This is a genomic window from Methanolobus vulcani (assembly GCF_006546655.1).
GTDB lineage: Archaea > Halobacteriota > Methanosarcinia > Methanosarcinales > Methanosarcinaceae > Methanolobus > Methanolobus vulcani_A.
This window is the reverse complement of sequence record NZ_VIAQ01000017.1, coordinates 57,672-115,342: the sequence shown is the minus strand read 5'-3', so window position 1 is coordinate 115,342 and position 57,671 is coordinate 57,672. Positions and strand designations below refer to the sequence as shown.

The window sequence follows — 57,671 nt, the reverse complement described above, 5'->3', positions numbered from 1 at the left end:
CATATTATAATTATACTATTCTGGTAATTAAATGTATTGTAAGAATGTGAATTTACGACCTTACAATATGCATGGTCTCTATGAATTCTTTGTATATGTTGTGCATTAGTTGCAGGAATTTGCAAATTTTAGCATTCCATTCTATGTTGTTTCATAGATGTTTATCTAGGTAGTTACATATACATTAGTATATATCAAATGTTCATATAATTATCTATAAAAATACATTTATATTCATTATCTTGACATGCATGTCCAAAAGTATCAGATTATATGATTTCTGATGTACATGCAGTAGGTTCCATATTTGGATTTAAAAATGATATATTAGTGCTTATGAAGATACTCTGGAGAGAACTGGTATTTGGTGGCCATCTCTTCGCTATAGGATCAGTTTCTGTCGTAATGGCTTGCTCCATTGTGTTTATGATCCCGGTAAGCTGGGATATTCTCTTTGTGACATATCTTCTGTTCTACGCAATCTATCTTTATGACTACTTGCAGGGTGCATCCTCTGATGAAGCTACAAACAGCAGCCGTGCAAAGTATCTATTATGTAAGAACAAAAGCAAGTGTACAGTCATTATCACATCTCTGGTTCTTTTCACCATAATGATGATCTTCACATCACTTACTATAACTGCTATAGGAATGTCGATCCTGATTCTTGGTCTTCTCTATGGGAGTCACTTTAAGAAATTAACTAAAAAGATTCCGGCATTCAAGAATGTCTTTGTTTCTGTCGTCTGGGCATTTATGGCAATCTTTGCATTCATCTATTATTCAGTGCCAATTACATATGGTGCAATTATGCTTGCACTCTTTGTCTTTATCCGCATGATGAATATTCAGATCCTTTTCGATGTAAGAGATATGGAAGGCGACCGTAAAGATGGTCTTCTGACAGTCCCGGTAATTCTTGGTGATAAAAAATACCCATTTATTCTCAGACTTATCAACATCGTATCAATCATTTTCATGCTGGCATGCGTTGTAAAGGGTCTATTGCCAGCTTTCACACTTGCAATCACTCCAATGTTCTATTATGCTGTAAGCTACATTAACAGGGTTATAAAATCAAGAAACGAATACACATCCTACATCTTTGCAGCATTTGAACCAATTATGTGGTCAGTATTCATATTCGCAGGAAAGTACGTTACAATGCTTAGTGTTTTCTGAGCATTAAATTCAATATTTAATCGTCTCCGTGAATTTCTGTTCAATTTCGGATTATATGAGTGACACAAACTTTGCTCATTTTCGTTTCCACAAAAATAACCTTTGATCTAAAAACAAAATGACCATCCGCCGAAGGTAGCTCATTCCAATGCTACTGCACAGAAGAATATTCCTAAGATTATTGCATTTTTGTTGAGAATTCAGTACAGAAATTCTGCAAAGAAAATATTTCAGAGTATTGTGCAGATTATTTCGTTTAGACTTATGGGAAAACGCCGGCTTTGCCGGGTCCTTCGGGTTTGCTTAAGTGATTCATGACTTACGATAAATCAGTTTACAAACTCACAATGTTTGAGGCACAGGGTTCTAATTCCTCTACAAAAAACGAATCAGAACTCCAAAAACTAACTGCACGTATTCCCGAAAACCACATTTAAACACAAATATTAAATGTAAAGGTGGCTATGTTCTGCTATATTTAGCTTAAAATAAAACCAGGGAAGGAACTGAGGAAAACCCTATGCCTATTATAACCTTACCATATGACGACCTTGAAAAATTAACCGGAACAGACAAGGATACTATTATTAAACGCGTGCCAATGATAGGTGCAGATATCGAGCGTATAGAAGATGAGTCAATAGATATCGAATTCTTCCCTGACCGCCCGGACCTTTACAGTGTTGAGGGTGTTGCACGTGCACTGCGTGGTTTTCTGGATATTGAAACCGGTTTTCGTGAATATGAGGTCAAACCTTACACTGTAGAAATAACAAAGGACGAGAATATAGATTCAGTTCGTCCGATTTTTGGCTGTGCAATCGTCCGTGGTGTTAAGTTCAATTCAAGCGCTATCAAAACCCTGATGGACCTTCAGGAATCACTTCACTGGGGACTTGGACGTGACCGTAAGAAAGTATCAATAGGTGTGCACGATCTCTCAAAGGTACAGCCTCCTTTCAGATACATTGCAGCAGACCCGGATTATAGTTTCGTTCCTCTTGATTTCACAGAACCAATGACCATGAAGGAAATACTTGAGAAGCATCCGAAAGGAACACGCTTCGCACACATCCTTGATGGTTTTGATATGTATCCACTTATTCTCGATGCAAACGACAATGTGCTCTCATTCCCCCCAATTATTAACGGTACACTCACGATGGTCACCGAGGAAACAACTGATCTTCTGGTGGATGTTACGGGACTCAGCAACGAAGTGTACACTGCACTCAACATAGTTACAACAGCTCTTGCAGAACGTGGTGGAGAAATAGAGTATGTTAAGGTTGTCAATGCAGATGGAACCGAAGATATTCCTCTTGATCTTAGCCCAAGGGTAAAGGTGCTTGAAAGAGCAGAGATCGACGGTCTTATTGGTATGGAACTTCCGGCAGATGAGATAGTTAACCAGCTTTCAAGAATGGGATTCGGTGCAAAAGAACTTGAGGATGGACGTATTGAAGTTCAGATCCCACGTTACCGTGCAGATATTCTTGACAACTCAGACATCATTGAAGACATTGCAGTAGGATACGGCTTTGACAAGATCCCTGCTGTTTTCCCGATGAATGCAACAGTAGGCAAGTCTCACATGCTTTCAGACATAAGTTCTGACATGCGTGAGATAATGACCGGACTTGGCTATCTTCAGGTCATGCCTTTCACACTTACAAGCGACAGGGTTCACTTTGACTGGATGTGCAGGGAAAAGACCGATGATGTCACCTATGTAATGCATCCGATAAGCGAGGACCAGACAATGGTCAGGACAACTATCCTGCCGAACCTCATTGAGATCCTTTCCATGAACCAGCACAGGGAACTTCCACAGAGAATATTTGAGGCTGGTGACGTTGTTATCAACGGTAAGAACGGACTTCACCTTGCAGCAGTTTCCATAAGCCCGCAGGCAAATTTCACAGAAGTAAGGGAACTTGTTGATGCTCTTATGCGTGAAAGAGTTGTGGAGTACGAGGTTGTAGAATCAGAAGACCCTGCTTTCATGGAAGGCAGAAGGGCTGACATTATCGTAAATGGAAAAAAAATAGGTGTCATGGGAGAACTGTTCCCACAGGTTATAGTTAACTTTGGCCTTGGTCAGCCGGTTGTCGGATTTGAGATCGATCTTCTGGATTGATCTTCAAACCATATTTCAATTTTAATTCTTTTTTTGTTTCCGATTTTGAATCCCAGTTAAAAGCGGAAAGTGTCAGCACTTTCCACTTCCACATGGAACACAGACTTTTCTGTTAATGTCAGTTATATCTCTTACAGTGACATCTATGCCATATACCGATGACATTATCTGGCTATTCACAACCGATGGAACCGGTCCGCAGGCAAGCAGCTTTCCACCTGTAAGAGCAACAGCATTACTGCCTACAAGGAAAGCATGGTCAGGCATATGAGTGTTCATAACAATCGACATTCCTGATGCTGAAAGTTTCTGTACGGTTTCAAGGACCAACACCTGGTTTCCAAAATCAAGATGTGCAGTAGGCTCGTCCAGTAAAAGAAGGGCTGGTTCCTGTGCAAGAGCACGGGCTATCAGCACCATCTGTCGCTGTCCTCCGCTGAGACTGTTAAGTGTCCTGTCTGAAAGATGTTCAACACCAACCGTTTCAAGAGATTTTCTTGCAATTTCTATATCTTCTTCTTCGGGTGAACCAAAAAGTGAAAGATGGGGTGTTCGTCCCATGACCACAAAATCAATTACGTCGAATGGGAAAACAGTCTCGTTCTGTTGTGGTACATAGCCAACTTTCTTTGCAATAGACCCTGAAGTCATTGTTTGAGTATCTTCGCCCTGTATACGGACAGAACCTGCAGCAGGTTTGAAAATACCTGCAATGCATTTAATCAGTGTGGATTTACCCACTCCGTTAGGACCAAGTACACACATTACTTCTCCGCTCTTCATCGAAAATGATACATCCTCAAAGACGGGTCCTTTACCATATGAATATGCCAGTGAATCTACTTCTAATATTAATTCCATCCCATACGCCCCCTTTTCAGAAGATATGCGAATAACGGTGCACCAAGCAGGGAGGTGATTATACCCAGCGGTATTTCAGTTGCAGTTACAGTTCTTGCAAGATCATCTACCAGAAGCATGAAGGATGCACCGATCATCATGCTCATCGGTAAAAGTCTGTTGTAATTCGGACCTACTATCATCCTTGCAATATGTGGCACGACCAGTCCCACCCATCCGATAACACCGCTGATACTAACGGCAGCCGATGTAACAAGAGTGGCACAGACAATAATTATCAGGCGTATCTGGTCAACATTCACACCAAGAGAGCGTGCTTCCTCATCGCCCAGTGAAAGAATATTGATACGCCATCTCAGGAGGAAAAGTACCAATGTTCCTAAGAGCATCGGTACTATAATCCAGAGCAGGTCATTATATCTTATCGAAGACAGGCTTCCCATGAGCCAGAATACGATCTCAGGCAGGTCATCATACGGATCAGCCACGTATTTTGCAAGTGAGATAAGGGCTGTGAATATCGAACCCACGATTATTCCCGAAAGAACGAATACAAGAGTCCCCGTACCTTTGCTGACCTTGCCCATACTGATAGCGCCAAACATTGCTATCAGTCCGCAGGCAAACGACAGCAATTGGATTGCAAGCTGGCTGTCCCATAGCAAAATTCCGACACATGCACCAAAACCTGCACCAGCACCCACGCCAAGAATATAAGGAGATACCAGAGGGTTTCGGAAAACACCCTGGAATGATACTCCTGCAACAGAAAGTGATGAGCCAACAAGTAAGGCTGCAAGTATTCTTGGTAATCTCACGCTGAAAAGCACAGTATGCTGTGTGGACATCGGGCTTGCAGTTCCAATTATAAAGGAAATTATTGTATTCACGATGTCAGCAATTACGAGTGATGCTGGCATCTGATATCTGCCAACAAAGAGTGAAGCAACTAACAGCAATATTGGGAGCAAATAAATAGTGATGGTGGCACATCGCCTGTAATCAGGCATGAGTGCACCCCGTAACCTCTCTGGGCCAGATTCCTGAGGATGGCCTGTGGAAAGACCTGTTAGGCTTCGCTTCACTGTAATATATGCCGTAGAAACGCTTGTAGAATGTATTTACTTCCTGCTCAATATCGATTCCAAGTTTTCCCGGATGCAGTTTATCTGCGATATAAAGGAGTCCGAGTATCCAGCGGGGACTGCCAAAATCCCATGAAGGGTGAATTGCATAGATTCTCTGCTGCTTTACTGCATCCGCTTTAATTCCATAATACTTGCAAAGACCATAGAACTCATAAAGTGGACGGGAAAGAAAACCGGAGATGAATATCGTTTTGGGGTTATTATCGTTGATAAATCCCGGATCGATGTTGAAACCAGGCTTACCTTCTTTCTGAAGCAATTTGTTGATACTCTGTCCTCCGGCAAAATTAACAAGATTGTTTTCCATTCTTCCGGGATTCAGTGCAAAGAGCGGTGATCCCATGCAATAGTATGCACTTCCGCCATCGTTTTCCGCGGCGACCTTTTTAATCAGTTCCATGCGCTTGCTGATAAATGAAATAAGGTCTTCTCCTTTTTCCTGCACACCTGCCTTGTCAGCGATCAATCTGATATATTCCAGATATGAAGTTGGATTCTGTATCATGTGATGAATATCCATGAGTGCTTCTGAGCTGTAAATTTCCTTCCAGACCTCAAGCATCCTTTCTTCTTCGGGGATTCCGAGGCATGTAAGGACAGCATGAACCATTCCAAAAGCACGGCTTATCCTGTATCCACCCATAAATCCGGATTCGCTGAAACTTTCAATGGCTCCAGTGCCTGTAACTGGGATATCATGGCCACATTCGCATGTATAATTGCTCCATGGTTTCAGGAGTCTGGAACCCATGGGTCCGTAGAACTCTCTTTGTGTAATTATTTCTCCACATTCTGGACAGAATGTATCCATAAGTCCTGTGCCGGGTGAGTTGAAGAGGTATACATGTTCCAGGTGGTCATGAAGGCTGTTGCACAGTCTTTCGGATGCACCTATGGAAGGCTCATGTGTAATTGGTGCATCGCCGAATGGAAGGAATCTCATGAGTTGCAAAGGAATGGAAGTCGATATGTTTGCAAGGGTTCTGGCAACCTGGATAACCTCTTCTTCCTTTCCTTTTATGTGGACTACTGAAACCTCAACGTGAACTCCCATCCTATATAGTTTCTCTATATTTCGAAATACAGGTTTAGAGGACAGGACACCACAATTCCTGTATGTGTCGTCAGAATATCCCTTAACTCCTACATTCATAAAATTGACAAATTGGGCAAGTTCTTCAATAGTTTCTTCCGTAAAGTAGCAGTTAGAAGAACATCCAACAAGGAGACCGTTTTCCTTAGCTTTAAGTGCCAGTTCACGGAACATAAAAAAGTTTGCTGCCGGGTCGTTAAGTGTGGAAACTATTCCAATGCATCCAAGTTTTACTGCGGTTTCAATAACCTGATCAGGACTTAGTGTAGGCCATCCAAGTGACCTTCTTGTAGCCAGAAGTCTTGCAATACATCCCGGACACTTGAAGTTACAACCTGTGCTGAATACCTGAAGGAATTTTCCTGCAGGATAGTAGTGGAGCATAGGAATTGTCTCAATTGAAACAGGAAACGCTCCCAGATATCCAAGATCAGGGTCCTGGATTATTTTGTCACCGTCAAGCTGGTAGGTTTTGCATCTGCCGGTACTATGCTCGTTTATATCACAAGCCATTTCACATATCTTGCACTTCATTTTTTTGCCTCCGTTTCATTTTACTTGTTCATAACCACCCAGAAACCAGCGTCATCATCCACAACTCTGAATTGCAGTCCTGTACTGGCACAGGCATTTTTCATTGCCTGCTTGTTCTCAGGGCTGAGCCTTTCTTTAGAACCTTCCTGCCACCCAGGATCACGTTCTTCCATCGTCTTTGCTATCTGCTGGCGAAGCTCAGCGGTACCAAAACCACCACCAATCCATGCCTCGCCTCCCGGAGCAAGTACTCTGGCAATTTCTCCAAAGGCAACAGGCAGATCATCCCAGAAGAATACGGAGCCACGGCTTACAACAAGGTTTGCAAAGTTATCATCAAATGGAAGCTTATGTACATCCGCAAGCACAGGTTCCAGCCTGTCAGAAACGCCGTGTCTGGCTGCTTTTTCAATTGACAGCACATACATTTTCTCGGATATGTCTACAGCATAGACCTTAAGTTCCGTCTGTTCTGCAAAAGCAATGCCAAGGGATGCGATTCCGCATCCAAGATCAAGGCATATACCTTCCTTTATACCACTTGAATCTGCAATATCAGAAGCTATAATGGGATATATGGGGGCAAATACATTCTCTGCGATATCCTGAAAGTTTCCGGATTTATCATCCATACTCATGCTGATGCCTCCGTTTCAGGATGCAGTAAATTGTCCAGTTCTTCATCACTGAGGTCATAATGGAAGAATTCTGAATAGAATTCGGTTGTTAATTCTTCAAGTTCAGTGTCTGAAAACAGATCAGGATAGAGTACATTGGCAGTCCATGCAGCTCCTATCACACGGTGTACACCGTATGGCCTGTCTATCCAGCAGAATGGGTTACGTGGTGCAAGATACACACGTTTGTTCTGCACAGCATCAATATTTGTCCATAATGGATCGGAATAAACAGAATTATAGAACTCGGAATCTGTTGTCAGTATGACCTCAGGATTCCACTCTGCAACCTGTTCGATGGAAACTGGTGTCATTCCCATTCCGGGTGTGAGCTGGCAGTCTGCAACATTAATAGCGCCACATATAGTGATTACTTCAGAATGCAATGAACCGGAAGGATCGGTTTTAAGACCGGTAGAACCCTCTGCATAATATACACGGACCTTTTCATCATCCGGTATATTGCCGACTTTGTTTTCTATGTCATTGAGAACAGATGACCTGAAATCGATGAACGCAGCAGCCTTTTCTTCACAATCAAGCAGTTGACCCAGATATTCGATAGTATCGTCTCCATCGCCTATGGCAATTATAGAACCATTGATGGCAACCACAGGAATACTCCCGAATTTCTCCTGTCTTTCGGTAACCTGTTCGCTGATCTGTCCTTTCTTGTTTACAGTGTACCCTTCCATAACAATTTCTGGATTTAGACCGATGATAGTTTCATAGTTTGCTGTCTGGGCAGCACCCCATGAACCAACTACGGGAAGGGATGTATACTTCTCGTCCATAAGCATGTGGTCTACAGGAGTAAATGTGTTCCAGCCTGCAAGTTTTTCAGGTGCAAGCATGTAAACAAGTATGGAATAGGGGCCTGTTGAGGTCACAAGATTATCTATTTCAGAAGGTACTGTCAGGTTCCTGCCCAGCATGTCGGTTATTTCTACTGTTTCCACAGTTTCTTCTTGCTGGACTAAGGATTGTTGTGTCTGGTCAGTACATCCACTGATTGCAGTTGCTAAAATTAGAATCAGAATTAGTAATAAGGAAATACCTGGATAGAGTTTCTTATCCATTTTTTCACCACCATTTGTTTTGTATTTTAAGAAAGCACAGGTAGGAAGGTTCGTGCGAATACCTGTGCTTATCATCGTTTTCAGAATCCAGTTAAGGATTCAGTAGTGATTCTAACTCCTCGTCTGTGAGATCGTAATGGAAGAATTGTGAATAGAAATCACTTGTAGTCTGTTCCATATCCATGTCATCAAAAAGATCAGGGTACAATACTGTAGCTGTCCATGCAGTTCCGATGATGAGATGTGGTCCCTGTGGTCTGTCTATCCAGCAATATGGGTTCAGTGGTGACAGGTAAACACGTTCGTTCTGTACCGCATCGATGTTTTCCCAGAGTGGATCTGAGTAAACTGTATTGTAGAACTTGGCATTTGATGTGAGAATTACCTCCGGGTTCCATTCCATTACCTGTTCTATAGAGACAGGTGTCATACCATTTCCGGGGGTAAGGGAACAGTTTGCAACATTTATTCCTCCACAGATGTCGATCACCTGTGAATGCTGTGAGCCGGATGGATCGGTTTTAAGGCCAGTCGGTCCTTCTGCATAGTAGACTGTTACCTTTTCATCTTCAGGAATATCGGAAACCTTGCTGTCTATTTCATCAAGGATATTGGTTCTGAATTCAATGAGGTCAGCGGCCTGTTCCTCGCAATCAAGGAGTTCTCCCACATACTCAATTGTTGGGTCAGATTTTTCTACAAAAATAATTGAGTTATCAACAGCTACAACCGGAATATTTCCAAAAGATTCCTGCCTGCGTACAATAGCTTCATCTATCTGGCCATCTGTTGTGAATCCTTCGATAACGATGTCAGGATGAATATTGATAATTGTCTCGTAATTTCCTGTTTGTGTGCCGAACCACCCTCCAAGAACCGGTAAATTGAGGTATTCATCGTTCATTAGTGTGTGATTAAAAGTGTTTACAAAATTCCAGCCTGCGACTTTTTCAGGTGCAAGCATGTAAACAAGAATCGTAGAAGGAGGAGATGTAGCGTAAACCGACGTAATCTCTTCGGGCACTGTCAGGTTCCTTCCAAGCATATCCGTGATTTCCACCGTGTTATTTGTAGTATCCTGTACCTGTTCTGCAGTTGTCTGTTCCATACATCCACATGTAGTAACAGCCAGCAGAACCATAAAAATAAGAAGTAATGTACCATTTTTTACGTTCATGACAACACCTGTAAAACATTAAATGTTTTTATCGTTATGTTCTGACGAACATAATGATATAAAAAGATATACGCTGAACTCGTTATGGACTTGATATTATATTTTTTATGTATCAGTTAGTATTTATGTTAAAAAGGCACAGGTTGCTTTTTCCACATTTGAATTTATGCTGTTAAGAGATTGTTAAAACTCAGATTCAACATCAAATAAACAAAGAATTTGAAAAATAATAAGCAAAAGAACGGGCCCGCCGCGATTCGAACACGAGTCGATGGGTATCTTCGTACCATATGGTTACATCGAAGCCCATCAGGATATCCTGGCTACCCTACAGGCCCGCAAAGCAACTACTGATTGCTACGGGCGGTATTAAATGTTTCTATTAAAATAGCAATCATAAGTATATTGTTTAATTTTTGTCATTTGATAAGTTCTCCCATTTAACTTCTAACTCCTCATAAAAATAACTCGTAATATTATAATAAAACAAGTGCAGCATCCTGAAATAGAAATATTAATAAATGTTGGATTTATTTATGTCTCTAATCTTAAAAACAAATAATTATTGTGAAATAAATTATAGGTATATTGAACTAATTGTGATGTAATTATTATTGGATTATACTCGTTAGTGGTTGTGACATGTACTCTATTTTACAGTGTGGTATAATGGGCAATGCATATGCAGCCGTATTGGTATGCTGATAGGCATCTCATCTTCGGGCAAAAGACTGGATTAAAGATATAGCGGACTATTATTAGAGGGCCATTATTATGGTTACCAGGGATTTAAATAAAATTAATAATGAAGTGAGATTGAAAATCTTAGAAGTTCTTTCCACTAAAGACATGCATTTAGCAGAAATATCTAAAGAGCTGAACATTTCAAATGCATGCGTTTCTAAAAATGTACGTATACTGGAAGATGCAAACCTTGTTAAAAGGACTGTTTTTGGAAGAAGTCATATCATTTCTTTAACAAACAAAACAGATAAAGATATAAATGCTGAAAAAGAGTTGACGGATCTGGAATTATATATTATTGAGGGTCGTTTTATTAGCTAAACCCAACAATCTCTCCATCATAAAAAGTCAGTCAGCATTCTGATTGCCATTAACCAGAGCACAACTCCAAACATCTTTTGTAGTGTTTCGGCATTGATCTTGCTATGCATCAGGTATGAACCCAACTGTGCACCAAGGAATGATGCAACAGATATGGCAATGATAAGGTAGATATCCGGGTTCCATGAAGCAGCATGCGCCGAAAAAGCTGAAAGTGATGTGAAAAGGACAATAAAACCGGAACTTGCCACCGCTCTTTTAATTCCGAATCCGAATATCAATAGCAAAGGAACTATGAATGTACCTCCGCCTATTCCCAGCATTCCGGAAATAGCTCCTACAAGAAATCCGAACATAGTGATAAAAATGTATTTTTCCTGTCCTTTGATCTCTTTCTCCTGATACATGAATCGTATCCTGGAAAAGATCATCTCTTCACCTACAATGAACATAAGCATTGTAAGCATTCCAAGCAGTAATTCCACAGGTGCTATATGTGTGAAATAGGCTCCGATTTGTGCTCCTGTCATTGATGCAATAATGAAAGGGATGGCTATTTTGAAATCCACCATCTTCTTTCGGATATAGGTAATTGCTGCTGATCCTGAAGTTATTATATTCAGAAGCAGTGCAATAGTAATGGAAAAAATGAAGTCTCCGGTCACCCAGTAAAAGAAAGGAACATAAAATATTGCACCTCCAAGCCCTATCATTGAGAACAGGGTGGATGCAAAGAAGACGATCACGGCAAAGGCTATAGTTTCCATTTACAAACCATCCCTTATAGAGATTACAATTTCATTTTACATACTTTTCCTTGAAACGGGATATCTCTTCTTTTCCGCCTACAACTGCAATGATATCTCCTTTCAGTATCTTTGTGGATGGAAGTATGTCCGTGATGATCTTTCCGTCTCTTTCAATTCCTAAAATAGTACAGCCAACTTTATGTCTGAGACTAATATCTGCGACAGTCTTGTTTGCAAGGTCATCATAATGTCTGATTGTATGTTTTTCAATATCCACGCCTTCATAGAGCATGATATCCTCGTCCATCTTCTTGCATGAGATATCAATGCATCTTGAGGTCATTTTCGCAAGCATCTGTCCGGCAACGATTGGCAGGGCTGCAACGTAATTTGCACCTGCCTTGTATATCTTGTCAATGGACTTGTATGAATTTGCCCTTGCAATTATCGTTGAATCGGGATTAAGTCCCCTTGATATGAGTGTTGCAAACATTACATGAGTATCATCGTTAAGTGTAACTATAATCGTTGATGCCTGAGGAACTCCTGCTTGAATCAGTACTTCTTCTTCTGTTGCATTTCCAACAACATAATCGTAATCAGCATTTTCAAAACTAACTATTTGTGAATCAACAACAACAAATTTGATATTAGCATAAGTTAGCGTTTCCACAACCCTTCTACCAACGTCTCCACATCCGAGAACAACAATATGATCTTTGTATTCTAAGTCGTCCATACATTTACTCCGCGGATTGAGTCAATTTAGTAAGTTTCGATAACTGTTCATTGGAACCTATTGCAAGGAGCACTGAATTATCTTTGATGATGTCATCGGGTCTGATAACAAATGTCAGGCTTCCACCCTTCCACATACCAACAACGTTTGCACCGGTCTTTTCCCTTATGGCCGCATTTTTCATGGTTTTACCCATTAACGGACTTTTTGGGTATATTGGTAATTCCACAATACTGACCCCTTCAAAGAATTCCGTTGCACCGGTGAGCCTGTTCACAAACGGATCAGCGGCCTTTCTTCCGATGAACCTTCCAAAGAGTTCCTTTGGTGAAACAACACTTGTTGCTCCTGCATATTTCAGGTATTTCTTGTTGGCTCTGTCCTCAACGATTGCAATGATGTTCACTTCACTGATATTACGTGCTGTAAGCACGATATTCGCATTCATCTCATCGCTTCTGTTTGCTATCAGGAAGCGGGCTTCTTTTATGTTTGCATTTCGAAGTGTTTCTTCCTCACTTGCCAGGCCATAAATTGCATTAATATTTCTTTTAAGCAGTTCCATCACAAGTTCTGCTTCCTCTTCTACGAGAATATATGGGATGTCGTTTTCCTTCAGCTCTTCGATAAGTGTCTCTATAAGCTTGTTATATCCGCAGAGAATTATATGGTCTGCAAGCTTCTTTGGAGCTTTGGAAGGAATACTTGACTGGATCTTTTTCTCCATCCAGGGAATAATTACAAGGGTGAAAAGTATTCCAAATACCAGTGGTATTCCTGTCAGCTGGACAAAAACAGCATACATCTTCCCTATTGGGGAAGTCATTGTAATATCTCCGTATCCTTCTGTTGTCAGGGTGGTTACGACCCAGTAAATTGCATCATAGATATTTACATACTCAGTCTGTCCCTCGTATATCATAATCTCAATAAAAAGTAATATGTACACCAGTATTATGGCAAAGGCTCCAATGACTGATTTGAGAAGCGTTTTATGCCAGAGGTGTCTTCTTTTCATGTGAGTTCCCTGTTTATGCATTCATACTGCGTTTTTCCAGTCTTAGAAGCCGTATACAAGGTATGGTCCTATTACCATGAAGATGAATGATAATAATATCATCATTGCGAATGTGGCTGTTATTAATGCTGACACATTTTCCGCTTTTTCCTCATTTCCTGTGACCTTGTAAATGAAAGCATTTATGGAATCCCTGAAAACATGTCCTCCGTCAAGAGGTACAGCAGGGAGACAATTGAACAGACCCACATAGAAGTTAAGCCATCCAACCCACAGGAGTGTGTTTGCAAGCCAGAATATTCCTATTCCGAAAGGTTCTGCCCATCCAACAGGCACGTAGAACTGGGAAAGTGTTTCACTGAAACCAGGGAATCCTTCACCTGCAAATCCGCTAATTGGAAGTACAAGAATAATGTACCATCCTGCAACTCCTCCAAGCATGCCCGGAATACCCTTCAGTAATTCAAGATATTCTGCTGCCGGATATTCGCCCACAGAGAAACCAAGTGATGTTGCGACATTTCCTCCGGATGTTGTTGTAACTCCAAGGAAGCCCCTTCCTTCATAATCAGGATGTTCTGCGAGCGTGACCATATATTCAGTTGTTTCTCCTTCGTCGTTTTCAACAACAGCTGAGATTTCCTGTCCGGGGGTACTCTCACTCAGGACTTCACTGAAATCAGTATAGGTATAAATTGGGTTTCCGTCAAGGTACAGTATGTGTGTGCCGGCTTCTATTCCTGCCGCTTCCGCAGGTGTGTTCTCAACTATGCTCTGGATAAGAACTCCTTCAGGGTCAATATCTGTATCTGTAACTTCAAGCTGGTAACTTGATATCTCACGGTCAGTGGACGCATAAACCGTCACCGAAGTTCCCGCCTCAAGTCCATCAAGATAATCAAGCATTTCATTGACGTTGTTGATGCTTGTATCGTCCAGTTGTGTTATAATCATATCTTCACGGATTCCAGCTGAATATGCCGGACCATCCTCTGAAACGCCCACAACCATTGTATCTCCAAGAGGTGCAAGTGAACCGAGTACTGGTCCGAAAAGCAGTGCAAAAGCCAGAAAAGCCACCACGAAGTTTGCCATAACACCTGCGGCAAGTATTCTTGCTCTCTGGGTGCGGGTGGCTACCTTTTCATCGGTTTTGACAATTGTCTTTTCTTCGCTCTTCTTGTCTATTATTATTCCAAGGCGCCGGTCCCCATAAGGATCGTTCTCATCATTAAGCTCTTCTTCCCGCTTTCCGAAAAGCTCTTCGTCATCAGGTTCTGCAAAACCACCAATAGGGACAACAGCAAGCAGGATACCCATGGATTTGACCCTGATATCTTCCACTCTGCATAATATTGCGTGTGAAAATTCATGGACAACAAGGGTGACGAGTAGTGCAATGGCACCCCATGTTAAGGGAATGAACTCATTGACACCGGGTATGAGGAATATATTCCTTGCTTCGTTGAATTTACTAGGCTCCGGCATTGTGTTAGCTTCATACGATGCAATCATCGCAAGGTCTGAAAGGATAACAACAAACAGCATTGCTATCATTCCTACAAACATCAGTCTGATACCAATATCCGCATAGATTCTCCATGCTTTTTTAGGTATGGCCAGCTTGTCAAGTAATTTCAGTCCTTTTGTAGTCCTTATCATAAGAACAGGACCGTAGGTGCTGATATTGTATTTTTCAAGTATTCCTTTCCTGTCAAGTATTATTACAACGATCCAGTAAAGCAAAAGAATTGCAATTGCAATGTGTATTCCGTCCAAAAAAAGTCTCCGGCGTTTGGTGTTTTCGGTTGAAGCGATAATTGGTTATTTTTAAGATAATCTATCAGATGATTTTTCAAGATAGGTTTGTTTCTTAATTCTTTTTACGAGGTATATATCTTTATCATATAAATGATAAAAATGGTATATAATAGATTGGGCAGATATTGGGTAAAATATTCTGGAATAACTGGTCTTACTATTTTTATGCAGTTCGTAAATATAAAAATTAAGCAGGTTAATTTTATATAGTTTCTGACTCAAATGTACTATTTACTGTTTGCCAGCTTTCCGGGTCCTTTTTTGTAAAATGTTTCAAACTTGCATAAAAGGATAAGTATAAAAACAATAAGGGAAATATAGCAATTACAGAATTACAAAACGTTGATAAACGTTGATGAATGGTTACAGTAAAATTCGAGCAACAACTAAAAACCAGAACACTATACCGTAATGTTACTAAATCCGTGAGGGGATGAAAGTGCAGTCAATAGTTCAGGAAGCGTTAAAACACACAGAGAAAGAGAAAGCGTACCGCCAGTCAATTGCAATAAACGATGATCAGTTTGATATTCTTGGCCAGCCAAGGATTATGATCGTTGGATGCGGTGGTGCAGGTAATAACACTATTAACAGACTTTACAATATGGGTATTGAGGGTGCTGAAACAGTAGCTATCAACACTGACAAGCAACACCTTGACCTCATTCGTGCAGACAAGAAGATTCTCGTGGGCAAGACACTTACCCGCGGTCTTGGTGCAGGAGGATACCCGGAAGTTGGTGCAAAGGCAGCAGAACTTGCCCGTGGCACCCTTGAAGAGATATTCAAGAATGCAGACCTTGTTTTCGTTACAGCAGGTATGGGAGGAGGAACCGGTACTGGTGTCGCTCCTGTAGTAGCTGAAATCGCAAAGGAACAGGGTGCAATTGTCGTAGGTATGGTCTCCAGTCCTTTCAGAGTTGAAAGGGCAAGAGCAGTCAAGGCAGAGGAAGGACTTGAAGAGTTCCGCCGCGCTGCAGACACAGTTATTGTGCTTGACAACAACAGACTCCTTGAGTATGTACCAAATCTCCCAATCGATCAGGCATTCTCAGTAATGGACCAGATCATTTCCGAGACTGTAAAGGGAATCACAGAAACAATCACACAGCCTTCACTTATCAACATCGACTACGCTGACATCAGAGCTATCATGGGATGCGGCGGCGTTGCAGTAATGCTTGTTGGTGAAAGCAAGAACCAGGACAAGAGCGATGATGTAGTTCGTGCAGCACTTAACCACCCACTTCTTGATGTGGACTACAGAGGCGCAACAGGCAGTCTTGTACACATCACCGGTGGACCAGACCTTAGTCTTAAAGAGGCTGAAGAGATTGCTGCTTCACTCACATACGAGCTTTCATCCAGTGCAAATGTTATCTGGGGAGCACGTATCACTCCTGAGTATGAAGGCAGAGTACGTGTAATGGCTATCATGACAGGTGTCCAGTCAGCACAGATCCTCGGGCATCCACAGTGCAGTAGTGTATCATACGAGAGTGCACGTGAACCTGCTCAGGCAGAGGCACCACGTGCATACAGACGTGCAAGCACATCTGTGAACAAGGTCAGCCGTTCAGTTGTTGAACCAATTCAGTCCAGGGGCAACGGCGGATCGATCATTGACATTATTCACTGATTGATTTAATCAGTACCAGTCCGGCATTAAGCCGGATCTGCTAATTTTTCCTAAATGGATTTTAAAATTGGCAGATATTCTTTTTTACTTTCACTGCTATTTCCATTCATGAAAATACTGATAGCTACGGGCAGACTTGCTGAACAGACTGTAAGGAATGCAATTGGTGACCACGCAGATGTTGTTGTTGCTGACACTCAGGTTGCCGCATTCATTACTCCTCGTAAACTGCTTGCCGCGATCAAAGAACAAATTCCTGTTTTCAATTATGATTTGATATTCGTTCCTGGCCTTGTTTCCGGTAATTTTGAAAAGGCAGAAGAGGAACTTGGATGTAAAATAAGGCTTGGTCCAAAACATGCCTATGATCTTGGTTTTATTCTACCGGTTGCAGAAAATATGGAATTCTCAACAGAAGTCCCTGCCTGTGAGCTTCTGGCAGATGTAAGGCGTGCCATGGCTATTGAAAAAGTTGAGGAGCTAGAGGATGCTGCCAGTTGTCTGCTTCAACTGAGGGGAATGAAGATTGGTGATGAGTCCCGTATGAAAGTGCTTTCAGAGGTGGTTGATGCCACAGGACTTGAATCTGAAGCACTTGAATTGCGAATCCGCAGTTTTGAAATGAAGGGAGCTGACATGATTGACCTTGGTGCATCCCTGCACGCAACTCCTGATAATGTGAAACGAGCTATCAGTATTGCTCGCAAAACCACCGTTCTTCCGGTAAGTATTGATACTCTTGATCCTGTACTTATCAGAGAAGCCCTCAATTGTGGAATTGATATGGTGCTCAGCTTAGATAGTGGTAATATTGCAGAGATCGCTTCTGAAATTGCCACCCATGATATTCCTGCGGTTGTGATACCCGATCAGGGCGAGGGTTATGACAGTTTGATGAATAACATTGAACTTGCCCGCAAAGCTGGCATTAAGAAATTAATTGCTGACCCCGTTCTTGACCCAATAGGTCATGGAATTGCCGGTTCTATTGTAAGGTATATGGAATTCCATGAAAAGAACCCTGATATCCCGGTTTTCTATGGAATAGGCAATGTTACAGAACTTATTGATGCTGATTCCACCGGTGTCAATGCAACTCTCTGTGGAATCGGCGCAGATGTAGGAGCAAGTATTCTCTTTACTCCGGAATACAGTAACAAGACCCAGGGTTCCATAAGTGAGCTAAAAAGAGCATCCCAGATGATGATGCTGGCAAAAGAGCGTGAAAGTTCACCAAAGGATCTTGGAATCGACCTGATAGAGATCAAAGAGAAAAGAAGACGAACGGATTCTGTTCTGCCTGAAACATTTGTAAGTGCAGAAAAGAGTAAGATGTGGATTGTTGATCCAAAAGGCAGCATCAGGATAAGTATAATTCCTGATCGTTTTGGAATGAAAGATGGCAGCATCCTTGCTGAACATGACAATGTTTCGATTGTCGGAAAAACTGCAAGGGAAGTCATGGACACAATTCTGAAAATGGAACTGGTTTCCAGGATGGAGCATGCTGCTTATCTTGGGCAGGAACTCAAAAAAGCGGAACTTGCCCTGAAACTGGGAAGAAGTTATGCCCAGGACGATGATTTTTAGAAAATCAGGTAATCCGATTTAAATTTAAGATATCAGGAAGCGTTTGCCTCCTGTATCTTTTCAAGTGACTGTTTTGCACTCCACTTGATGTAGGGGTATTCTGCATTATCCTCTGCAACCCGGCTGAGAACCTCGGATGCCTCTGGGTCCTTGAGATTCCCAAGTGAGATCGCTGCTGTATTTCTTAGCTCGGGTGAATCGTCCTTATTCTCAAGTATGTGCATCAGGGGGATGGTCGCATTCGTATCTGCGATGATACCAAGTTCTTCTGCAGCTTCAATCCGTACATCTATGTATTCTTCTCTGTCCTGCATTATCTGCACAAGAACAGGTACTGCTCTGCTGTCCCCTGTATTGCCAAGCGCACGTACCATATAATAACGTGTATTCTCACGGGTTTCATTGTTAAGGGCATTTATCAGAGGCTCGGTTGAATTTTTATCGGCATGATTCATAAGTCTCGCAGCAGCAGTGTTCCTGACATCAGATTGTTCATCATCCAGTGCAAGGGCTAAAAATCCGGAAGCATTTTTCCCGTATATTGATTCCAGGGTGCTTGCAGCTTGCCTTCTCACAACCCCATCTTCATCATATAATAAATGACGTCCGATTGCTTCAAATAGTTCTGAATTTCTCTTTTGCCCTTCTTCATACGAACTTAGTGAAGACAAAATACTTTTGCGTACCTGCATATCCTTGCTGCCGAGGTTTTTGATCATTATCGGAATGGCTTTTTCTTCATCGATCATCAATAATGATCTCGGGACTCTGGTTCGCACACTCATTTTTTCTTCTTCATTTTCCAGAATATTGGTGAGTGGTTCTATGGCATTTTTGTTGCCCAGTCTTCCGAGGGCAAAGATGGCGCGTGTCCGCATTTCTGAATCCTCCGTATTATCCTCAGCAATTTCCAGAAGGTTATTATAAGCACTCTGTTCTCTGATCACACCCAGTGTAGTAATTGAGTTTTCCCTGACTTCTATATCTTTTTCGTCAAGATTGTCGATAAGCATCTCCCCCACCGGCTCTCCCAGTTTTATGAGGGCTTCGGCTGAATCGGTAAGCAAGAATTCATCCTTACCGTCGATAAACTCAGTCAAAGGTTCAATAGCTCTTTTATCTCCTATTTCCCCAAGCGCCCAGATAGCTTCGTTTTGTATTTGCCAGGATTCATTTTCTGTGCACTCAATTAGCAATTCAACTGCCCTTTCATCTCCGATCTTTCCGAGTGATTTTGCTGCCGCTCCTCTCATATTCGTTGATTCGCTTTCATTTGCGAGTATATCCATAAGTGGGTCAACTGCTTTTTCATCTCCAAGATCTCCTAAAGAAACGACCGCTGCGATATCAAAAAAATCATCATCCAGCATTTTTATCAACATGTCCGTCTGCTTTTTAGTTCCCACCTTCCCAATATTTGACGCAACAGCATGGCGTATTGACTCGGATTCTTCCGTATCTTTCATTATTCTCAAAAAAGGAGTTAAAGCTCTACCGTCTCCTGATTTGCCAAGTTTGTACACGGCATCAAACTTGTTTTCCTGACTTTCAGACTTATTATCCAGAATATCAATCCATTGGCTTACGTTGTCATTTCTTTCTGGATGGATAAATGTCTGAAATGCATCGATAATCGATGAAATATCGAATCCCATTTTAACTACCTGCAATTCATCATTTATTGCAGAATTATTTTCTTCTATTTTCTCAAGTGCCTCTTGCGAACTTTGCCTGATAGCAGGATGCTCGTTTTCATCAGCTGCAATCTCGGTAAGCAGCTTAATTGCTGTCGAATCTTTGATTTGTCCCAGTGAAACTGCTGCTGCGTTTCTGATGTCCGGTGAATCTTCTTTATTTTCAAGTGCCTGCATCAAAGGCTCCGTAGCATCTTTGTTTGCTATGGTTCCGAGTTCTTCAGTGGCATGGATTCTTACATTCAGGTATTCATCCTTATTTTGCATTAACTGTACAAGTGTAGGTACTGCCCTGCTGTCGTTTGTATGACCAAGTGCACGTGCCAGATCACTACGTGTATACTTGTTTGTTTCATTTGCCAGAGCATTTATCAGATATTCTATAGAGTTCTCATCAGACATATAGGAAAGATACATTGCTGCAACAGACCTGACTTCTGAATTTTCATCATTCAATGCCAGTGCCAGAGTATCTGATGCATTTTCTCCGGCTATACCTCCCAGAGCGATTGCTGCTTGTTTTCTCACAGGCCATTCTTCGTCGTTCAGTAAAAGATAACCAAGTGGTTCGATTGCTACTGATAGGTTTTTCTTTTCTTCTTCTGTTCCTCTAAATGAAGAAACAATACTTGCTCTAACTTCCATATTTTCTATATCAAATTCATCCAGAAGTATCTGAACTGCTTTTTCTTCGTCTATTCTCATTAGTGCCCACGGAACGCTTTTTCTCACATCCTTTCTTTCATCTTCATTTTCCAGTATCTGAACAAGAGGTTTGATAGCATCTTCATTTCCTAATTTTCCAAGTGCAATGATAGCAATTCTTCGCACCTTATCTTCTTCAGTCCTGTCTTGCGCAATGTTAAGGAATATATCATAAACATCTGTTTTCTCAATAGAACCAAGTGCATGGATTGAATTGATTCTGACCGTAGCATCCCGATGATCAAGATTTTCGATCAGCATCTCTTCTACCGGTGCTCCTAATTTTTCCAAAGATACGGCTGAATTTATAACTGCAAATTCATACTCATCATCCAGATGATTAGTTAAAGGCTCAATTGCTCTTTTATCACCGATATCTCCAAGAGCCCGGGCAACTTCCGGTTGTATCTGCCATGGTCCGTTTTCCAGACATTCAATAAGCAATTCAACTGCCCTTTCATCGCCAATCTGTCCAAGTGATTTTGCTGCCGCTCCCCGCATATTTTCTGACTGGCTTTCATTTGCGAGTATATCCATGAGTGGTTCAACTGCTTTTTCATCTCCCAGATCACCTAAGGAAACAACTGCTGTGATATCGAGAAGGTCATCATCCAGCATTTCTATTACCATATCGGTATGTTGTTCATTTCCAACTTTTCCAAAATATCTGGTAACCGACTGACGCAGTGAATCTGGTTCTTCTGTATTTTCAATTATTTTTATGAATGGTTTTGCAGCTCTGCTGTCTCCTGATTCCCCAAGCAAGTAGGCGGCATGTTGTCTATTATCTTCACTTTCTGATTTGTTTTCCAGAACATCAATCCACTGACTTACATTATCATTTCTTTCTGTATGGATAAATGAGCGGAAAAAATCTACAATCGAAGAAACATCGAATCCCATTTTAACTACCTGAGATTCATTGATTATCATAGAACTGTTTTCTTCGATTTTTTCTAGTGCCTCCCGGGTATTTTGTCTGATGACAGGATACTCTTCTTTGTCATTTGCAATCCTGGTAAGTAATTCGATTGCTGTGGGGTCTTTAAGATGTCCAAGTGAAAGTGCTGCTGTGTTTCTGATATCTGGCGAATCATCTCTGTTGTCAAGTATCTCCATCAGGGGCTTGGTTGCCGTTTTATTACCCATGGTTCCAAGTCCCGTTGCAGCCTTAATTCTCACATTCAGGTATTCTTCCTTATCCTGCATTAGCTGGATAAGTGCTGGTATTGCTCTGCTGTCATTGGTGTGAACAAGAGCACATGTTATATACTGACGTATGCCATTATTTGTTTCATTATTAAGGGCATTTACCAGAGGTTCTGTTGAGTTCTCATCTGCTATGTTGACAAGGTTCATTGCTGCAACATACCTGACATCGTGTTCCTCATCATTCAAAGCCAGTAGTAGCGTATCAGACGCATCATCTCCGGCAATATCTGCAAGAATCTGTGCAGCTTCTTTTCTCACAGCCCACTTTTCATCGTTTAATAAAACGTATTTAACCGGTCCGATAGCTACCGATAGATTCTCTTTATTCTCATTATCCGACCCTCTGAATGCAGACAGAATGCTTAATCGAATTTCCACGTCTTCTATTTCAAGTTCCTTAATTAGTATTTGAACAGCCTTTTTTTCGTCAATATTCATTAATGCCCGTGGGATTCTGGTTCTTATTATCCTTTTTTCATTCTTGTTTTCCAGAATTTCAACAAGAGGCACAATGGTATTTTCATCCCCTATTTTTCCAAGGGCTGAGATAGCTGCTCTTCTAACCTCTTCATCTTCTGTTTTGTCCTCTGCAATTTCCAGAATTATATCATAAGCACTCTGTTCATCCAATGCACGTAGTGCATAGATTGAGTTAATCCGCACAGCAGTATTACGATTTTGAATATTTTCAAGAAGTATCTCTTCTACCGGCGCTCCTAATTTGTCCAGAGCCTCGGCTGAACTGGTAACTGCAAATTCATGCTCAGTATCCAGTAGCTCAGTTAAAGGGTCAATTGCTCTTTTATCACCAATTTCTCCCAGGGCCCATGCAGCCTGACCTTTTATATAATACGGCGAGTCATCCTTCAGGCATTCAATAAGCACTTCAACCGCTCTTTCATCCCCTATTTTTCCAAGTGATTCTATTGAATGCTCCCGCATATATTCCGGCTGACTCTCATTTGCCACTATTTCCATTAGTGGCTTGACTGCTTTTTTATCACCCAGATTACCCAGAGCAACAGCTGCTCCTGCTCTAAGGGGATCTTCATCAAGCTTTTGTATTAATATATTAGTATGTTTTTTACTTCCAACCTTTCCCAGATTTTCAATTGCATACTCTCTTATTTGAGCAGATTCTCCTGTGTCTTCCATAATTTTGATAAAAGTTTTTACAGCTCTGCTATCTCCTGATTCCCCAAGTTTGTGTGCAGCACGGGATCTTTCATCTTCATTTTGATTTTTGTCTTCAAAAATCTCAATCCACTGGCTTACATTATCTTGTTCCTGATTGCTTTTATTTTCGACATTAATGTATGCACGAAAAGCATCTATGATCGATGAAAGATTAAAATTTGATACCATTGAAGTGGTGTATTTAGCATTATCATTTTCCTGATAAGCACTGCATTCAGAAACAAGGATTAATAGCAAAAATCCAATTATGATAAAATTATGTGCTTTTGTTCTCAATCCTTCTGCTCTCTGTTTCATAGTTCGACCTCCGTCATAGAACTATTTTCAGGCACCAGTATCTCCTTTTCAATGACCTGATCATGCCATACAGCAGTAACCTTCACAATATATTGCTCTCCTGTTTTCCCTTTGAAAACTGGCTGAGCAGGCATGTAACTCTTATCCGAATTCTTACCGGAACTTAGTTCTATAACTGCGTCAGGTGAATCTTTCCATGTGCTGAATGGGCTTTTTGAATAAGCAGGAACAACAATACTTCTACTTTCTGAAACTACAACTTCTTTTGTTTCAGGATCAATTATACTGATTGTTGTTTCAACATCCTCGGCTCTCCCCAGACCATTATTCAACACATAAACATCAATATTATAGATATCCAGTTCTCCGATAGATTCCAGATTATAATCCAATTCAATTGAAAGCTCAGGAGGTAAAACATCTACAGTAAAAGATTCTTCATCCAGAACAACCTCATTATTTACAATTCTGATGTGAACATTCTGTTCTCCTGTAACCTGATATCCAAGCAACAGGCTTAGTCTGTTCTCGCCGGGCTCAAGGCTGATTTTATCCTGTGTTGAAATATAATTGCTGTAGTGATAGCCGTTATATCCAAAAACGATAACTGTATCAGCACTCTTCCCATTTTCATCTACAAACGCGTTTTCAGTTTCAATCTTTACTTCAACATTTTTTGATTCGTTGTTCTGTATGACAAGTTCAATTTCATTCATGTTGTCGTTTCTGATAGTATCTACCCCCAGAGTCCGGGGTGCATTTATCTCGACAATTTTTACATCGACACTACTGTCATAGTGCCACCATATTATGACAGAAACAAGAATAATTCCTGCCAGGATTAATGGAAGTTCTTTTCTCATTTGTTCTCACCCCTTATCTCTTCGGTCAGTGAGATGCAGTTGGTCAGGCCATATTTCTGTTTAGAAATTATGCCCTTCTTTTCAAGATTAGAAAGAATACGCGATGTTTTAGCTTTGGAAAAATCAAGTCTGTTTACAAGTTCATTCTGAAGCATCTGTCCATTGTTATCCACAATTGTCCTGACTATTTTTTTCTCGTCTCCTTCCAGAGCCATGAGAAGTACTTTTCTCATGTCCACTGGAGTTGAAGCCTTATTTTTATCAGAAATATCTGCTTTTTCATCAGAGCTCAGTATTTCTAAATTTTCTTCGGTTTCAATACCATAATCGGATTCATGAATATTTTCATGCGCAAACGGATATATATCTAGGGACAAAAATACCTGGTGCAATGCAAAACCTGAGAAAAAACCGGATATTAACAGCAGGTAAGCTTCACCTGTAGTATAGGAATAGGGAATCTCAATAATTTTGAATGATTCACCTTCTATTTGTATAACTACAGGTGCATCCTGTAATAGTATACTCATTGTGATAATTCCTGCCAGAATGAGAATTCCTGCTGATATCATTAGTTTTGTTCTTTCCCTTATCAAGTCACCATCTCACTGTTGACAATTATCAGATAGATGAAACAAATGATATATTTTGACTGTAACAGGCAGTTTAAACGTTTCATATATTTACAACCACTGGTGATGCATACTGTTTTTATTATGATGTGCTGTTCTGGAAATATTTGAATTTTCTATGACCACGAATTGAATATTTATTATTTTCAACTTAGATATAATTTATTATAAATGTTTTTTCAAACATATTTCCTATTTTTTCAGTTTTGCAGAATGAAACTATCAGGACGAATGAAGTTGCTCAGGACAAGAACTTGCAGAAATGCAAATATCAGCATAGTAGTAACATCAAAATAATTAGGCAACTATATATAAATGTAGAATTATATTGTGTGTTAGATGACACCCTCAAAATGTAAGATCCTTATTGTTGATGATGAGCCACTAAATGTGGAATTATTGTCTGTATATCTTGGGGACAATTACGATATCGTTACTTCCTACAATGGAAAGGATGCCCTTGTAAAAGTAAAGGAAGAATGTCCTGACCTTATACTTCTGGATGTTATGATGCCTGAGATGGATGGATATGATGTTTGCAGGGTGATACGTAACGATTTCAAAATGGATTTCATACCTATTATAATGGTCACAGCCCTGACTGACAAAGCAGACCATCAGAGGGGAATTGAGGCCGGTGCTGACGAATTTCTGAAAAAACCCGTTGGCAGGTTTGAGCTTGAAAAGAAAATTGATTCACTTCTTAGAATTAAAAAGCAACATGATACTCTTTTGACCGAGAAGAACAAAGCGTATTATTATCTGGATTATGTTGGTGTTCTGGTAGCCGTTCTTGATCTGGATTTCAAGGTCACTACTATCAACAGGAAAGGATCTGATCTTTTGGGTTACAGCCCTGACAAAATCGTTGGTAAAGAATGGATAGAATCTTTTATTTCCCATGATTCGGTCAATGATATCAGGGCTCACTATGATGGTCTTATTTCTGGCGAGGTTGAACCCTATGAATATAGTGAGGTCCCCATCATTCTAAGTACGGGTGAAGAACGTTTGCTTAGATGCTATGATTCGCCTTTGATGGATAATTCAGGTAAAAATATGGGTATTCTGATATCCGGTGAGGACATCACCGAGATGAGAAAGGCTGAAAAACAGCTAAAGGAATATGCTTCCCAGCTTGAGAGGTCCAATGACCTCAAGGATCTCTTCACTGATGTCATGAGGCATGATTTGCTGAATCCTGCAGGTCTTATCCAGTCATTTGTTGACTTACTTATTGAAACTGAAACCGATGAAAGTAAAAAGCACATTTTGAATAACATCAATAAGGCAACTGATAAACTGATTTCTATGATAGATGGTGCGGCACATCTTGCTAAATTGGAATCTGTTGATGAGATCAGTTTTGTGCGTGTCGATCTCAATTCAATAATCAGTGACATAGTTAAAGGATTTGAATACCAGACAATGGAAAAGGATATGGAGATCATTGTGAAGATGGATGAAGGTTGTTTCACCCTTGCCAATCCTATGATAGAAAGGGTTTTTGTGAACCTGCTCTCCAATTCCATAAAGTACAGTCCCAATGGTAGTACTATTACTATTGATGTCATGGATATTGGAAACAAATGGAAGCTTAGTTTTATTGATCAGGGCGACGGCATACCCAATGAAAGCAAGGCATCTGTTTTTGAACGCTTTATGCGGCTGCATAAGGAAAATATCCGTGGAACTGGCATTGGCCTTGCAATTGTCAAGAGGATTATGGATCTACACATGGAAATCATCGATGTGGATGATAATCCTGAAGGAAAGGGTAGCATTTTCTGGCTGACTCTTAAAAAAGCCAACTAATCACGGTGGATTTTTTAGCTTGCTACTCAAGTCAATAGTAATCACAACGTTCATATCATATATTTTCATATTAACGAGCAGTGAGTGATACCATAGGTAGCTAATTGAGCTTATTAATCGCCTAAACGACGGTAGATATATATTCTCCAGTGCCTAATGTCACTCGATAAACAGGTTAAGAGTGATAAATGTGATAAGTGTCAACGAAAAGGGATTAGCTATAATCGATGAGATGCTTGACTGGGAAGAAGAACTTAAGGTTCAGTCCATAGAGCTTGATAACGGCGCTACTGTCATTGACTGTGGTGTGAATGTAGAAGGTGGATATGATGCAGGTATGTATCTTTCCCGTCTTTGTCTTGCAGACCTTGCAGACATCAGCTACACCAAGTTCGACCTGAACGGTCTTCCAGTACCAGCTATTCAGGTAGCAACAGATCACCCAACCATCGCATGTATGGCATCCCAGTACGCAGGCTGGAGAATTGCAGTCGGTAAATATTTCGGAATGGGTTCCGGTCCTGCAAGGGCTCTGGGTCTTAAACCAAAAGAACTGTATGAAGAAATAGGCTACAAGGACGACTCCGAGTTTGCAGTCCTTGTAATGGAGTCAAGTGCAATACCAAATGAAGAGGTCGTAGAGTACATTGCAAAGCACTGCAGTGTTGACCCTGAGAACGTCTACATCGCTGTTGCACCAACAGCATCAATTGCAGGATGTGTCCAGATCTCAGCACGTATTGTTGAGACAGGTATCCACAAGCTTGAATCTATTGGATATGACATCAATACAATTAAGAGCGGTTTCGGTGTTGCTCCAATTGCACCAGTTGTCGGTGACGACACAAAGTGCATGGGTTCAACCAACGACTGTATCATCTACTGTGGTGAGACATACTACACCGTTGAGTACGGAGATGTTGAGAAGCTGGAAGAGCTTGTCAAGAAAGCACCATCCACAACCTCAAGGGACTTCGGTAAGCCATTCTACACAACCTTCAAGGAAGCAGAATTTGACTTCTTCAAGGTCGATGCAGGAATGTTCGCACCAGCCAAGATCACAGTGAACGATGTCAAGAGCAAGAAGTCCTTCACAAGTGGAAGGATCAACCCTGGCATTCTACTGGAATCCTTCGGCGTAAAAGAGATTTAAGTTTTGACTTAGATTTCTGACATACTTAAATAATACCGATACAACCTTAAAGGTTGTATTACTTTTTTCCTTTTGGAGATATTAATGGAAATTATAAGTACTTCAAAAGGCATCGGTGGCCAGCTTACTGAATTCAGAAAACTTGTCAGTGATTCAAAAAAGGTCACTTTTATCGGAACAGTTGGTTTCTGCACACCATTTGCCGAACTTATGGCATTTGTATTAAGAGGCAGTGATAAAGAGACCGTTTTCCTTCCGGACCTGCGTGCAGATGAAGCACGTTCAATGGTATTCTCATCCTATGGAATGCAGCTTGATGAAAAAGTGGACCCTTCCGCAGACACTGTAGTTCTTCTTGGTGGTCTTGCAATGCCAAAGATAGGCGTTGAACCTGAAAAGATGAAAGAGCTTGTTGATGAGCTGACCAAAGATGCCGAGAACAAACTGATAATTGGCGTCTGTTTCCAGTCAATGCTAATAAACAGCAATTGGAATGGATTTATTGATTTTGATTACATCATTGATGCGGATTTGACAAACGAGATCAAAAAACTATAAAATCATTTTCAAACTAATTTTTTCTTAAATTTTAACAAATCCTGGCGTCTACAACCACATGCCAGACGCCTGGAGAATACTTTTTGATCTTACGGCAGTCCAGTATCTCAACCTTCTTTCCAGCTTTCAGGGCTGCATTTTCTATTCTTTCAACAGGCCTTGAAAATATCAGGCTCTCAGGTGTTGTTTCATGATAATGGATGATGCCACCCTCTGGTTTCAGGGCGGCAATTCCTGAGTCCAGATAATGGTGTGTGGTATTCACATATCCCATGAGCACCCTGTCAGCAACTCCTTTTGGTGTAAGTTCCGCACAGTCTCCGTTTCGGGCTTCAACAATGTGCTCCACTTTGTTCAGGGCTATGTTCTCTTTCAGGTATCCGTAAGACTGCGGGTTTATCTCAATTGCAATGATTTTTTCTGGTTTTGCATGAACTGCCATTGGAATAGTAAAATAGCCGATTCCTGCAAACATGTCAACTATTGTCTCATCATTTCCAATATTGCTCATAAGTTTCTTTTCATGGAGATTTCCCTTGGAGAACATCACTTTTGTAACATCAAGCTTGAAAAGACAACCATGCTCTTTGTTGATTGTTTCTGTGTTATTTCCAATGAGAACCTCTCTCTTTGGTAATCTGAACTGGCCGCAGATTCCAAGGTCACGTACAACCGTATTGCATGAGGGGTACATTTTAAGCAAAGCTTCAGCTATCATTAATTTGAGATGGTCTATAGTAGGGTCAATTGTAACAACTATAATATCTCCGATAATTTGCCAGCCAGAAGGCAGTTTCTTAAGTTCATCCGGGGATATCTTATCTCTGAGTATATCTTCCAGTGACTGCCATTTATTGTAAAACTCAGCGTCTTCCTGTAAGATAGTTTCAAAACCTTCAATATCTTCAGTAACAGGTATTTCAAGAAAACGCTGGTTTATGTCAATAAGCTTAATCTTACGTTTCAGATCAAGTCTACCTGATTCTGCAAGTTCGATTCTTACTTTTTCCGCATATTGTATCGGTACCCGAATGCATTTATTCATGTTCATTTTTTCTGGGAGGAATTTATTTTTAAATACTGGATATGATTGTAAGTGTGGTTATAATTATGGTTATACTATGGTTTTAAACCAAGGCAGCATATAATGTTTATAACTCATTCGCCAAATAGCGAACGTTTAAATACATTGTCGTTTTATTCATAAATGCATGAACAACGGAGACAACACGGCTATTTTTTCCACTGATATTGGAGTTATTGCTCTTAATGGTTCTGTAAAGATTAAGATACTTGATTTTCTCAAAACAGGCTGCAAATCTTTTGATGAGATCGTGCAGCATACAGGTAAAGCCAAATCAACAATCTCCGTGCATCTCAATGATCTAAAAAGCCAGAATCTCCTTGAGGAAGCCATTGACTCTAAAGACAAAAGAAAAAAAGTCTATTACCTTAGATGTCAGTATGTGGCATGTTCCCAGGAACCGGGAATGAAACACTACAATGAAATGCTGGATCTTATATCGTCTCCTGATGTGCATTCATTTGGTTGTTTAAAGTGTCTTTTCCATGCAATTCAATATGGTTTCAGGGCACATGGTGTTAATTGTGACCCAATCATGCGCAAGATTGGAAATGATATTGGTAACAGTTTATCAAATAACATTACCTCACAGGAACCTGCAAGCATTCTTCAGGAAATGCTGAATTTCTGGGAGAACAATGATATTGGAAGCTTTACCATCCTTGAAGACGATCCAATCAAACTTGCCGTAAACAACTTTTTTGACTGCCGTTCCATCCCCATTAAAGAAAAAACATTATGTTCATTTGCTCAGGGTGTTTTAGAAGGAGTATTCAGGGCAAAAATGGGAAAAGAATGTGTGATGCAAATGGTATGTAAATGCGATGATACTTGCGATCACTGTATTTTCCAGATGATTAAACTCTAGAGTTAATTCTTTAAAAATATTACTTTGAGGTTCTAATAACCCCAAGCTCGCCTTTTACCAGTTTACCGATCGCAGCAACAATGCCCGGTCCATCGGTATTTTCCCGGCATGTAATCATGTGTTCCATAAGACCCAGTCTTTCAATACCATAGATGTCTCTTGCATGACCTGTTTTCTTGATAGCCGCCTTTAGTTCCGATCTGGTAACAGAATTAGCAATAACCCTGTCCTGTTCTGACTTTTTCCAGCTCCACCAGAGGTCTGCTTGTTCCTTGGTAAAAATACCTACATTTGCCTTTTCATCAGTAATCTCGATCATTACAGGCAGATGCCTGATAATGCCAAAACGAGTAGCTATCTGCTTAGCGGTTCCGTTTCCAAGATTGTTGAGATTCTTGCGGGGAATGGTCACAAGAATACCGACATCAACGACGATTTCATCGTCATGGATCTGCCTTATGAATCCGTGGTAAGTTTCATTTTTCATTATCTCTGTAACAGGTGTCCCAAATTTCTGCATAAGGAAATTAGATGCAAATTCACTGTCTTCTCCTGTAATATCCACAGTAAGCCAGTTATCATCACTAACTGAGAATTCAGCAGAGGCATCAAGCTCTTCCAGTTCGTTATTAATCAGTACTTCAGCAGAATGAGTTGCTCTTTCCCTGTTGCCATAGATCTTGATCAATAGTTTTGTGACCATCATTATTGTCCTTTTAGTTATTGTTTCATCACAAGGTCAAAGATATTTTGTATCTCTGTAAGCTTATCCAGGCCCTCGTCATCAATGAGGTCTTCATTCTCCTCTATTGAATTTAAGAGTAACTGGATATCCCTGCTAAAAGGACCTATCTTCATTCTCATAACCTGAAGCTCAGTGTTATTTTCTGCAAGATCTTTATATGTAGTCATTATCTGCTGGTGCAGTCTGTCTATATGATCAAGGGTTGCTTTTCTGGCTTCATCAACGCTTCCTGTTTCCTCTTCACCAGTTTCGGTGCTGTGCTCTTCATGTAACTCTTCTGGTGTTTCACCTTCAATTGCCATTATAAGGTTTTTAAGAGCATCAACAACCCTGTAACCATGATCTGTAAGTTCCACGTATTTTACACGTCCTTCTACCGAAAACTGTACAAGACCATGATCTTCCATCTTGGCCAATATTTTGGTAGTGTGGGCAAAAGTGGAATTAATTTCTTTAGTTATAACAGATGCATAGGTTTTTTGAAGGGACCAGATAGCCAGAAGTGCAAGGGTAGGTTTTTCCTGTAAAAAAAGTTGTTCAGCATATTCTTTACTCATACGATTTCCCTTCTGATTTAGCTTTTAGAACCCTTATTTTTAAAAACATCATAATACCCTGTAGTATATATTATTATATATATCATTAAAATAAATATACTATATATTTCTATCGGATATTAATAATTATTCTTTCTATATCCGGTAGTTCTGCGTCCGTCTTAAATGAAATACCACTGAAGTGCGTCCTTGAAGCTTTATAGCCGTTATCTCTCAGTGCAGTTATAAGAGTATCAATAGTTGATGCAGAAACTCCAAGCTTTTTGCATATCAGATGCTGGTCATAGAACATCGGAACATCCAATTCATCCCTGCAAAACTCCAGCATCTTAATGGACATTTCTTTAGTTTTGCAGTTCCTCTGCTCCAGTTCCTCAATGGTCTCATTACAGAAATCAGGGTCATGAAGCTCTCCAAGCCACATAGGTCCTGAGATCGTATTTTCCTTGCCGCAGAGGCTGCATTTATCATTTATATGTACAGCAAGACCATAAACAATTTCACGATTTCCACATTCACACTGGGCAATGAATCCCATCTTCTCCAGCATTTTATCCGCCTGCTTTGCTCCTCTTCTGATATGCAGATAAGTTCTCACATAATGCCTGGTGGCATGTGACAGGAGAGGAACCATGGCTTTATCATGTAGTGAGAGTTCCCTCGCAATCCTGCCAAGAAGAATGCGCACACCCATTTCACTGTGATATTCGTTATTAAGAGGAATTGCTGCATATTTGCGGATGCCAGAATTCAGATGTGCACCACAAAGAGGTGCGGTATCAGTTGCAGTGACTTCCAGCAAGTCTATTACAGAACGGGCAGCAGCTGCAAGGAATGGTGCAGGTGTTCCAAAAGGATCAAGATCAACAATATTGAAATGTTTTTCATGTAACAGACCATTGGCATTTTTGTGGCTTGCAAATGTATGATCGCCTATACCCAGTTTTTCGATATTTTCCTGTATGAGCTGATAGGCATCTTCGCTCCAGTCATTCAGGGTTGTTTCAATGCCAATTTCATTGGCTACTCTTAAGCCTCTTATTCCTGAAGCTGAAAGCGCATCAACATAAGTTATGGTCTTCTCAGGGTCAGGTTTTATTCTTTTAAGAAAAGCAGATGTTGCAGCTATGGAGATATCACGATTCATCTCCATAACCGGATTAAAAAAAACAGGTGCTGCAGAAGGAGCAAAATTAGCCCCTTCTTCAGGAATGGGAACCAGAACTTCAGTATCTCCTTCTTTAACAGATCTTACATTCATCTGGTTCCCTGAAGATGCATTCTTATTTAACAATAATGGTTCCCTTCATTCTTCCTTCCCAGCCCAGGACTTTGTATGTATATGTGCCGGTCTCGTTAAATGTATATTTGAAAGATAATCTGTATCCTATGGTTGTATTATCCCAGAGTTCTTCATTGCTTACTAGTGTGAATTGGCGGACCGGATCATTACGGTTGAACCACATTACAGTATCATATTGGTTTATCGTTATGTTGCTTGGCTGAACCAAATAATTTTCCATGTTTAATGTGTATGTTTTTGGTCCCTCATACTCAGTAACTTCCAGCTCTTCATCCTCATCTTCATCAGAAGTAACATCTTCTGTTTCAGTTTCTTCAGCAGAAACGTCATCTGTATTATCTGTAACAGTGTCATTTACATCATCAGTCACTGAATCGTTCATTGATGCATTCTCTTCTGTTGCAGTCTCAGTGTCATCGACACAGCCTGCAACAAGCAGAGAAAGCGATATTAGGAGTATAATTAATAATTTCGCCTTCATTGGATCACCTGCATTATAATATATTTCTGATGGTTAAATAACTTCTCTATCACTTTTTATAAGTTCAACATTTATAATTGGGCTATTATTTTCAATTTCAATATCTATTACAGCAGCAAATCCCAAAGCAGCCATCCCCGGATTGACAATTACAGTTTTTCCTGACTTTTCTATCCCTCTGGCTTCATGGATATGTCCACACACCATCAGGTCTGCCTTATCAAGGAATACGTTGAGTGCTTTGCATCCGACATGCGAATCTCCTACCATATCAAGAACGCCAAAAGGTGGTGTGTGTGTAAGGGTTACAAGTATTTCATCCGCTTTCACATCTTCCAGCATGCGTTTTGTATTCTCTTCAAAATCACATTCCTGCAATTCAAATGGAGTGCAGAATGGTGTAGGATTTGACCCCCCTATTCCTATAAATCTAATGCCATCTATTGATATTGATTTCTTGTGAATGTCAGTGGCTTTTGAATCCTCAATAACTTTAATTATTGATTCATGGTCACAGTTGCCAGGGACAGCAAGTATTCTCTGGTTGAATTTATCAAAAAGATCAAGGGCCTTTTCATCGGGCCCAAAATTTGTGATGTCACCTGCTATTAGTATCAGATCCACATCACCTGCAATCTTTAGCAGTTCTTCTATCTTTGAGTAATTTCCATGTGGATCTGCAATAGCAAACAATCTCATTTTTAATATCTCCGGTTTTGACTCTTGTCATTTCTGCTCAGAAAGAGCGGTCTCCACCAAGTATGCTTCCCAGTGCACTGCTTCCCAAACCGGCAACTCCTGAGGATTCTTCTCTCTGGCTACTGGTAGTGTATCTTGACGCAGCAACAATCCTGTCGGCAAGACGTGAGAACGGCAGACTCTGGAGATATACCTTTCCTGGTCCGGTAAGTGTTGCAAGTACAAGACCTTCGCCTCCAAAGAGTGCGTTCTTGAAACCGCCTGCCCATGTAATATCGTATCCGACAGTTTCCTCAAATGCTGTAAGGCATCCGGTATCAACCCTTATGGTCTCTCCTGCTGCAAGATCTTTCTCGACAATGGTGCCACCTGCATGTACAAAAGCCATTCCATCGCCTTTTAGTCTCTGGAGTATGAATCCTTCGCCTCCAAAAAGACCTGCTCCGATTTTCCTGGTAAGTGCTATTTCGATCTCTATTCCATTTGCGGCGCAGAGGAATGAATCTTTCTGGCAGAGGAAACTGCCTCCGAATTTGCTGAGATCAAGTGGTATTATCTTTCCAGGGTAAGGGGCTCCGAACGCCACATATCCTTTATCTTTTCCTTCATGGACAAAACTTGTGATAAAGAAACTCTCACCTGTAACAGCACGTTTTAAACCTTTTAGCAGGCCACCGCCAGTAGATGTTTCCATTCTGATTCCTGGACCCATGTACATCATTGCACCGGCTTCTGCTCTAACAGCTTCGCTAGGGTCCAGTTCTATCTCTACAAGTTGCATGTCGTCGCCAATAATCTTATAATCAATTTCGTCAGCCATCAATTATCCCTCTGATTCGATCTTTTAATGTTCCTGAAGAACTTGTGATAATGATTTGTGTTACCTGTATTTATTGCTTTATCCTTTTCTATGCATATTGAATGGGGTTTTGCACAACTCAACTTGAATAGTTTAATATAGCTCCTGTGCGTAACCAATTGTTGATAAGTGTGTACCGAAAAAATTTTCCACTTCATTTGAAGCATTATTTACTTGCACTGCAAGCAAGAAATCATGTCGGAAGGACTCGTGAGCTGCCTATGAGATTTAATAAAGCAGAATCAGATATTCTTGATTTCACTTCAAACACGAATCCACTTGGCACACCATTCAATTTTCCGGCAAGTAACCTTGATCTGAATCAAACTGTTTTGAGATCCACAGAAAGGATCGATCAGTATCCTGATAACAGGTATCTTGAACTCAGAAAGGCTGCTGCCTCTTATGTAGGTCATAACATATCTGCGGATAATATCATTCCAGGGAACGGTACATGTGAGCTTCTGCGTCTGATCATGGAAACCGTTGTCAATGAAGAGGATATTGTAATTACCACTTCACCATCATCCGGTGAATATCGTCATATAGCAGAAGTTTTCGGAGCACGTATTCATTCCTTTACTACAGATGAATTATTACATCTTCCAAAAATGACACTGGACAGGGCAAAGGTCATTGTAATCGGAAATCCTAACAATCCGACCGGCCAGCTCATTCCAAAAGATAATCTTTCTGATTTTGCACAAAAATGTGCTGAACATGGTACCCTGCTTATTGTTGACGAATCAGCAATTGAACTGGCTGATCCTGATATGAGTATTGTAGGTCTGACATTGGATAATGATCATCTCTTTGTAATAAGATCCATATCCAATATCACGGCAATGCCAGGTATAAGACTGGCATATGGTATTGCTTCCCTTTCTCTTGCAAATATGCTCAATTCTGCACGTCTTTCATGGAATATTGGTGTGACAGATGAAGCCATAGGTTTAGCTTTCCTGAGTATGGAAGGTGGTCCTCACAGTGAGTACTTAACTAGTTCCCGTAAGTTCATTAAAAATGAAAGGAAATACATAATCAAGCGCTTTTCAGGGATTTATGGTTTTGATCCGGTTGAAAGCAGTACTAATTATATACTTATTGACGTGAAAGATCTATTTCTTGATTCAGCCAGACTCAGTGAAGGGCTGGCTATGCATGGTATATTGATACGGGAATGCAGTGATTTCTTTGACGGAAACAAACGATATGTGAGACTATCAATCCGATCAAGAGATGATTTTGAGAAACTAATACATACCCTTGATACCGTCTTTGCAGAAACCAGCAGGGAAGATGCAAGGGAAAAACTTGAAGAGACCATAGAGCATGGCGGTAGTTCCTCTGCCGGCCGTGGTACTTGTGAATATTATCCCTGTCATTTTACAGGACAGGATTGCACTTTCTGTTTCTGTCCTTTCTATGCATGTGAGGATGAGCGTACAGGAGGAAAATGGATCGAAAGTTCCACCGGAGGGAATGTGTGGAGCTGCGAACATTGTACTATATTGCACAGACCAAAGGTCGCCAAAATGGTGCTTGATGCACTCATGGCAGACGGAGACACTGATGATAATATAAGGAGAGCATGGAAGGAAATCATTGTGCCTCTGCTTTGATTTTGTGAAAATCAACTGAACAGGTTAATATATTTCCTGTTTTCTACATGCTTTGATTATTGTGACAGACCAAAGACCACCTCTTCCGGTAAAGAAATATCTTCTAAGCCTTGATCCATGCGTTCATGGTGGGCTGATAAGAAAAAGTTCCCAGAAATACGGCATTCCAGAATCTGATATCCTTGATGCAAGTGCAAGTCTTAATCCATTAGGAACTCCTTTTGAGCAGCCAGACCCGGAGCTGGATCTGCAGGAGCTTCTTAGTAAAGGGCTTGAAAAACTTGAGCAGTATCCGGACAACCGCTATCTTGAGTACCGTACGGCTGCAGCAGAATTTGTGGGAATGGGAATGACATATGAGAATATCATTCCCGGAAACGGTTCAACTGAGATCATACGACTGGTGGCAGAGTGTGTTGTAGCTGAAGGCGATGTTGTACTAATTCCAAGACCCACTTTCAGTGAATATGAATTGCAGTGCAGTGTCATGGGTGCCAAAATTAAGTACATCGAGCAGGATGATATCTTCGACCTTGAGGATGAGATTCTTGCTGAAGCTAAAATTATCTTTGTATGCAATCCCAATAACCCAACTGGAAAACTATTTGACAAAGAAATGATGGAAAAGCTTGCAGAACAATGTGCAGCCCAAAAGACTATACTCTTTGTAGATGAGGCTTACATTGAACTGGCAGAACCGGAGCAGAGTGTTGCTTATCTTGTAGAAAATAATGATTATCTTTTCATCCAGCGTTCTTTAACAAAATCATTTGCAATTCCTGGAATCAGAATGGGTTTTGGAGTTGCTTCTTCTAAATTTGCATGTGTGCTTAACAATGCAAGACTTTCATGGAACATGGGATGTATTTCAGATACCATTGCAACTGCCCTGCTTAGCATGAAAGGTGGTGTGAACAGCAAATACCTTCTTGATTCAAGGGCTTTCATAGAACAGGAACGTAAGTTCCTTATGACTAAACTCTCTCGTAGAGGGTTCAAACCTGCAGAGAGTTGTGTTAATTATATTTATGTTGATATTACTGATCTCTCACTCAATTCATCAGAACTTGCAGAAAGAATGGCATCTCATGGTGTACTGATACGTGATTGCGAGTCTTTCCAGAATAACGGTAAGAATCACATAAGAGTGGCAATACGTACAAGAGAGGAGAATGAACGTATTGCAGATACGATCCGTCAGGTAATCTATGAATGGGGTAGGGAACAGGCTGAGATACAGCTTCGGGAAAATATAAAGGCTGCTGCAGAATGCGGCCGTAAGGGAAGCAATATTGATTGTGACTATTATCCCTGTCATTTTGAAGAGCAGGACTGTACTTTCTGCTTCTGTCCGTTCTATCCTTGTGAGGACAGCCGCACAGGTGGCAACTGGATAGAAAGCTCAAGTGGTGGTCAGATATGGAGCTGTCTGAACTGTACTATTGTCCATGAGGAAAAGATAGTCGATGACTTATTGTCCATCTTTGTTTCTGAAGGTCTCAGCGATGAAAGTATCAGAAAAGCATGGAAGGAAGTAATGGAGCGCAATCTATGATCCTGCCGGTGCCGGTATATCCAGATACAAGTGAACTGGTGATAGTGCTTCTTCTGGCCTATGTTCTTGATATTGCGGTTGGTGAACCTCCATTCTCAGTCCATCCGGTTGTCTGGATGGGCAGGTTGATAGGTTTTTTCAAAAAGAACATTCCTGCGAACAATCGCAGGATTTACGGGTTATTCATTGGTCTTACCACGATACTTTTCGGGTGTACTATCGCCTATCTTGTAATGTTATTCATGGGCATTGAATCCATTCCGGCAGTTCTTCGTTATCTGGTAGCTGCTTATTTCCTTAAGGCTACATTTGCTATTCGCTGTCTCTACGGTGCAGCTAACGAAGTAAGATCTGAGCTTGATGCCGGTAAACTTGACAGCGCAAGACAGAAACTCTCTATGTATGTGAGCCGTAATACATCAAAACTGGAAGAAGGGCAGGTCTCTTCAGCAATAATCGAGACAACTTCTGAGAACTATGTTGACGGGATACTTTCACCTTTATTGTTCTACGCATGTTTCGGACCTTACGGACTAATAGCAGCGTATGTCTTCAAAGCTACAAGTACCCTGGATTCCATGGTAGGCTACACAGATGAACGTCATCGTGAAGTAGGCTGGTTCTCTGCAAAGTTAGATGATGTGCTCAACTGGATACCTGCGCGTGTGTCTGTGATTTTCCTGTCAGCTGCAACTCTTGTGGTGAGTCTGGTATATCATAAGATCAAAATTCCTGATTACAGGACAGCATTTAAAACAGGTATAAGAGACGGGCTAAAAACACCATCTCCAAATTCAGGTTTTCCAATGGCTTCCATTGCAGGTGCTCTGAAAATAAAACTGGAAAAGCCGAATACCTATGTACTGGGTAATGGTTTTGTTTACCCGGTATCAGAGGACATCAAGCTCACATCATGGATAATCCTTGTGGCAGCGTTCTTTGCGATTGTCGCATCATCAATTATAATTTGGTGTGATTAATGTACAATTGATAAATTATGGTATTGTTTATGTCTAATAATTGAAATTTAGAAATCTAACGATATAATCTCAAACAATAATCTTATTATGAAATCTCCCCGAAGTGATGTCAATGAAATTATCGGATATAGAATCAAAGGACCTGAAAAAGAACCAGTCCAAAGAGCTGGAAGGTGAGATCACCAGGAATATAATCGAGATACTTGAAGAAGAAGGAATAACAGTTCAGATGCTTGTTGACGCTGCTCTTGAGCTCTATGCACCACATCCGGGTATAGAGACCAGAGAACTTGCAGAAAAAAAGTTCCTCAGAGAACTTGATATTGCAGTATCCGATCCGAATCTCTGTCTTCTTATCTATTCCGGTATATTACTTGAAAAAGAGGGCAAAGAAGGCCGTTTACCTAACATTAGCAGAAGTTCATACGAAAAAGACCTGACATTTATCATTGCAGATGAAGTGCTTGGTATGAGTATTTCCAAATATATCAGCGGTGATAAAGGAATGTTTGAATTTGTACGTTTTGACAAACAAAAACCAGGAATTCTTGCTGAACTTGGTCCTTTCATGGATGACATAATCGGTGGTCTTATAGGTGGAGTTTCTGCCAACATGTATACCAGGGCAATGGCAGAAGCTGCTGAAAAGACTAAAAATGAAAACAAAAAGAAAAATGATCCGGAAAACAAAAGTGATGTGATCGCAGGATGAATGGATTCTTATTAGCTCTGCGGTCCAGTTTCGGATTCCTTTCAACAATTCCTGTAGGTATTACAATGGAAGGGCTTGATGAGTTCTTCAAGAGAACATACCTGCATCTTGTAGTGGGGATTGTACTTGGATTATTGATGGGTGCAGTTGCATACCTTCTTGTAAGTTATCTTCCGATCTACATTGCTGCTGTGTTTGTAATAGTATTTGTTTATTATATTACAGGACTGAACCACCTGGATGGAATGGCTGACCTTGGTGACGGTCTGACTGCACATGGTTCTGTGGAAAAGAAACTCAAAGCACTTAAGGACATGTCCCTTGGAATAGGCGGTGTTGCCTACGCATCCCTTACTATTATTGCATTCTATGCGACCCTTGTGGCATTAAATGAGCAGTCTTTAATTGTATATTCATCTGCTGCCGATGTGGCAAAAATCTTCTTCTTTGCGATGTTCGTGTCAGAGATTAGTGCTATGCAATCCATGCTCACAGTTGCTGCATTTGGCAGATCCATACACGAAGGACTTGGCTCAATACTTGTCAAGAATACCACAGTACCTAAATATCTTATGGGATTTTTAATTGGTATTGTTGCCTGTGTCGCAATGTCATTTTACCTGGGTTTTGGTATGAATGGCATAATTCCTTTCATTGCAGCTATATTAGCAACTTTTGTTTTGATCAATATTAGCAACAGACATCTTGGTGGTGTAAATGGTGATGTTATCGGTGCTTCCAATGAAGTTGGAAGGGTAATTGCACTTATCGCCGTGACACTGGTAGTGATGTATGGAGGTATTGTTTGGACGCTATAATAATGGCAGGGGGATTTGGAAGCAGGTTAGGTATGGGGGAAAAACCCTTTGTCGATCTACTTGGAAAACCTTTGATATCATATGTGATAGATGCACTGCAAAAAACAGAAAGTATAGATGATATCTATGTTGCCGTATCTCCGGCAACACCTAAAACAGCATCTTATATAGAGGAAAAGTATGAGGGGAAGGTACAGGTAATCCCAACAGGTGGAGGTAATTATGTTGGTGACATGGTTTATGCGGTAAAAGTTGCCTGTATAAACAAACCGCTAATGATTCTCATGTCTGATTTACCATTGCTTAGTCCTGCTCTTCTTGAAAAGGTTATTGCTGAATACAAAGTATGTGGTAAACCTGCTATGTCAATATTTTCTCCAATATCCGTTTGTAAAAGTCTTGGTATAAGGCCGGACACGGTGTTTAACTGGGATGGCGAAGGAAAGCTGATAGTTCCTTCAGGCGTTAATATAATGGATGGTAAAGATGTCGAGCATGAACAGGAATATGTCAGCCTTGTGATGGATGATATTGAATTTGCTTTAAATGTCAATACAGTTGATGACCTGAAAAGATGCAAAGAGATGATTCTTGAAAGGGATGCAAAATCGATCAAGAACTAAATTAAAGATACGTAATGAAAAAACATTGCTTGATGATATTTACTTATAATGTGCACATTTTATATTCTATCATCTCTAATACTTTCAGGCAGATTAGAATTATCTCTATGTGAGGTGGTTGGAGGACTCACAGGCACCTTTTATTCTTTAAAAGGTGCCATTTAGCTCATTTCTGTATTTCATATCATTTTTCGGTATTTTATAACTAATTTTTCATAATAAACCAAAGCATTTAAATCAGGTTTTGGACAAAAATCAACATTATTTCGGTTGTTATTATAGTAAATACATATGAGGATAGGTTTATGATCAAAAGATCTTACATGACTTTTATTATGTGTCTTGTGCTTCTGGCTGCAGTCCTGGCAAGTGGTTGTACCGGTTCCGATGACACTGTAAATGATGATGCGCAGGAAGTTGTAGAGGATGTAACCTCGGCTCCTGAAGAAACAGAGGTTGATGACAGTACATTCACCAATTCAATTGATATGGAATTTGTGAAGATATCTGCTGGTGATTTCCTGATGGGCGCTCCTGAAGATGAGCAGTACAGTGATAGGGCAGAAAGACCAGTTCATCAGGTGACCATTGGAAATGATTTCTATATCGGAGCCTATGAAGTAACCCAGAATCAATGGGAAGAAGTTATGGGTGAGAATCCTTCTTACTTCACAGGTGATGGCGACCTTCCTGTAGAGAAAATTTCCTGGACAGCTGCCAATGAGTTCATTGAAGCTCTCAATGAGATGGAGGGAACTGATAGCTACAGGCTTCCTACTGAAGCAGAGTGGGAATATGCCGCAAGAGCAGGCACAGACACTGCTTTCTCATTTGGCAATGATACTTCAATGATGGTTGATTATGGTTGGTTCGATGACAATTCAGAGGACAAGACCCAACCAGTTGGTATGAAGGAAGCAAACCCATGGGGTCTTTATGATGTGCATGGAAACGTTGCTGAATGGGTACAGGACGAATATCACAGTAATTACAATAAAGCACCGACTGACGGTAGTGAGTGGACAGGCGGTGTAGATAGAAGAGTAATTCGTGGTGGAAGCTGGGAAAATGCAGAAGAGAATTGTCGTTCTGCTGTCAGGGACAGTATTGGTGAAGGAAGCCGCATGAATTACATTGGTTTCCGTCTTGTTAAGGAGATATGATATCTGTAATGGATATCTCCTTTTTTCTTTATTTTCTGTAATTGATTTTTCAAATCCGTTTTTATCTCCAATTCGAAACTTTTATGTATGATTCATAATACCCGTAGTTGAAAGTATTCAGGCGGCTTAGGCGATAGTATCAGCAGAATGCAGATTCATGATGCAATATATTTAAATTCAATATTGCAGTAGGATAAGCACGATAGGTTTACACAAAGTGTTTACATATATTCAGATTAATCAAAATTCACATTCATATGGAGAATCCTAAATGATAGAGGAGATCACCAACCAGTATGACCCAAAGAAAATAGAGGAGAAGGTACATGCTCTCTGGAACGAGACGAGTGCCTATTCCAAGGTACGTGAGCACAGAAAAGGTGGTAAAAAGTTCTTTTTCGTAGATGGTCCACCATATACAACCGGACATATTCACCTGGGAACAGCCTGGAACAAGATTATCAAGGACTCCATTTTAAGATACCGTTCCATGAACGGTTTTGATATCATTGACCGTGCAGGCTGGGATATGCATGGTCTTCCTATCGAAGTAAAAGTGGAAGGTGCATTAGGTTTCACATCCAAGAAGGACATTGAGAGTTATGGTGTAGGCAATTTCATAGAAAAATGTAAGGAATTCGCTCTAAATCAGAAAGATGACATGACAGAGCAGTTCCAGGATCTTGGAGCATGGCTTAACTGGGAAGACCCTTACATGACTCTCAAGGATGAATACATCGAAGCTGCCTGGTGGACAATGAAACAGGCACAGGAGAAAAACCTCCTTGATCAGGGTAAGCGTGTTGTCAACTGGTGTCCACGTTGTGAAACTGCTATTGCAGATTCCGAAGTAGAATATGAGGAAAGAAAAGATCCATCCATATTCGTAAAATTCCCGATAATAGGCGAGGAAAACACCTTTGTGGTTATCTGGACCACAACACCATGGACCATTCCTTCCAACGTAGCAGTTGCTGTACATCCTTCTTTTGAGTACTCAAAAGTAAAGGCAGTAAATTCTGAAAGTAAAGAGGAAACTCTTATAGTCGCTTCAGACCTTGTTGAGAATGTACTCAAGAAGGGAAGATACGTTGATTATGAAGTCCTTGAAACAATGCTTGGTGAGGACCTCACATCACTCTCATACGAAAGTCCGATAGCTGACAAGGTGCCAAAACAGGCCGAGATGAAACACAGCATCTATCTTGCAGACTTTGTAACTGCAGAGAATACAGGTTGTGTACACATTGCTCCCGGCCATGGTATGGACGACTTTGAAGTTGGGAAGAAGAACGATCTACCTATATTCTGTCCTGTGGGATCAGATGGTCGTTACACTGAAGAAGCCGGTGAATATGCAGGAATGCACATCCGTGAAGCTAACAAAGTAGTCATTGAAGACCTCATTGAACGTGGCAATCTTTTGTCCGAAGGAACCATTGAACACAGGTACGGACACTGCTGGCGTTGTAAGACACCTATCATCTACCTTGCTACTGAACAGTGGTTTATCAAGATTGGTGAACTCAAGGAACAGATGCTCTCAGAAATAGAAAAGGTAAAATGGTATCCTGAATGGGCAGGTTCAGCAAGGTTCAAGGATTGGGTAGAGGGAGCACGTGACTGGTGTGTTTCCCGTCAGAGATACTGGGGTATTCCGATACCTGTCTGGAAATGTAACAGCTGTGGCAAGATGCATGTTGTCGGTACCAAGGAAGAACTTCAGGAAATGTCCGGCGTCAGTGATGATATCGAGCTTCACAGGCCATATGTAGATGAGATTTTGCTTGATTGTGAATGTGGCGGCAAGATGAAGCGTGTTGAAGATGTTTTCGATGTATGGTTTGATTCTGCCGTAGCTTCATGGGCAACACTCAGGTTCCCACAACAGACCGAAGATTTCGAAAAATGGTGGCCCGCCGACTTTATCACAGAAGGACAGGATCAGACCCGTGGGTGGTTCTACTCACAGCTTGGTGCAAGTATGGTCGCTTTCGGCAAGGCACCTTACAAGAGTGTGCTTATGCATGGATTCACTCTTGACAGTGAGAGCAAGAAAATGTCAAAAAGCCTTGGTAACGTGGTAGCTCCAGGCGATGTAATTGAACAGTTCGGTGCTGATACTCTGCGTAGTTTTGTATTATCATCAAGTGCTCCATGGGATGATCTTAAATTCGTAAGCAATGAACTTGGCAATATAAACAGGACCATCAATATTCTGTGGAACGTTTACCGTTTCCCATTACCTTACATGGTGCTTGATAAATTCGATCCGGCACAGGTTTCACTTGAATCTGTCACTCCTCATCTGCGTAAAGAGGACAGATGGATACTCTCAAGAGCCCAGTCACTTGTTGCTGAGGTTGATGATGCAATGTCAAAGTGCACATTGCATAGGGCACTCAGGTCAATTAATGAATTCGTTCTTGAAGACCTTTCAAGATGGTATATCCAGCTTATCAGGCCAAGGACATGGGTAGAAGCAGATGACCCTGACAAGCTTGCTGTCTATCGTGTGCTTTATGATGTATTTGTATTAACAGCAAAGGTAATCGCTCCATTCATGCCACACCTGGCAGAGGAAATGTACCAGAACCTTGTCAGAAATGTTAATCCGGATGCACCGGTCACAATTCACATGAACGACTGGCCACAGGTAGATGAAAGCCTTGTAGACAAAGACCTTGAAGCTCATATGGATATGGTTCGCTCAATTGTGGAATCCGCATCCAATGCACGTCAGAAGGTCGGAAGAAAACTCAGGTGGCCTGTATCACGCATAGTTCTCAGTCCTGTAAACCAGCAGGCAGCAGATGCGGTTACAAACCTGAAATCCGTACTCATGGACCAGACCAACTCAAAGGACATTGTACTCACTGGAGTAGGCGAGTCCTGGGATGAACTTGGATTTGAGGCAAATCCTGATCCCGGAAAGATAGGTCCGGTATTCAAGGGTGATGCTGGCAAGGTTATCGGTGCAATTAAGCAGGCAGATGCAATGCAGCTTAAGAAAACACTTGCTCTGGAAGACCAGTTCGAGCTGGAAATTCCGGGCGGAACTGCACTGATCAAACCTGAAATGGTCAACTTCATAGAGACACTCCCAGAAATGGTTGCAAGTGCGCAGTCAAGTGCAGGTATAATCTATGTGGACGCGAACCTTACCCGTGAGATCGAATCCGAAGGTTATACCAGGGAAGTTATCCGCAGGGTGCAGGACATGAGAAAAGAACTCAACCTTGCTGTTGATGACAATATCAAGTCCCACATACAGATCAACGATGAAAGGGTACTTGATTTGGTACTTGATAGAGAACAGTTCATTGCAAAAGAAACCCGTGCAAACGTTCAGGTCATTGGCCTTGATGTTGACACAGCGGGTTCACTTGAAAAGGACTGGGATGTCGAAGGAATATCCATGACCATCGGCATTTCAAAGGCAAACTGAGGTTATAATGGACTTTAATGAATGGGAACCCATTTACGAGTCCATACTAAATGACATGGGCTTTAGCAGGGAAGGTGATGAGCAGGCTGCTCACATCCTCTCTGATATGCTCAATTCCTCTAATTCTGCTGATCTTTCCGAATTAAAAATCCTTATTGAAGGGAAAGATATTCTTGTATGCGGAAATGCTCCTGTTCTTGCACAGGATCTTGAACTGGTAAACCCAAAAGATTTTGTGATAATAGCAGCTGATGGAGCTACTGCTGTACTTGTTGACAGGGAAATTATTCCGGATATCATAGTAACCGATCTTGACGGTGATGTTGAAAAAGAGATTATTGCCAACAAAGCCGGATCAATAATAGTAGTACATGGTCACGGGGACAACATTGACAAACTCAATAACTTTGTTCCACAACTTAACAGGATCATTGGCAGTACCCAGGCATCTCCTCTGGATAATGTTTTCAATTTTGGTGGTTTCAGTGATGGAGACAGATGTGCGTATCTGGCAAAGGAACTCGGTGCGGCCAGTATAACTCTTGTTGGATTCGATTTTGATGATGAGAATGTTGATCCCATTAAGAAGAAAAAACTGAAATGGGCTCGTCTGCTAATTGAAAAACTCAACAAATGACTTTTTTGAAACTCAATTTATCTTTTTTCCAAGTTACTCACAGGTATCGTTTTATCAGAATCTATTTATATTTTCGTTATAAATATCTACAGGAGTTGAATGCAAACACTGGTAATCTGTATTGACAGGGACAATGACCTTGGAGACAAAGCAAATGTACGTGCTCCTCTTATAGGCAGGGAAGCAAATATAGAGGCAGCAGTGAAACTTGCAACAGCAGACCCTGAAGATTCGGATACAAATACGATTTTCGGTGGAGTCAAGATACTTGATGAGCTACTGGCAAAAGGAGTCGATGCTGAGATAATCACTCTTGCAGGCGATCGGAATATAGGTATTATATCCGACCAGAAAATAGCAAACCAACTCGACATATTACTGAAAAAGTTCCCTGCAGAATCTGCAATATTCGTTTCCGATGGTGCCGAGGATGAAACGCTTTTGCCAATTGTCCAGTCAAGGATGAAGATCGATTCTGTCAGGCGTATTGTGGTAATGCAGAGTGCGAATCTTGAAAGTACTTATTACATAATTAAACACGCATTCAATGATCCGAAAATATCCCAGACATTCTTTGTCCCGCTGGGTCTTGCGGCTCTTATCTATGCATTTTTCCTTCTAATTGACTACTCTCAGGGTGCCATAATTGGTATTCTGGCGGCTGTTGGTCTTTACATGCTTTACAGAGGTTTCAGTGACACAGTGGATCTTTACTGGGAGAAACTGAAGGATTCTTTCTACTCAGGCAGGCTGACTTTTTTCACCTATGCAGCAGCAGCCCTGATGATGTTGATAGGCACTCTGGTAGGGCTTATGGGTGTATGGTCACTTTATACTTCACAGGGAATATGGTATTACGGAATTATCCCACTAATTACATCTTTCATTTATGATACCATCTGGATATACGTACTGGCAGTTCTGTTTGCAGATGCTGGTAAGATCATTGATTGCAAACAACGCTCAGAACCAACTGGTAAGTATATGAGTCCTGCATTATTTGTCACGTCGTTGGGATTCCTTCTTTGGGGGGCCACACGCTATCTTATATCCATAGATCCAGTGATGGGCGGAGCAGAGACAGGCCTGCAAACCGGCTTACAGATATTTGTATATTCAATTGTGTTTGCCATAATTCTTGCACTGGCAGGAATCAGGGTTTCCAACAGACCGCAGGGAAAAGGAAAAAAATCAAAAAGGTAGGAACATGCAGGACAAAGAACTCAATTGTCTCGTCTCTCCGGATAGTTCACAGGATTATAAGAATGATCTGAAGGATTTCAGGGATCTTGATCTTCAGGCTGCTTTAATTGGTGGTGTTGCATTTCCTTCCGAAGAGGTGTCAGATGAATTAATTGTCAGTACTCCTTATGGTGATGTGACCGTCTATCTAAGTAATATTGGTGAAAAGAATGTAGCATTGTTACCGAGACATTCGGGCGACAATGGCCACCTGCCACCCCATATGATTAATTACAGGGCAAATATTTACGCAATATACGAACTTGGAATTTCACGTGTGATCTCTACAAATTCAGTAGGAACTATGAAGAACCATCCAATTGGGAGTTTCTTCCTGCCGGAAGACTTCGTGGATATGACACGCACTCGTCCGTCTACATTTTACAATGACAGAACCGTTCATGCTGATGTAACTGAACCATACTGTCCTGAGATAAGGAATCTAATGGCAGATTATCTTGAAAGGAATAATATCGGTTATTCTGAAGGGGTTTATGTCTGTACCGAAGGCCCGCGCTTTGAGACCAGAGCTGAAATACGCATGATGAGGCAGTTCGGTGATGTGGTTGGCATGACCGGTCTTCCCGAAGCAGTTCTTGCAAAGGAGATGAACATGTGTTATGCATCCATCTGCACGATCACCAATAATGCATGTGGCCTTGGTAATGGAAAAATGACTGTTAGTGATGTCCTTGATACGCTTGATAAAATTAAAGAAAGGTTGCAGGATATTCTGGCCAGCGTCATTTGTGAACTTCCTGAGAATCCATCATGTAATTGCAGATATGCATGTTGTGACGCTGAACTTTAAACTGTTTTAATTAACCATATCCATTTTAATTTATTATCCAATCAGGCGATATCTCTTGAAGTATCGATCTGGACACCCTCGCCAATCTTGAACTTAATGATCTCAGTGCTAGGTACCATTCCTCTTATTTTAGGAATTGCCAGTTTGTTTACTACCTTGTCAGCTCCCTGGTCAAGTAGGGATTCGAATATAACGTCACATAGACTGTAAGTGAAAGCCTTGAGATTCTCATTGGCAGTGCAGGTTGATCCATAAAGATAAGTAAGGCAATTAAGTTCCTTTGTAGTTTCATATATGACATTAATTAACTGTTTTATGAGTCCCTTGTTAGCTTTGAGTCCTGTAAAGAAACAAAATGAATCAAAGATTATGTTTACGTCCTCTCCACTGGAGTCATTTGCAATGTTTCGTAGATTGTATTCAGTGAATTCCAGTATTTTTGAATCAATGAACTCATTATTCAGATTATCTGATATTTCTCCGCATGAAGTGCAATAATATTCGCTATATATATCTACGAATATTATGTTTGAAGGGTCAAAACCAAGGTTAATAACGTCATTAAGTACGTATCCTGGTCTCCTGTTGCTTGTGAAGTAATATGTTTTTCTGGATTGAGTGAACTGATATAGAAAAACCTCAGACATAGAACGGGAATCAGCTGAAAAAAATGTAAGTGACCCTGCTGGCAGTCCTCCTCCAAGTGTTCTGTCCAGAACAGATATGCCTGTTGATTTCAGGTTAACTCCTATGTGTATTACCTGGTTTTTATCCGGATTTCGGATGCTGTCATAAAGCGAGCTTTCAGCATTATCTGCGGATTCTCCTGTATCAGGAGTAGTATTTTCGTATTCTAACATGTTTTCAGGATCCAGCATAGTATGTCCTCTTTTATGCAATTATTATATTATGATTAATATTATAAAACTCTTCTTTTACGATTTAGATGACATGCAATAATATTGTGAATGTCCTTTTTTCTGTCATCGGTACCAATAGTTTTTATAAACTGAAAGTCATCAATGTGCAGCAATGACTCTCTGGATACTTGCAAGCCCTGAAAGGTCTAAGATAATTATTCTGCCAATACGGGATAAGAAGAAGGTTCCTCTTTTTGTCGGTGAACTCATCCTGAGGCATACTGATGCAGGTCCCCGGCCTCATAAATTCAAAGTCAAAAGTGATGGCAAAGGTGAATACAGGCCGCCTTCCGAATTCATTGATCTTTTGAGAATTGCTGAGCGTATTATGATAGCAAAGGGCGGTGACGAGAAACATACAGCAGAGTTTGCTGAAATGCTCCAGGGATTCCAGCTAAGTGCTGATGTCGTTAATGCATGCAGGTTCTGTCTTTTAAAGAACAGGTTCAATTTCCTGAACAGGCGCTCCATTAAATATCACAGGGATAAGATATGCGAAGATTGTGCCAGGGAAGAGCTTTACAGGATGCTTAAGAGTTCCCATGTGAACTATGCTGATGAGGCCTGTCAGAGATTTGAGGAGATCATGCTCAAGACAAAGGACCTTGACCGCACAATGGCCATGGTAAGTCCTGAAGACCTTGATCGCGAGCTTACGAGGTTTGATTCCATTGCAGCAAACACAGAGGTTCCTACAGGAAAAATAAAGCCTCTTCCTTTGCATAAAAGTTTTAAGAAGATATTGCTGGCAAAATCCGATACTCTTCTGCCAGTTCAGTCACTATCCATAGAAAATGGTCTTTTAAAGGGCCAGAACCAGCTTGTAACTTCCGTGACAGCTACCGGAAAGACACTGATAGCAGAACTTGCGGGTATTGAGAATATACTGCGTGGTAAAGGACGCATGCTCTATCTTGTGCCTCTTGTGGCTCTTGCAAACCAGAAATACGACCAGTTCACAAAACGATATTCTCCAATTGGACTTAAAACATCCATCAGGGTTGGCAGTGCTCGTATCAAAACCGCCAAAAACGCTTCTATGAAGAGAACTCTGGATTCTGAGATAATTGTGGGAACTTATGAAGGACTGGATTATCTTCTCAGAACAGGCAGTGCCGACTTGCTGGGACAGATTGGTACTGTGGTTATTGACGAGGTGCACACCATTGAGGATTCTGAAAGAGGACATCGACTTGATGGTGTTATTGGAAGGCTGAAATATGTTGCTCCCAGTGCCCAGTTCATCTATCTGTCTGCTACCGTGGCAAAGCCGAAGTTGCGTGCAAAGCAGTTTGGTGCAAGACTTGTGGAATATGAATATCGCCCTGTGCCAATAGAGAGGCACCTTATTCTATGTCCTGAACATTCCAAAAATAAGATTATGACACGGCTTGTGAGGGAGGAATTTGCAACCACGTCATCAAAAGGACATAAAGGACAGACCATTATATTTACTAATTCAAGGAGGAACTGCCACCGTATAGCTGAAGCACTTCCGATATCTGCTGCCCCTTATCATGCAGGTCTTACAAGTCAGGAACGAAAAAAGACTGAGATAGCATTCCTTAAAGGAAAATTACCTGTTGTGGTTACAACCGCCGCACTTGCTGCCGGTGTTGATTTCCCTGCTTCACAGGTTATATTTGAATCTCTTGCAATGGGTATTGAGTGGCTCACTATGCAGGACTTCCTCCAGATGCTTGGACGTGCAGGAAGGCCGGATTACCACGACCGTGGTCAGGTTGTGCTACTGTCTGTTCCGAATAAGAAGTATTCAGGTGATAAGGGTGATACAGAGGATGCTGTTGCCCTGAAATTGCTTAAAGGTGAGATGGAGCATACTAAAGTTGAGTATGGGGAAGACGAACAGCTAGAGGAAGTTCTTGCTTCGGTTGCTGTGACTTCTTCAAAGAAAGACCTGGAAAAAATTCATTCATCTATGCTGGCAGATTTTAATGTCAATTACCTGCTTGAAAAGCTTGCCAAGAATAAGTTCATTCATAAAAAAGGAGATTTTGTATCTCTCACTAAATTTGGTAAGATAGCAGCAGGACATTTCCTGTCAGTTTCAAAGGCATTTCTCATACGCGATTCTGTTCTTGTGGAACAGGATCCGATCGTTACGGTTTCTAATCTTGAATTCTTTGATTCGGTCTATTACAAGTATGCTAATCGTATTTCTTCGGCTCTGAATGTAAATCTTCCTTCAAGGGTGTTCCAGGGCGCTTCTCTGGATATTCTTTTTGAAGGGGAGAATATGGATAAACTGGATATTACCTTGCGTGACCAGTTATTCGAGTTTGCGGCTGATTTTTTGACCTGTAATTGCCGCGATTCTCCATATTGTGGCTGTGCAGAACGTAAGTTCTCTGAGAAGATAATTTCTATCAGAGCGGAAGGATATGAGCCAGAGGGTATTGTAAGGAAGCTTGAGCACCTTTATGGCGTTACGGCTTATCCGGGTGATGTGCTTGGATATCTTGACAATGTGGTGCGCAACCTTGAGGCTGTTGAAATGATAGCCGGGGCTTATTCTAAGCGTGATATTTCGGCAAAGGCTAAGAGTTTAAGAAAGCAGGTTGAGGGATAAACTGTTTTTCTCTTGCGTGTGATATCAAAAATTATAATAGTTATGTTGTCAGATTAGACTGCTGGGAGGATATGATATTATGGACAAAGAAAAAAACGAAGGTGTTGTAATGAGTGATAAACCGGAAGATGCTAAGAAAAAGAAAACTGTAAGAATAGAGCTTCACAAACCTGAGGATTTCAAGCAGGTGTACTCTATCGGTGCTGTGGGCGGCCACAGTCCATATGATTTCAGAATTGGTTTTTACAATGATATGCCAATGGCAACTAACAAGTCAGGAGAGCAGGTAATCCAGAGAAGGCTTGAGACCGAGGTAATTATGTCACCTCTGGCAGCCGTGGAACTTGTGCGCTGGCTGAATCAGCACATTCAGAATTATGAAGCTGCATTTGGTCCGATAGCAAGACCACAGGTAGGTGTAAAAAAGAAGCCAGAGGCTGTGCAGGACAGCACTGAGATACAGGGATATATGTGAATTCCAGTTGTATCAGTTCAATAGATTTTCGAAATGTGAATAGAATCTATTAATAGATTCACTCATTCCTTCTTTTTGAAAATATTATCTACTTTTGTTAGTTACTTTTTAATTTGTATTTTAAGTCCTCACTCGCAGATTATATGGCTTGAGTGATACAACTATCAATTTTTGTTGTTTTACAAAATTAAAGTTACATAATAATTAGTAACACAAAAAATTATAAATAACATATTATATGTATAGTTTATTGTTATTTTAGTATTATGTAACAAACCAAAAATGCTTCTCTATTTGTTAAGTGATTAAAATGGAATCAGAATTAACTCGTATAGGCGTTTCAATGCCTGAAAATATTCTCACGAAATTTGACACTATTATTAAAGACAGAGGCTATTCATCTCGTTCAGAAGGCATAAGAGACACGCTTAGAACCTACATAAACTATCATGAATGGATGAATGTTATACACGGAAGACGCTTTGCTACAATTTCATTGATTTATGACCACAATAAGTATGGTCTCACAGAGGCTCTGGCTGAAATCAAAATCGATTACTATTCAATTATCAAATCATCAATCCATATACATATTGAAGATAACCTGTTTTTAGAAGTCCTTATTCTGGATGGTGAGGGTGAAGATATTAAAATGGTAGCTGAAAGAGCTATTGCACTAAAAGGAGTAAATTATGTTAAACTAAACACAGCTACTCCATCAGAAAATATGAGTTAATTGCAGGATTTTTCATTTTTCTATTATTCATGGAAGTTAGATAATTCTTCTTAATTCACCACATATGTAGTACTATCTTGATTATTTCAAGATTTCAATTATTTAATGATATTCCTTTGCTTGCTATGTTTTTTATTTTGATCTCTTTTTTGAGTATTACTTTAATAATCTAAATACAAATTAATTGTTATTTTTAACTTAATTCGTAACATTAATATACGAAGAATGTTTACTATAGCAAGACAGGTCAAACATACACTGTGATTACTTGAAAGTTCTCCGAAATAATCAATACGAAAATTTGTGGTTCACCATAACTACTTTGTTTGACCTGTTGATATTGGCCAGTTTTTGTACCAAGGTCATCCCTAAATTGGCCACTCCTCCTATCTCTAACTTTTTTTAAGAATTAGCAATATTGTAGTGTGTATTATATATTCTATATTCCAATTTATTGTTTTATAAATAAAAATTAATAACATTTATTGTTACAAATAAACAGATTTATATGCAATAACCATGTTCACTCCGATAAATTATAGACCGAGCTGGTAATATGATAAAGAAAGACGTGATCGATTGGAATGAAATATGGAAAGAACAAACTTTACTTCAAAATCAGTCACAGCACGGAATTGATTGCGCTTCCATCTGGAAAAACAAAGAAAGTGCACAATTATTTTTAAAAATGTTTGAAGAGGATGGTGCTTCACTTATCGAAAAAGCCATCAATGAACTTCCCTTAACCCCTGATTCAAGAATTCTGGACATAGGGTCAGGACCAGGTACACTCGCAATCCCGCTCTCAAAAATAGTTACTCATGTAACAGCAGTAGAACCATCAGAAGGGATGCTGAATGTATTAAATGAAAGAATTGCAACAGATGAAATAGGCAACATTGACTGCGTAAACAAACGCTGGGAAGATATTGAAGCAGGAGAAGATATTGAGTCATCCTACGATATTGTGATAGCTTCTTATTCACTGGGAATGCCTAATATAAGAGAAGCCATCAGGAAAATGGAAGAAGTTTCTTCTAAATATGTGTGCCTTTACTGGTTTGCAGGTGACGCATCATGGGATATCAATTATAAGGCACTCTGGCCTCTTCTTCATGGAACTGAGTATTACCCTTCACCAAAATGCAATGTTCTCTACAACGTCCTTTACGATATGGGAATTTACCCCAACATGACCGTTTTTCCATTTGAGCATATTCATCGTTTCTCATCTGAAGAAGATGCTGTTGAGCACTTCAAATCATATTACAAGGTTTCTGAGGAAAACCAGGTCGAAATCCTCAGGAATTACCTTAAAGATCATCTTGAAATCGACAACAATTCTGTTATTCTGAGAGCTATGAATACCAGAGTAAAACTCTGGTGGAAAAAAGGAGATCTCAATTATGGCAACTAATAAAAAAAGAAAAAATCTGAATGTTTTGATAACATGTGTTATTATAGCATCCTTCCTGTTGATGTCCGGCTGCGTGGACTCAGAGGAAGAAGCAACAACTACTAACGAACTTACAGTTGGAATTAGTACCGATGTGAACAACTGGTACCTCAGCCAGTTCCCTGATGGTGATGGAAGGTTTGTGTGGTCACAGGTATATGAGACACTGGTCCGTCTGGATACTGATCTCAATATAGAACCAGGACTTGCAGAATCATGGGAAACACCTGACAATGGTACAACCTGGATATTCCATCTGCGGGAAAATGTGTATTTCCATGATGGTACTCCACTAAATGCAGATGCTGTTGTGTTTTCTTATAGCGAAGACTCATATGTCAAAAAAATGGGTGCATTAAGAGCGCTGAAGTCTGTGGAAGCTGTTGATGATACCACTGTGAAATTCGTAATGGCTAAGCAGATGTCACTTCCATTTTATCTTACACATGTTGCATGGCCTATTATGAGCCCAAGTTGTGTGGACGCTGAAGGCAATTTCATATCACCAATCGGAACCGGACCATTCAAGTTTGAGGATCAGGTCACTGATCAGGAAATAATACTTGTCAGAAATGATGACTACTGGGGAGAAAAATACGTACTTGACAGTGTCATATTTAAAGTAATACCTGAGGCTACTACCCGTGTCATGGCCCTTGAAACAGGAGAAATAGACATGGCAATCAAGCTGCCAGAATATGATGTATCAAGGCTTGAAGAAGAAGATGACATTGAAGTTTATAGGACACTTACCACTTTTACTGACTTCCTGCAGTTTAACTGTAACAATGGTGTTTTCGAGGATAAAGAAGTCAGAAAAGCCGTGGCATATACAATTGACACAGAAGAAATGGTCGACACTGTTCTTGAGGGAATCGGAATGGCAGCACAGGGCAGGGCATTTACTCCAACAATGATGTATTCTAACCCTGATCTGGAATTGTATGAGCCAGATGTTGAAAAAGCCAAAGAGATACTGGCAGATGACGGATGGTCAGACTCAGATAATGATGGAATTCTGGACAAAGACGGTAAGCCACTTACAGTGACACTGATTGTCGGAAAAGGAGTATGGGCTTCAAGACACACTGCAATGGCAGAAGCAATCCAGGGCAGTTTGAATGAAATTGGAATGGATGTAGATATCCAGGTACTTGAAAGTGCAGCAATCACCAGTCTTGAAAATGATGGCGACTTTGATATGCTTTTGAGAACAGGATACTTTGTATGGGGACCATATCCTCGTCATTTCTTTGTACACCAGTCAACCAGTCCATATTCACATTACAACAACTCTGAATATGATGTACTGGCAAATGCAGCCGATTCCACAGTTGATGAGGATAAGCAACAGGAATTGTATTACCAGCTACAGGAAATGGTGCTTGAGGAACTTCCTGCCTTCTATCTTGTTCACGAAGAGAAGATAGTCGCAGCGAATTCATATGTAAAAGGATATGAAATCACTGCTGAAGATCCATGGCTAAATCTTAACGGAGTATACATCGAAAATGAGCAATGAGTCTTATGACCATTGCTTTTATTTTTTGATTACTTCGCTAAGTTTTCTTTTTGAATAAATACAATAGCAATCAATATGGTCGGGTTAAATGCTGAAATACATATCCAAAAGAATATTTCTTGTATTTTTTGTAATTCTGGGAGTTACCATCGTAACTTTCTGTACGATGCATTTCGCACCCGGGGACCCGGAGGAAGTCATTGCGATTGCCAGATACGGTGAGGATCTCACACAGGAACAAATAGATTGGGTAAAGGTTACTGAAGGATTTGATGCGCCAGTCTATATCCAGTATATGAAATGGCTGGATCATGTGTTACGTCTTGATTTAGGACAGTCACTTGTGACATCAGACGACGTACTGGAAGAGATCACTATCAGATTTCCTGCCACAATGCTGCTGGCATTCTCCAGTTTAATTATATCGCTGACGATTGCCATTCCTGCGGGAATAATTGTTGCCATTAAAAAAAATGCAATAATTGGCCAGTTCTTCATGACAGGTTCACTGATAGGTGTGTCAATTCCGAATTTCTGGTTGGGATTGTTACTGATATGGTTATTTGCATATACGCTTCACCTGTTGCCAAGTTACGGATACGGAGGAATCAGTCATCTCATTCTTCCGGCAGTTACACTGGGGACATCCATGGCTGCCATCACAACCCGCCTGACACGTTCCAGTATGCTGGATGTTCTCAATCAGGAATATATTGTAACAGCAAAGGCAAAAGGACTGGATAACAGGACAATAATACTGAAACACGCATTAAAAAACGCAATGCTGCCAATAATCACATTTGCAGGAATGCAGCTTGGTTTTTTGCTTGGTGGCAGTGTAATAGTTGAAACGATATTTGCCTGGCCCGGAATTGGAAAATTACTTGTTGATTCCATCTATGCCAGGGATTTTTCCATGGTGCAGGGTTGTGTGCTGATCATTGGTGTTACATTCGCACTCACTAACCTTGCAGTAGATATTGCTTATGCATTCCTGGACCCGAGGATAAGATATGAATAAATCTGGCAGACAATATAAGAATAAAGCAAGCAACAGGTTACACCTTCCTGAAGCTTTTATGCAGAACAGAACTGCGGCTTTTGGTGGTATTCTGATACTTTTACTG

Annotated in this window: 49 protein-coding genes and 1 tRNA gene (1 of these 50 only partly in view); 28 read left to right on the top strand and 22 right to left on the bottom strand. The window is 40.6% G+C overall.

Going from position 1 to position 57,671, the window contains the following annotated elements:
- Window positions 1-273 precede the first annotated feature (273 nt).
- The 3 genes from FKV42_RS11035 to pheT all read left to right on the top strand — a co-directional run bounded on the left by FKV42_RS11035 (window position 274) and on the right by pheT (window position 3,322).
- Window positions 274-1,182, top strand: a complete 909-nt coding sequence (locus tag FKV42_RS11035; RefSeq protein ID WP_154810288.1) for a UbiA family prenyltransferase — start codon at window positions 274-276, stop codon at window positions 1,180-1,182.
- Between the two features lie 314 nt (window positions 1,183-1,496).
- Window positions 1,497-1,619: a hypothetical protein gene (locus tag FKV42_RS14245; RefSeq protein WP_268865984.1), complete on the top strand. Its 123-nt coding sequence runs from the start codon at window positions 1,497-1,499 to the stop codon at window positions 1,617-1,619.
- Between the two features lie 83 nt (window positions 1,620-1,702).
- Window positions 1,703-3,322 carry a phenylalanine--tRNA ligase subunit beta gene (pheT, locus tag FKV42_RS11030; protein WP_154810287.1) on the top strand — a complete coding sequence of 540 codons (1,620 nt, stop codon included), beginning with the start codon at window positions 1,703-1,705 and terminating at the stop codon, window positions 3,320-3,322.
- Between the two features lie 72 nt (window positions 3,323-3,394).
- Here pheT and FKV42_RS11025 read toward each other — a convergent pair whose 3' ends face one another.
- From FKV42_RS11025 to FKV42_RS10995, 7 genes are all read right to left on the bottom strand, one after another.
- A complete protein-coding gene (locus tag FKV42_RS11025; RefSeq protein ID WP_154810286.1) occupies window positions 3,395-4,183 on the bottom strand; it encodes an ABC transporter ATP-binding protein in 789 nt (262 codons plus the stop codon).
- Window positions 4,174-5,193, bottom strand: a complete 1,020-nt coding sequence (locus FKV42_RS11020) for a FecCD family ABC transporter permease (protein ID WP_154810285.1) — start codon at window positions 5,191-5,193, stop codon at window positions 4,174-4,176. The genes FKV42_RS11025 and FKV42_RS11020 overlap by 10 nt, the downstream gene beginning before the upstream one ends.
- Window positions 5,186-6,958 (bottom strand): radical SAM protein, encoded by a 1,773-nt coding sequence (locus tag FKV42_RS11015; RefSeq protein ID WP_154810284.1) that lies wholly within the window; start codon window positions 6,956-6,958, stop codon window positions 5,186-5,188. The genes FKV42_RS11020 and FKV42_RS11015 overlap by 8 nt, the downstream gene beginning before the upstream one ends.
- 20 nt (window positions 6,959-6,978) lie before the next feature.
- Complete coding sequence (locus tag FKV42_RS11010; RefSeq protein WP_154810283.1) at window positions 6,979-7,596, bottom strand: class I SAM-dependent methyltransferase; 618 nt, start codon at window positions 7,594-7,596, stop codon at window positions 6,979-6,981.
- Window positions 7,593-8,714, bottom strand: a complete 1,122-nt coding sequence (locus tag FKV42_RS11005; protein ID WP_154810282.1) for an iron ABC transporter substrate-binding protein — start codon at window positions 8,712-8,714, stop codon at window positions 7,593-7,595. Before FKV42_RS11005 ends, FKV42_RS11010 begins: the two co-directional genes overlap by 4 nt.
- Before the next feature lie 91 nt (window positions 8,715-8,805).
- Complete coding sequence (locus FKV42_RS11000; RefSeq protein WP_154810281.1) at window positions 8,806-9,891, bottom strand: iron ABC transporter substrate-binding protein; 1,086 nt, start codon at window positions 9,889-9,891, stop codon at window positions 8,806-8,808.
- A gap of 242 nt (window positions 9,892-10,133) precedes the next feature.
- A tRNA-Arg gene (locus FKV42_RS10995) sits at window positions 10,134-10,229 on the bottom strand.
- Between the two features lie 436 nt (window positions 10,230-10,665).
- Between FKV42_RS10995 and FKV42_RS10990 the strand changes: the two genes are divergently transcribed.
- A complete protein-coding gene (locus FKV42_RS10990) occupies window positions 10,666-10,956 on the top strand; it encodes a winged helix-turn-helix domain-containing protein (RefSeq protein ID WP_154810280.1) in 291 nt (96 codons plus the stop codon).
- A gap of 17 nt (window positions 10,957-10,973) precedes the next feature.
- Here FKV42_RS10990 and FKV42_RS10985 read toward each other — a convergent pair whose 3' ends face one another.
- Genes FKV42_RS10985 through FKV42_RS10970 form a run of 4 tightly spaced genes read right to left on the bottom strand, consistent with a single transcriptional unit; the run spans window position 10,974 to window position 15,241 of the window.
- On the bottom strand, window positions 10,974-11,723 hold the full coding sequence (locus FKV42_RS10985) for a sulfite exporter TauE/SafE family protein (RefSeq protein WP_154810279.1): 750 nt from the start codon (window positions 11,721-11,723) through the stop codon (window positions 10,974-10,976).
- Between the two features lie 31 nt (window positions 11,724-11,754).
- Window positions 11,755-12,444: a potassium channel family protein gene (locus tag FKV42_RS10980; protein ID WP_154810278.1), complete on the bottom strand. Its 690-nt coding sequence runs from the start codon at window positions 12,442-12,444 to the stop codon at window positions 11,755-11,757.
- 4 nt (window positions 12,445-12,448) lie between these two features.
- Window positions 12,449-13,462 (bottom strand): potassium channel family protein, encoded by a 1,014-nt coding sequence (locus FKV42_RS10975; protein WP_154810277.1) that lies wholly within the window; start codon window positions 13,460-13,462, stop codon window positions 12,449-12,451.
- Between the two features lie 42 nt (window positions 13,463-13,504).
- The gene (locus FKV42_RS10970; protein ID WP_154810276.1) at window positions 13,505-15,241 is read right to left on the bottom strand and encodes a site-2 protease family protein; all 1,737 of its coding nucleotides are present in this window, start codon (window positions 15,239-15,241) and stop codon (window positions 13,505-13,507) included.
- 481 nt (window positions 15,242-15,722) lie between these two features.
- Between FKV42_RS10970 and ftsZ the strand changes: the two genes are divergently transcribed.
- Window positions 15,723-16,922, top strand: a complete 1,200-nt coding sequence (ftsZ, locus tag FKV42_RS10965) for a cell division protein FtsZ (RefSeq protein WP_154810275.1) — start codon at window positions 15,723-15,725, stop codon at window positions 16,920-16,922.
- Window positions 16,923-17,030: 108 nt separating this feature from the next.
- Window positions 17,031-18,512, top strand: coding sequence for a dihydropteroate synthase-like protein (locus tag FKV42_RS10960; protein ID WP_154810274.1), 1,482 nt, complete (start codon window positions 17,031-17,033; stop codon window positions 18,510-18,512).
- Between the two features lie 32 nt (window positions 18,513-18,544).
- On the opposite strand, the gene FKV42_RS10955 is transcribed toward FKV42_RS10960, so the two are convergent.
- From FKV42_RS10955 to FKV42_RS10945, 3 genes are read right to left on the bottom strand one after another with little or no spacing between them, the layout of a single operon-like run.
- On the bottom strand, window positions 18,545-23,617 hold the full coding sequence (locus tag FKV42_RS10955) for a HEAT repeat domain-containing protein (protein WP_154810273.1): 5,073 nt from the start codon (window positions 23,615-23,617) through the stop codon (window positions 18,545-18,547).
- The gene (locus FKV42_RS10950; RefSeq protein ID WP_154810272.1) at window positions 23,614-24,480 is read right to left on the bottom strand and encodes a hypothetical protein; all 867 of its coding nucleotides are present in this window, start codon (window positions 24,478-24,480) and stop codon (window positions 23,614-23,616) included. The genes FKV42_RS10955 and FKV42_RS10950 overlap by 4 nt, the downstream gene beginning before the upstream one ends.
- A complete protein-coding gene (locus tag FKV42_RS10945) occupies window positions 24,477-25,076 on the bottom strand; it encodes a helix-turn-helix transcriptional regulator (RefSeq protein ID WP_230375655.1) in 600 nt (199 codons plus the stop codon). The genes FKV42_RS10950 and FKV42_RS10945 overlap by 4 nt, the downstream gene beginning before the upstream one ends.
- A gap of 375 nt (window positions 25,077-25,451) precedes the next feature.
- Here FKV42_RS10945 and FKV42_RS10940 point away from each other — a divergent pair, with 375 nt between their 5' ends.
- The 3 genes from FKV42_RS10940 to FKV42_RS10930 all read left to right on the top strand — a co-directional run bounded on the left by FKV42_RS10940 (window position 25,452) and on the right by FKV42_RS10930 (window position 28,638).
- Window positions 25,452-26,927, top strand: coding sequence for a hybrid sensor histidine kinase/response regulator (locus tag FKV42_RS10940; protein ID WP_154810271.1), 1,476 nt, complete (start codon window positions 25,452-25,454; stop codon window positions 26,925-26,927).
- Window positions 26,928-27,117: 190 nt separating this feature from the next.
- On the top strand, window positions 27,118-28,080 hold the full coding sequence (mch, locus tag FKV42_RS10935; protein ID WP_154810270.1) for a methenyltetrahydromethanopterin cyclohydrolase: 963 nt from the start codon (window positions 27,118-27,120) through the stop codon (window positions 28,078-28,080).
- A gap of 84 nt (window positions 28,081-28,164) precedes the next feature.
- Window positions 28,165-28,638, top strand: a complete 474-nt coding sequence (locus tag FKV42_RS10930; protein WP_154810269.1) for a DUF2124 domain-containing protein — start codon at window positions 28,165-28,167, stop codon at window positions 28,636-28,638.
- Window positions 28,639-28,669: 31 nt separating this feature from the next.
- Here the strand turns inward: FKV42_RS10930 and FKV42_RS10925 are convergent, their stop codons facing one another.
- The gene (locus FKV42_RS10925) at window positions 28,670-29,683 is read right to left on the bottom strand and encodes a class I SAM-dependent methyltransferase (RefSeq protein WP_154810268.1); all 1,014 of its coding nucleotides are present in this window, start codon (window positions 29,681-29,683) and stop codon (window positions 28,670-28,672) included.
- A gap of 166 nt (window positions 29,684-29,849) precedes the next feature.
- Here FKV42_RS10925 and FKV42_RS10920 point away from each other — a divergent pair, with 166 nt between their 5' ends.
- A complete protein-coding gene (locus FKV42_RS10920) occupies window positions 29,850-30,590 on the top strand; it encodes an ArsR family transcriptional regulator (protein WP_154810267.1) in 741 nt (246 codons plus the stop codon).
- A gap of 19 nt (window positions 30,591-30,609) precedes the next feature.
- Here FKV42_RS10920 and FKV42_RS10915 read toward each other — a convergent pair whose 3' ends face one another.
- The 6 genes from FKV42_RS10915 to FKV42_RS10890 all read right to left on the bottom strand — a co-directional run bounded on the left by FKV42_RS10915 (window position 30,610) and on the right by FKV42_RS10890 (window position 35,195).
- Window positions 30,610-31,296: a DUF2110 family protein gene (locus FKV42_RS10915; RefSeq protein WP_328287524.1), complete on the bottom strand. Its 687-nt coding sequence runs from the start codon at window positions 31,294-31,296 to the stop codon at window positions 30,610-30,612.
- A gap of 14 nt (window positions 31,297-31,310) precedes the next feature.
- Window positions 31,311-31,892, bottom strand: coding sequence for a helix-turn-helix domain-containing protein (locus FKV42_RS10910; RefSeq protein WP_154810266.1), 582 nt, complete (start codon window positions 31,890-31,892; stop codon window positions 31,311-31,313).
- Window positions 31,893-32,001: 109 nt separating this feature from the next.
- The gene (locus tag FKV42_RS10905; RefSeq protein ID WP_154810387.1) at window positions 32,002-33,153 is read right to left on the bottom strand and encodes a tRNA (guanine(10)-N(2))-dimethyltransferase; all 1,152 of its coding nucleotides are present in this window, start codon (window positions 33,151-33,153) and stop codon (window positions 32,002-32,004) included.
- Window positions 33,154-33,175: 22 nt separating this feature from the next.
- On the bottom strand, window positions 33,176-33,676 hold the full coding sequence (locus FKV42_RS10900) for a cupredoxin domain-containing protein (protein WP_154810265.1): 501 nt from the start codon (window positions 33,674-33,676) through the stop codon (window positions 33,176-33,178).
- A 33-nt stretch (window positions 33,677-33,709) separates the two neighbouring features.
- Complete coding sequence (locus FKV42_RS10895; protein WP_154810264.1) at window positions 33,710-34,375, bottom strand: metallophosphoesterase family protein; 666 nt, start codon at window positions 34,373-34,375, stop codon at window positions 33,710-33,712.
- A 37-nt stretch (window positions 34,376-34,412) separates the two neighbouring features.
- Complete coding sequence (locus tag FKV42_RS10890; protein ID WP_154810263.1) at window positions 34,413-35,195, bottom strand: TIGR00266 family protein; 783 nt, start codon at window positions 35,193-35,195, stop codon at window positions 34,413-34,415.
- 260 nt (window positions 35,196-35,455) lie between these two features.
- Between FKV42_RS10890 and FKV42_RS10885 the strand changes: the two genes are divergently transcribed.
- The 11 genes from FKV42_RS10885 to FKV42_RS10835 all read left to right on the top strand — a co-directional run bounded on the left by FKV42_RS10885 (window position 35,456) and on the right by FKV42_RS10835 (window position 48,845).
- Complete coding sequence (locus tag FKV42_RS10885; protein ID WP_154810262.1) at window positions 35,456-36,856, top strand: aminotransferase class I/II-fold pyridoxal phosphate-dependent enzyme; 1,401 nt, start codon at window positions 35,456-35,458, stop codon at window positions 36,854-36,856.
- A gap of 61 nt (window positions 36,857-36,917) precedes the next feature.
- Entirely contained in the window at window positions 36,918-38,411 is a 1,494-nt protein-coding gene (gene cobD / locus FKV42_RS10880; protein ID WP_154810261.1) for a threonine-phosphate decarboxylase CobD, read from the top strand.
- Entirely contained in the window at window positions 38,381-39,391 is a 1,011-nt protein-coding gene (locus tag FKV42_RS10875) for a cobalamin biosynthesis protein (RefSeq protein WP_230375652.1), read from the top strand. Before cobD ends, FKV42_RS10875 begins: the two co-directional genes overlap by 31 nt.
- A gap of 112 nt (window positions 39,392-39,503) precedes the next feature.
- Window positions 39,504-40,103, top strand: coding sequence for an alpha-ribazole phosphatase CobZ (cobZ, locus tag FKV42_RS10870; protein WP_154810260.1), 600 nt, complete (start codon window positions 39,504-39,506; stop codon window positions 40,101-40,103).
- Window positions 40,100-40,921, top strand: a complete 822-nt coding sequence (gene cobS / locus FKV42_RS10865) for an adenosylcobinamide-GDP ribazoletransferase (RefSeq protein WP_154810259.1) — start codon at window positions 40,100-40,102, stop codon at window positions 40,919-40,921. The genes cobZ and cobS overlap by 4 nt, the downstream gene beginning before the upstream one ends.
- Window positions 40,909-41,544: an NTP transferase domain-containing protein gene (locus tag FKV42_RS10860; RefSeq protein ID WP_154810258.1), complete on the top strand. Its 636-nt coding sequence runs from the start codon at window positions 40,909-40,911 to the stop codon at window positions 41,542-41,544. Before cobS ends, FKV42_RS10860 begins: the two co-directional genes overlap by 13 nt.
- A 305-nt stretch (window positions 41,545-41,849) precedes the next feature.
- Window positions 41,850-42,707, top strand: a complete 858-nt coding sequence (locus tag FKV42_RS10855) for a formylglycine-generating enzyme family protein (protein ID WP_154810257.1) — start codon at window positions 41,850-41,852, stop codon at window positions 42,705-42,707.
- A gap of 271 nt (window positions 42,708-42,978) precedes the next feature.
- Window positions 42,979-46,155: an isoleucine--tRNA ligase gene (gene ileS, locus FKV42_RS10850; RefSeq protein WP_154810256.1), complete on the top strand. Its 3,177-nt coding sequence runs from the start codon at window positions 42,979-42,981 to the stop codon at window positions 46,153-46,155.
- Window positions 46,156-46,162: 7 nt separating this feature from the next.
- Window positions 46,163-46,792, top strand: a complete 630-nt coding sequence (locus FKV42_RS10845; protein WP_154810255.1) for a 6-hydroxymethylpterin diphosphokinase MptE-like protein — start codon at window positions 46,163-46,165, stop codon at window positions 46,790-46,792.
- Window positions 46,793-46,891: 99 nt separating this feature from the next.
- Entirely contained in the window at window positions 46,892-47,995 is a 1,104-nt protein-coding gene (locus FKV42_RS10840; protein ID WP_154810254.1) for a DUF373 family protein, read from the top strand.
- Window positions 47,931-48,845: an MTAP family purine nucleoside phosphorylase gene (locus tag FKV42_RS10835; RefSeq protein ID WP_230375649.1), complete on the top strand. Its 915-nt coding sequence runs from the start codon at window positions 47,931-47,933 to the stop codon at window positions 48,843-48,845. The genes FKV42_RS10840 and FKV42_RS10835 overlap by 65 nt, the downstream gene beginning before the upstream one ends.
- Before the next feature lie 41 nt (window positions 48,846-48,886).
- Here the strand turns inward: FKV42_RS10835 and FKV42_RS10830 are convergent, their stop codons facing one another.
- On the bottom strand, window positions 48,887-49,723 hold the full coding sequence (locus FKV42_RS10830; RefSeq protein WP_230375645.1) for an RAD55 family ATPase: 837 nt from the start codon (window positions 49,721-49,723) through the stop codon (window positions 48,887-48,889).
- 154 nt (window positions 49,724-49,877) lie between these two features.
- Between FKV42_RS10830 and FKV42_RS10825 the strand changes: the two genes are divergently transcribed.
- From FKV42_RS10825 to nikC, 7 genes are all read left to right on the top strand, one after another.
- A complete protein-coding gene (locus FKV42_RS10825) occupies window positions 49,878-52,355 on the top strand; it encodes a DUF5814 domain-containing protein (protein WP_154810253.1) in 2,478 nt (825 codons plus the stop codon).
- Between the two features lie 79 nt (window positions 52,356-52,434).
- Window positions 52,435-52,830 carry a DUF3467 domain-containing protein gene (locus FKV42_RS10820; RefSeq protein WP_230375643.1) on the top strand — a complete coding sequence of 132 codons (396 nt, stop codon included), beginning with the start codon at window positions 52,435-52,437 and terminating at the stop codon, window positions 52,828-52,830.
- A gap of 310 nt (window positions 52,831-53,140) precedes the next feature.
- Window positions 53,141-53,566 (top strand): nickel-responsive transcriptional regulator NikR, encoded by a 426-nt coding sequence (nikR, locus tag FKV42_RS10815; RefSeq protein ID WP_154810252.1) that lies wholly within the window; start codon window positions 53,141-53,143, stop codon window positions 53,564-53,566.
- Between the two features lie 556 nt (window positions 53,567-54,122).
- A complete protein-coding gene (locus tag FKV42_RS10810; protein ID WP_154810251.1) occupies window positions 54,123-54,983 on the top strand; it encodes a class I SAM-dependent methyltransferase in 861 nt (286 codons plus the stop codon).
- Window positions 54,973-56,544: an ABC transporter substrate-binding protein gene (locus FKV42_RS10805; protein WP_154810250.1), complete on the top strand. Its 1,572-nt coding sequence runs from the start codon at window positions 54,973-54,975 to the stop codon at window positions 56,542-56,544. Before FKV42_RS10810 ends, FKV42_RS10805 begins: the two co-directional genes overlap by 11 nt.
- An 88-nt stretch (window positions 56,545-56,632) precedes the next feature.
- Entirely contained in the window at window positions 56,633-57,565 is a 933-nt protein-coding gene (nikB, locus tag FKV42_RS10800) for a nickel ABC transporter permease (RefSeq protein WP_154810249.1), read from the top strand.
- Window positions 57,558-57,671, top strand: partial view of a nickel transporter permease gene (gene nikC, locus FKV42_RS10795; RefSeq protein ID WP_154810248.1) — the 5' portion only. The gene runs 777 nt beyond the window's last position; only the first 114 of its 891 coding nucleotides appear in the window; the start codon lies at window positions 57,558-57,560; its stop codon lies off the right edge, out of view. Before nikB ends, nikC begins: the two co-directional genes overlap by 8 nt.

Coding starts and splice junctions, on each gene's coding strand:
- FKV42_RS11035 (WP_154810288.1), top strand. CDS start 274: ATGATTTCTGATGTACATGCAGTAGGTTCCATATTTGGATTTAAAAAT.
- FKV42_RS14245 (WP_268865984.1), top strand. CDS start 1,497: ATGACTTACGATAAATCAGTTTACAAACTCACAATGTTTGAGGCACAG.
- pheT (WP_154810287.1), top strand. CDS start 1,703: ATGCCTATTATAACCTTACCATATGACGACCTTGAAAAATTAACCGGA.
- FKV42_RS11025 (WP_154810286.1), bottom strand. CDS start 4,183: ATGGAATTAATATTAGAAGTAGATTCACTGGCATATTCATATGGTAAA.
- FKV42_RS11020 (WP_154810285.1), bottom strand. CDS start 5,193: ATGCCTGATTACAGGCGATGTGCCACCATCACTATTTATTTGCTCCCA.
- FKV42_RS11015 (WP_154810284.1), bottom strand. CDS start 6,958: ATGAAGTGCAAGATATGTGAAATGGCTTGTGATATAAACGAGCATAGT.
- FKV42_RS11010 (WP_154810283.1), bottom strand. CDS start 7,596: ATGAGTATGGATGATAAATCCGGAAACTTTCAGGATATCGCAGAGAAT.
- FKV42_RS11005 (WP_154810282.1), bottom strand. CDS start 8,714: ATGGATAAGAAACTCTATCCAGGTATTTCCTTATTACTAATTCTGATT.
- FKV42_RS11000 (WP_154810281.1), bottom strand. CDS start 9,891: ATGAACGTAAAAAATGGTACATTACTTCTTATTTTTATGGTTCTGCTG.
- FKV42_RS10990 (WP_154810280.1), top strand. CDS start 10,666: ATGGTTACCAGGGATTTAAATAAAATTAATAATGAAGTGAGATTGAAA.
- FKV42_RS10985 (WP_154810279.1), bottom strand. CDS start 11,723: ATGGAAACTATAGCCTTTGCCGTGATCGTCTTCTTTGCATCCACCCTG.
- FKV42_RS10980 (WP_154810278.1), bottom strand. CDS start 12,444: ATGGACGACTTAGAATACAAAGATCATATTGTTGTTCTCGGATGTGGA.
- FKV42_RS10975 (WP_154810277.1), bottom strand. CDS start 13,462: ATGAAAAGAAGACACCTCTGGCATAAAACGCTTCTCAAATCAGTCATT.
- FKV42_RS10960 (WP_154810274.1), top strand. CDS start 17,031: ATGAAAATACTGATAGCTACGGGCAGACTTGCTGAACAGACTGTAAGG.
- FKV42_RS10955 (WP_154810273.1), bottom strand. CDS start 23,617: ATGAAACAGAGAGCAGAAGGATTGAGAACAAAAGCACATAATTTTATC.
- FKV42_RS10950 (WP_154810272.1), bottom strand. CDS start 24,480: ATGAGAAAAGAACTTCCATTAATCCTGGCAGGAATTATTCTTGTTTCT.
- FKV42_RS10940 (WP_154810271.1), top strand. CDS start 25,452: ATGACACCCTCAAAATGTAAGATCCTTATTGTTGATGATGAGCCACTA.
- FKV42_RS10930 (WP_154810269.1), top strand. CDS start 28,165: ATGGAAATTATAAGTACTTCAAAAGGCATCGGTGGCCAGCTTACTGAA.
- FKV42_RS10925 (WP_154810268.1), bottom strand. CDS start 29,683: ATGAATAAATGCATTCGGGTACCGATACAATATGCGGAAAAAGTAAGA.
- FKV42_RS10920 (WP_154810267.1), top strand. CDS start 29,850: ATGAACAACGGAGACAACACGGCTATTTTTTCCACTGATATTGGAGTT.
- FKV42_RS10915 (WP_328287524.1), bottom strand. CDS start 31,296: ATGATGGTCACAAAACTATTGATCAAGATCTATGGCAACAGGGAAAGA.
- FKV42_RS10910 (WP_154810266.1), bottom strand. CDS start 31,892: ATGAGTAAAGAATATGCTGAACAACTTTTTTTACAGGAAAAACCTACC.
- FKV42_RS10905 (WP_154810387.1), bottom strand. CDS start 33,153: ATGAATGTAAGATCTGTTAAAGAAGGAGATACTGAAGTTCTGGTTCCC.
- FKV42_RS10900 (WP_154810265.1), bottom strand. CDS start 33,676: ATGAAGGCGAAATTATTAATTATACTCCTAATATCGCTTTCTCTGCTT.
- FKV42_RS10895 (WP_154810264.1), bottom strand. CDS start 34,375: ATGAGATTGTTTGCTATTGCAGATCCACATGGAAATTACTCAAAGATA.
- FKV42_RS10890 (WP_154810263.1), bottom strand. CDS start 35,195: ATGGCTGACGAAATTGATTATAAGATTATTGGCGACGACATGCAACTT.
- FKV42_RS10885 (WP_154810262.1), top strand. CDS start 35,456: ATGAGATTTAATAAAGCAGAATCAGATATTCTTGATTTCACTTCAAAC.
- FKV42_RS10875 (WP_230375652.1), top strand. CDS start 38,381: ATGGAAGGAAGTAATGGAGCGCAATCTATGATCCTGCCGGTGCCGGTA.
- cobZ (WP_154810260.1), top strand. CDS start 39,504: ATGAAATTATCGGATATAGAATCAAAGGACCTGAAAAAGAACCAGTCC.
- cobS (WP_154810259.1), top strand. CDS start 40,100: ATGAATGGATTCTTATTAGCTCTGCGGTCCAGTTTCGGATTCCTTTCA.
- FKV42_RS10855 (WP_154810257.1), top strand. CDS start 41,850: ATGATCAAAAGATCTTACATGACTTTTATTATGTGTCTTGTGCTTCTG.
- ileS (WP_154810256.1), top strand. CDS start 42,979: ATGATAGAGGAGATCACCAACCAGTATGACCCAAAGAAAATAGAGGAG.
- FKV42_RS10845 (WP_154810255.1), top strand. CDS start 46,163: ATGGACTTTAATGAATGGGAACCCATTTACGAGTCCATACTAAATGAC.
- FKV42_RS10840 (WP_154810254.1), top strand. CDS start 46,892: ATGCAAACACTGGTAATCTGTATTGACAGGGACAATGACCTTGGAGAC.
- FKV42_RS10830 (WP_230375645.1), bottom strand. CDS start 49,723: ATGCTGGATCCTGAAAACATGTTAGAATACGAAAATACTACTCCTGAT.
- FKV42_RS10825 (WP_154810253.1), top strand. CDS start 49,878: ATGACTCTCTGGATACTTGCAAGCCCTGAAAGGTCTAAGATAATTATT.
- FKV42_RS10820 (WP_230375643.1), top strand. CDS start 52,435: ATGGACAAAGAAAAAAACGAAGGTGTTGTAATGAGTGATAAACCGGAA.
- nikR (WP_154810252.1), top strand. CDS start 53,141: ATGGAATCAGAATTAACTCGTATAGGCGTTTCAATGCCTGAAAATATT.
- FKV42_RS10810 (WP_154810251.1), top strand. CDS start 54,123: ATGATAAAGAAAGACGTGATCGATTGGAATGAAATATGGAAAGAACAA.
- FKV42_RS10805 (WP_154810250.1), top strand. CDS start 54,973: ATGGCAACTAATAAAAAAAGAAAAAATCTGAATGTTTTGATAACATGT.
- nikB (WP_154810249.1), top strand. CDS start 56,633: ATGCTGAAATACATATCCAAAAGAATATTTCTTGTATTTTTTGTAATT.